This window comes from Pseudomonas turukhanskensis (genome assembly GCF_027922365.1).
Taxonomy (GTDB): Bacteria; Pseudomonadota; Gammaproteobacteria; order Pseudomonadales; family Pseudomonadaceae; genus Aquipseudomonas; species Aquipseudomonas turukhanskensis.
The window spans coordinates 1-42039 of sequence record NZ_BSFN01000028.1 but is presented as its reverse complement, the minus strand read 5'-3'; the positions used below and the strand labels follow the sequence as shown (position 1 = coordinate 42039).

At 60.6% G+C, this 42039-nt stretch carries 39 protein-coding genes; 21 read left to right on the top strand and 18 right to left on the bottom strand.

The genetic code is table 11. The annotated features are described in order from the left end of the window. Positions 1 to 45: 45 nt before the first annotated feature. From PKE98_RS24985 to PKE98_RS24955, 7 genes are all read right to left on the bottom strand, one after another. On the bottom strand, positions 46 to 264 hold the full coding sequence (locus tag PKE98_RS24985; RefSeq protein WP_271198165.1) for a hypothetical protein: 219 nt from the start codon (positions 262 to 264) through the stop codon (positions 46 to 48). Positions 265 to 294: 30 nt separating this feature from the next. Continuing rightward, positions 295 to 921 (bottom strand): protein-methionine-sulfoxide reductase heme-binding subunit MsrQ, encoded by a 627-nt coding sequence (gene msrQ / locus PKE98_RS24980; RefSeq protein WP_271198164.1) that lies wholly within the window; start codon positions 919 to 921, stop codon positions 295 to 297. Then, positions 921 to 1928 carry a protein-methionine-sulfoxide reductase catalytic subunit MsrP gene (msrP, locus tag PKE98_RS24975; RefSeq protein WP_271198163.1) on the bottom strand — a complete coding sequence of 336 codons (1008 nt, stop codon included), beginning with the start codon at positions 1926 to 1928 and terminating at the stop codon, positions 921 to 923. The genes msrQ and msrP overlap by 1 nt, the downstream gene beginning before the upstream one ends. Before the next feature lie 63 nt (positions 1929 to 1991). Continuing rightward, entirely contained in the window at positions 1992 to 2807 is an 816-nt protein-coding gene (gene pssA / locus PKE98_RS24970; protein WP_271198162.1) for a CDP-diacylglycerol--serine O-phosphatidyltransferase, read from the bottom strand. A gap of 150 nt (positions 2808 to 2957) precedes the next feature. Continuing rightward, entirely contained in the window at positions 2958 to 3974 is a 1017-nt protein-coding gene (gene ilvC, locus PKE98_RS24965) for a ketol-acid reductoisomerase (protein ID WP_271198161.1), read from the bottom strand. Between the two features lie 48 nt (positions 3975 to 4022). Beyond that, complete coding sequence (gene ilvN, locus PKE98_RS24960) at positions 4023 to 4514, bottom strand: acetolactate synthase small subunit (protein ID WP_108099957.1); 492 nt, start codon at positions 4512 to 4514, stop codon at positions 4023 to 4025. 2 nt (positions 4515 to 4516) lie between these two features. Next, positions 4517 to 6241 carry an acetolactate synthase 3 large subunit gene (locus PKE98_RS24955; RefSeq protein ID WP_271198159.1) on the bottom strand — a complete coding sequence of 575 codons (1725 nt, stop codon included), beginning with the start codon at positions 6239 to 6241 and terminating at the stop codon, positions 4517 to 4519. A 408-nt stretch (positions 6242 to 6649) separates the two neighbouring features. On the opposite strand from PKE98_RS24955, the gene PKE98_RS24950 reads away from it, so the two are divergent. Continuing rightward, entirely contained in the window at positions 6650 to 7096 is a 447-nt protein-coding gene (locus PKE98_RS24950) for a DUF4124 domain-containing protein (protein ID WP_271198158.1), read from the top strand. Positions 7097 to 7121: 25 nt separating this feature from the next. Here PKE98_RS24950 and PKE98_RS24945 read toward each other — a convergent pair whose 3' ends face one another. The 3 genes from PKE98_RS24945 to mrcB are packed head-to-tail and all read right to left on the bottom strand — an operon-like array spanning position 7122 to position 10546. Next, a complete protein-coding gene (locus PKE98_RS24945; protein WP_271198157.1) occupies positions 7122 to 7454 on the bottom strand; it encodes a YqcC family protein in 333 nt (110 codons plus the stop codon). Next, a complete protein-coding gene (locus tag PKE98_RS24940) occupies positions 7454 to 8203 on the bottom strand; it encodes a tetratricopeptide repeat protein (protein ID WP_271198155.1) in 750 nt (249 codons plus the stop codon). Before PKE98_RS24940 ends, PKE98_RS24945 begins: the two co-directional genes overlap by 1 nt. A gap of 15 nt (positions 8204 to 8218) precedes the next feature. After that, positions 8219 to 10546: a penicillin-binding protein 1B gene (mrcB, locus tag PKE98_RS24935; protein ID WP_271198154.1), complete on the bottom strand. Its 2328-nt coding sequence runs from the start codon at positions 10544 to 10546 to the stop codon at positions 8219 to 8221. Positions 10547 to 10663: 117 nt separating this feature from the next. Between mrcB and PKE98_RS24930 the strand changes: the two genes are divergently transcribed. From PKE98_RS24930 to PKE98_RS24915, 4 genes are all read left to right on the top strand, one after another. Then, on the top strand, positions 10664 to 12226 hold the full coding sequence (locus PKE98_RS24930; protein ID WP_271198153.1) for a bifunctional aminoglycoside phosphotransferase/ATP-binding protein: 1563 nt from the start codon (positions 10664 to 10666) through the stop codon (positions 12224 to 12226). 86 nt (positions 12227 to 12312) lie between these two features. Further along, on the top strand, positions 12313 to 12663 hold the full coding sequence (locus PKE98_RS24925) for a pentapeptide repeat-containing protein (protein ID WP_271198152.1): 351 nt from the start codon (positions 12313 to 12315) through the stop codon (positions 12661 to 12663). Positions 12664 to 12771: 108 nt separating this feature from the next. Beyond that, positions 12772 to 13044, top strand: a complete 273-nt coding sequence (locus PKE98_RS24920) for a TfoX/Sxy family protein (protein WP_271198151.1) — start codon at positions 12772 to 12774, stop codon at positions 13042 to 13044. Positions 13045 to 13149: 105 nt separating this feature from the next. Further along, positions 13150 to 13947, top strand: a complete 798-nt coding sequence (locus PKE98_RS24915) for a Crp/Fnr family transcriptional regulator (protein ID WP_271198150.1) — start codon at positions 13150 to 13152, stop codon at positions 13945 to 13947. Between the two features lie 312 nt (positions 13948 to 14259). On the opposite strand, the gene PKE98_RS24910 is transcribed toward PKE98_RS24915, so the two are convergent. The 6 genes from PKE98_RS24910 to PKE98_RS24885 form a co-directional block, all read right to left on the bottom strand. Next, the gene (locus PKE98_RS24910) at positions 14260 to 15120 is read right to left on the bottom strand and encodes a ChaN family lipoprotein (RefSeq protein WP_271198149.1); all 861 of its coding nucleotides are present in this window, start codon (positions 15118 to 15120) and stop codon (positions 14260 to 14262) included. Positions 15121 to 15141: 21 nt separating this feature from the next. After that, positions 15142 to 15909: a heme ABC transporter ATP-binding protein gene (locus PKE98_RS24905; RefSeq protein WP_271198148.1), complete on the bottom strand. Its 768-nt coding sequence runs from the start codon at positions 15907 to 15909 to the stop codon at positions 15142 to 15144. Next, entirely contained in the window at positions 15909 to 16946 is a 1038-nt protein-coding gene (locus tag PKE98_RS24900; protein WP_271198147.1) for a FecCD family ABC transporter permease, read from the bottom strand. The genes PKE98_RS24905 and PKE98_RS24900 overlap by 1 nt, the downstream gene beginning before the upstream one ends. Next, positions 16943 to 17842: a heme/hemin ABC transporter substrate-binding protein gene (locus PKE98_RS24895; protein WP_271198146.1), complete on the bottom strand. Its 900-nt coding sequence runs from the start codon at positions 17840 to 17842 to the stop codon at positions 16943 to 16945. Before PKE98_RS24895 ends, PKE98_RS24900 begins: the two co-directional genes overlap by 4 nt. 101 nt (positions 17843 to 17943) lie before the next feature. Then, positions 17944 to 19026: a hemin-degrading factor gene (locus tag PKE98_RS24890; protein ID WP_271198145.1), complete on the bottom strand. Its 1083-nt coding sequence runs from the start codon at positions 19024 to 19026 to the stop codon at positions 17944 to 17946. A 20-nt stretch (positions 19027 to 19046) separates the two neighbouring features. Continuing rightward, complete coding sequence (locus tag PKE98_RS24885) at positions 19047 to 19772, bottom strand: energy transducer TonB (RefSeq protein WP_271198143.1); 726 nt, start codon at positions 19770 to 19772, stop codon at positions 19047 to 19049. 152 nt (positions 19773 to 19924) lie between these two features. Between PKE98_RS24885 and PKE98_RS24880 the strand changes: the two genes are divergently transcribed. Both PKE98_RS24880 and PKE98_RS24875 read left to right on the top strand, forming a co-directional pair. After that, positions 19925 to 22150: a TonB-dependent hemoglobin/transferrin/lactoferrin family receptor gene (locus PKE98_RS24880; protein WP_271198142.1), complete on the top strand. Its 2226-nt coding sequence runs from the start codon at positions 19925 to 19927 to the stop codon at positions 22148 to 22150. 73 nt (positions 22151 to 22223) lie between these two features. After that, positions 22224 to 22547 carry a Rieske (2Fe-2S) protein gene (locus tag PKE98_RS24875; RefSeq protein ID WP_271198141.1) on the top strand — a complete coding sequence of 108 codons (324 nt, stop codon included), beginning with the start codon at positions 22224 to 22226 and terminating at the stop codon, positions 22545 to 22547. Positions 22548 to 22551: 4 nt separating this feature from the next. On the opposite strand, the gene sfsA is transcribed toward PKE98_RS24875, so the two are convergent. Next, on the bottom strand, positions 22552 to 23259 hold the full coding sequence (gene sfsA, locus PKE98_RS24870) for a DNA/RNA nuclease SfsA (RefSeq protein ID WP_271198140.1): 708 nt from the start codon (positions 23257 to 23259) through the stop codon (positions 22552 to 22554). Then, complete coding sequence (locus PKE98_RS24865; protein WP_271198139.1) at positions 23259 to 24431, bottom strand: pyridoxal phosphate-dependent aminotransferase; 1173 nt, start codon at positions 24429 to 24431, stop codon at positions 23259 to 23261. The genes sfsA and PKE98_RS24865 overlap by 1 nt, the downstream gene beginning before the upstream one ends. Before the next feature lie 199 nt (positions 24432 to 24630). On the opposite strand from PKE98_RS24865, the gene dksA reads away from it, so the two are divergent. From dksA to PKE98_RS24795, 14 genes are all read left to right on the top strand, one after another. Continuing rightward, complete coding sequence (gene dksA, locus PKE98_RS24860; RefSeq protein WP_271198138.1) at positions 24631 to 25074, top strand: RNA polymerase-binding protein DksA; 444 nt, start codon at positions 24631 to 24633, stop codon at positions 25072 to 25074. Positions 25075 to 25132: 58 nt separating this feature from the next. Then, on the top strand, positions 25133 to 26020 hold the full coding sequence (gluQRS, locus tag PKE98_RS24855; protein WP_271198137.1) for a tRNA glutamyl-Q(34) synthetase GluQRS: 888 nt from the start codon (positions 25133 to 25135) through the stop codon (positions 26018 to 26020). 99 nt (positions 26021 to 26119) lie between these two features. After that, complete coding sequence (locus PKE98_RS24850) at positions 26120 to 26296, top strand: hypothetical protein (RefSeq protein ID WP_108100001.1); 177 nt, start codon at positions 26120 to 26122, stop codon at positions 26294 to 26296. After that, entirely contained in the window at positions 26280 to 29252 is a 2973-nt protein-coding gene (locus tag PKE98_RS24845; protein ID WP_271198135.1) for a sensor histidine kinase, read from the top strand. Before PKE98_RS24850 ends, PKE98_RS24845 begins: the two co-directional genes overlap by 17 nt. A 4-nt stretch (positions 29253 to 29256) precedes the next feature. Further along, the gene (locus PKE98_RS24840) at positions 29257 to 30684 is read left to right on the top strand and encodes a sigma-54-dependent transcriptional regulator (RefSeq protein WP_271198134.1); all 1428 of its coding nucleotides are present in this window, start codon (positions 29257 to 29259) and stop codon (positions 30682 to 30684) included. Between the two features lie 718 nt (positions 30685 to 31402). Continuing rightward, on the top strand, positions 31403 to 32800 hold the full coding sequence (locus PKE98_RS24835; protein WP_271198132.1) for a polynucleotide adenylyltransferase PcnB: 1398 nt from the start codon (positions 31403 to 31405) through the stop codon (positions 32798 to 32800). Then, positions 32800 to 33291, top strand: a complete 492-nt coding sequence (gene folK / locus PKE98_RS24830) for a 2-amino-4-hydroxy-6-hydroxymethyldihydropteridine diphosphokinase (protein WP_271198131.1) — start codon at positions 32800 to 32802, stop codon at positions 33289 to 33291. Before PKE98_RS24835 ends, folK begins: the two co-directional genes overlap by 1 nt. 167 nt (positions 33292 to 33458) lie before the next feature. Beyond that, on the top strand, positions 33459 to 34259 hold the full coding sequence (gene panB / locus PKE98_RS24825) for a 3-methyl-2-oxobutanoate hydroxymethyltransferase (RefSeq protein WP_271198130.1): 801 nt from the start codon (positions 33459 to 33461) through the stop codon (positions 34257 to 34259). After that, positions 34256 to 35116 (top strand): pantoate--beta-alanine ligase, encoded by an 861-nt coding sequence (gene panC, locus PKE98_RS24820; RefSeq protein ID WP_271198129.1) that lies wholly within the window; start codon positions 34256 to 34258, stop codon positions 35114 to 35116. Before panB ends, panC begins: the two co-directional genes overlap by 4 nt. Positions 35117 to 35185: 69 nt before the next feature. Next, positions 35186 to 35566, top strand: coding sequence for an aspartate 1-decarboxylase (panD, locus tag PKE98_RS24815; protein WP_271198128.1), 381 nt, complete (start codon positions 35186 to 35188; stop codon positions 35564 to 35566). A gap of 170 nt (positions 35567 to 35736) precedes the next feature. Continuing rightward, positions 35737 to 37401: a glucose-6-phosphate isomerase gene (gene pgi, locus PKE98_RS24810; protein ID WP_271198127.1), complete on the top strand. Its 1665-nt coding sequence runs from the start codon at positions 35737 to 35739 to the stop codon at positions 37399 to 37401. 268 nt (positions 37402 to 37669) lie between these two features. Then, the gene (gene acs / locus PKE98_RS24805) at positions 37670 to 39607 is read left to right on the top strand and encodes an acetate--CoA ligase (RefSeq protein WP_271198126.1); all 1938 of its coding nucleotides are present in this window, start codon (positions 37670 to 37672) and stop codon (positions 39605 to 39607) included. 52 nt (positions 39608 to 39659) lie between these two features. Further along, a complete protein-coding gene (locus tag PKE98_RS24800) occupies positions 39660 to 40538 on the top strand; it encodes an oxygenase MpaB family protein (RefSeq protein WP_271198125.1) in 879 nt (292 codons plus the stop codon). Positions 40539 to 40638: 100 nt separating this feature from the next. After that, entirely contained in the window at positions 40639 to 41820 is a 1182-nt protein-coding gene (locus tag PKE98_RS24795) for an acetyl-CoA C-acetyltransferase (RefSeq protein WP_271198124.1), read from the top strand. Positions 41821 to 42039: the final 219 nt, after the last annotated feature.

The window sequence follows — 42039 nt, the reverse complement described above, 5'->3', positions numbered from 1 at the left end:
TTTCAAACTCAACCGCTTGCGCTTCAGATCAACTTCAGTCTCTCATCAGCGGGAGGCGAATTCTACAGCGTTTAAAACCGCTGTCAACACCCTCTTTACACCGCTTTCGATCAACTTAACCGACTGACCAACAAGACCAAAACTCAACCTTGTCAGCCCGGCGCATTCTACGCAGATCGCTCTGCTTTGCAACCCCTTATTTTCAGCTAACTCATTGATTAACTTGAAGTTTTCGGAGCCTTCCGCGCCGGAAGTGGTGCGCATTATAAGCACCCATGAAATGCCGTCAAGGCTTTATTGCGACAAGTTTTGCGATTTATCCCGAAGACCACGAATCATGCAGCTTAGATGCACCATTACTACGGGAATACGCAGCATCATAAGAAACGAGGCCACAGCCGCATAAATTAGCCATTCCTCTATGTCCGCCCGGACAACCCACAGCATGTGCATCAGCACCAACGCCAATACGCCATAGACCAGACGATGCAGCAGTTTCCAGCGCCGACCCAGTCGGCGAATGCTCCAGCGATTAGAGGTAACAGCCAGAGCAAGCAAACCGACAAACGCCAAGGCACCGACAAATACATAGGGCCGCTTACGCAGATCGATCAGAAACTGGGCTGCATCCATACCCAGCACGAACACGGCATATGCCGATATGTGCAGCACCGCATAAGTAAAACACCAGAGCCCCAACTGTCGGCGAATAGCCAGCCAACCGCCCCAGCCGCTCAACCGATGAAACGGCGTCATCGCCAGCGTAAGCAGGAGCACTGCCAAAGCTGCCAGCCCCATTCGGTCGACCAGAACCTTGCCCGGATCAGGCCCCAGCGCGAACGACCAAGCCTGGTAGAGCCAGAACACGGGAAGCACGGGCCCCGCACAGAAAACAGAAAACCGCCAAAGCCGATAGCGCATCAATAGTTCGTCCGCAGATCCAGGTCGCTATAAAGCGTGGCAACCTCGTCGTAGCCATTGAACAAACGCGTAGGCATTACGTTGGGACTGAACAAGCTACTCGGTAACCGACGCTCGTGAGCCTGTGTCCAGCGCGGGTGATCCACTGCAGGATTGACGTTCGCGTAAAACCCATACTCATCTGGCGCCAGCTCCTGCCACGTGTTTTTTGGCTGCTCGGCCGTCAGCGTGATGCGTACGATCGACTTGATGCTCTTGAACCCATACTTCCACGGCACCACCAAACGCAACGGCGCGCCGTTTTGCCCTGGTAGCACACGCCCGTACATACCCACAGCGAGAATCGTCAGCGGGTGCATAGCCTCATCCATCCGCAGCCCCTCTATATATGGCCAATCAATCAAGGAGAAACTCGAGCTCTGCCCTTTCATCTGCTCATGGTCTACCAACGTTTCAAAGCGTACATATCTGGCGTTCGCCGTTGGCTCAAAACGCTTGAGCACATCACCAAGCGAAAAACCCAACCAGGGAATGACCATTGACCAGGCCTCTACACAGCGCAAACGATAAATCCGCTCCTCAAGCTGCTGCTCCTTGAAAAGGTCTTCAATGGCATAACGCCCCGGCTTACCCACCTCGCCATCCACCATGACCGTCCACGGCTCTGCTTTGAACGAGCCAGCCAGACGGGCCGGATCTCCCTTGTCAGGGCCGAATTCATAGAAGTTGTTGTAATGGGTCGCGTCTTTGTAAGGCGTGATGCTTTCGTTGCCCGCCGTAACCGCCTGCCAACGGGCGGATTTAAGCTTGTCTGCAAACCAGGCCGGAGCCTGGGCTGGCTCAACATCGGCATAAGGCGAAACATCAGCCGACGAAACACGCGGCAAGGCTAGAGCAGCAGCCACACCACCTGCGGCAGCGAAGAACGATCGGCGAGAGAGATAAATCGATTCGGGGGTGACGTCGGATTCACGCGACGCGGAAGCAGGAGGGATTTTGATCAGCATAAGAACTCCGCGGCTATCAGTGACTGATGCGCCAATAGACCGCAGAGCCTGGGGTAAATTACATCACTCAGCAGTTTTACGACGACGCAGGCGCAGCAGATATTGCACTGGCCCGGACGCAGCATAGGCGAGGAAGATCAACAGCAAAATACGTGGCGGATCGCTGAACACCACAGCGAACACCAACACCACAGCAAGAATCGCCACGAATGGCACACGCCCCTTCAGGTCCAGATCCTTGAAGCTGTAGTACTTGATGTTGCTGACCATCAACATCCCCGCAGCCGCCACCATCAAGGCAACGACGAACGACATCTTCGAACCTTGAATACCGAAGTCGCTGAAGGCCCATACAGTGCCGGCAACCACGCCTGCCGCCGCCGGGCTGGCCAGGCCGATAAAGTAGCGCTTATCGACAGTGCCAATCTGAGTGTTGAAGCGCGCCAACCGCAGCGCAGCGCCCGCCACATAGATGAAGGCAACCATCCAGCCGACCTTACCCATACTCCCCAGCGCCCACTCGAACGCAAGGATCGCCGGCGCCACGCCGAAAGCCACCATGTCAGACAGCGAGTCGTACTCGGCGCCGAAGGCACTCTGCGTGTTGGTCAAGCGAGCAACACGACCATCCAGGCTATCGAGCACCATGGCGACGAACACCGTAGCGGCCGCGACATAGAAGTTGCCGTTGATGGCATTGATGATGGCGTAGAAACCGGCAAACAGGTTGGCGGTAGTGAACAGGTTGGGGAGAAGGTATATGCCACGATGCCGGACTTTACGTCCCTCGGCGTCGTGACCTTCTTCAACATGCTCATCAATTGGCAGCAGGCTTTCTGCATCGGGGCCGCTAGCCGGCTCCTCGGGACGTTCGCTCATGAACAACACCTTGCAACGGTTTGGAAAGTTTTCGACCAATCGGCTGACTCAGGGTTCAGCCAGCCGTGGTCCTGACGCTTTATACCAGAAGCCTTAGCCTAGAACGAAAAAACGCGGCCGTAGCCGCGTTCTTTCCAGATATCGACAGCCTTAGTTCTTGGCTTTGTCGACGATCTTGTTGGCCGCGATCCAAGGCATCATGGAGCGCAGTTGCTCACCAATGATCTCGATGCCGTGGGCAGCGTTATTACGACGCTTGGCGGTCATGGATGGGTAGTTGGTGGCGCCTTCGCTGATGAACATCTTGGCGTACTCACCGTCCTGGATGCGCTTCAGAGCGTTGCGCATGGCCTGACGGGATTCAGCGTTGATAACCTCAGGGCCAGTTACGTACTCGCCGTATTCGGCGTTGTTGGAGATCGAGTAGTTCATGTTGGCGATACCGCCTTCGTACATGAGGTCAACGATCAGCTTCAGTTCGTGCAGGCACTCAAAGTAAGCCATTTCCGGCGCGTAGCCCGCTTCAACCAACGTTTCGAAGCCAGCTTTAACCAGCTCAACGGTACCGCCACACAGAACGGCTTGTTCGCCGAACAGGTCGGTTTCGGTTTCATCTTTGAAGGTGGTTTCGATGATACCGGTACGGCCACCGCCAACGCCCGAAGCGTAGGAAAGCGCAACATTTTTAGCGTTACCCGAAGCGTCCTGATAAACAGCGATCAGGTCCGGAATACCGCCGCCTTTTACGAATTCGGTACGCACGGTGTGGCCCGGCGCTTTCGGCGCGATCATGATCACGTCGAGGTCAGCGCGCGGCACAACCTGGTTGTAGTGAATCGCGAACCCGTGGGAGAAGGCCAGGGTGGCGCCCTTCTTGATGTTCGGCTCGATTTCGTTCTTGTAGAGCTGGCCTTGGAACTCGTCCGGGGTGAGGATCATCACCAGGTCAGCAGCGGCAACAGCAGATGCCACGTCAGCCACTTTCAGGCCGTGGGCTTCAGCTTTGGCAACAGTGGCGGAGCCTTTGCGCAGGCCAACGGTCACGTCAACGCCGGAGTCTTTCAGGTTGCACGCTTGAGCGTGGCCTTGGGAGCCGTAACCGATGATGGCTACTTTTTTGCCCTGGATGATCGAAAGGTCGCAATCTTTATCGTAAAAAACTTTCATGAATTTCCCCTGATTTCTGAGACCCGCTGGGGTCTCGCGCTAAATGAGTTAGATGCTAAGCACTTTGTCGCCACGGGCGATGCCAGTGACGCCACTGCGGACAGTTTCCAGAATCGAACTAGTGCCTACGGCCTGGATAAAACTGTCCAGCTTGTCGCTGGTTCCCGCGAGCTGGATGGTGTAGACGCTGCTGGTCACATCCACGATCTGGCCACGAAAGATATCGGTGGTGCGCTTGATCTCGGCACGCTGGGCGCCGGTCGCTTTGACTTTTACCAACATGAGCTCTCGCTCGATATGGGCGCTTTCCGAAAGATTTACCAGCTTGACCACTTCGATCAGCTTGTTGAGGTTTTTGGTGATCTGTTCGATCACCTCATCGTGACCAACGGTGGTCAAGGTCAGACGCGACAGAGTCGGGTCTTCGGTTGGCGCCACGGTCAGGCTTTCGATGTTGTAGTTACGCTGGGAGAACAGCCCCACTACGCGGGACAGCGCACCCGGTTCGTTTTCCAGAAGCAGAGAGATGATATGTCGCATGATTATGTCCGCTCCGTCTTGCTCAGCCACATGTCACGCATGGAGCCATCTCTGATCTGCATCGGGTAAACGTGCTCGCTGGTATCAACCTGGATATCGAGGAACACCAGGCGATCTTTCATGGCAAACGCTTCAGCCATCTTCGGCTTCAGGTCTTTCAGATCGGTGATTTTCATACCCACGTGACCATAGGCTTCGACCAACTTCACGAAGTCTGGCAACGACTCCATGTAGGAGTGCGAATGGCGGCCGCTGTAGCTCATGTCCTGCCACTGGCGAACCATGCCCAACACGCCATTGTTCAGGTTGACGATCTTCACCGGCAAACCGTACTGCAGGCAGGTCGACAGTTCCTGAATGTTCATCTGGATACTGCCTTCACCGGTCACGCACGCAACATCGTCATCCGGGAAGCTCAGTTTGACGCCCATAGCCGCAGGAAAACCGAAGCCCATGGTGCCCAGACCGCCGGAGTTGATCCAACGGTTCGGCTTGTTGAAGCGGTAGTACTGCGCAGCGAACATTTGATGCTGGCCCACATCCGAAGTCACAAAGGCATCGCCATTGGTGACTTCGCTTAGGGTTTCGATCACGGTTTGCGGCTTGATGATGCTGCCGTCGCCCTTTTCGTAGGGGAACAACGCACCATTGGCACGCCATTCATCCACCTGTTTCCACCAGCTGGCGACCGCCTCTTTATTCGGGGTCTCGCCAATTTCTTTCAGGATGGCGACCATCTCGGTCAGCACGCTATCCACAGGCCCCACGATAGGCACGTCGGCCTTGATGGTTTTGGAGATCGAAGCCGGGTCGATGTCGATATGGATGATCTTGGCGTTCGGGCAGAACTTCGGAGCACCGTTGATAACACGGTCATCGAAACGCGCACCGACAGCAAGAATAACGTCGGCATGGTGCATCGCCAGGTTGGCGGTGTAGCTGCCGTGCATACCCAGCATACCGACGAACTGGCGATCGGTACCGGGGAAACCACCCAGGCCCATCAGCGTGTTGGTCACTGGCAGATTGAGCATTTTCGCCAGCTCAGTGAGCGGCTCGGAGGCATTGCCCATGATCACGCCACCACCGGAGTACAGAACCGGGCGTTTGGCGGCCAGCAGCATTTCGGCGGCTTTGCGGATCTGCCCGGAGTGCCCACGAACGGCTGGGCTGTAAGAGCGCAGCTTGGCTTTTTTCGGGTAGACGTATTCGAATTTCTCGGCCGGGTTGGTCATGTCTTTCGGGATATCGACCACAACCGGGCCTGGACGGCCGGATTGAGCGATGTAGAAAGCCTTCTTCATGACCTCCGGTATTTCCGAGGCGTGCTTGATCATGAAGCTGTGCTTCACGATTGGGCGGGAGATACCGATCATGTCGGTTTCCTGGAACGCATCGGTGCCAACCATGTTGCTCGGTACCTGGCCGGACAGGATCACCATCGGAATGGAGTCCATGTAGGCAGTAGCGATACCGGTGATGGCGTTGGTCGCGCCCGGGCCGGAAGTTACCAGTACCACACCGGCTTTACCGGTGGCACGGGCATAGCCGTCAGCCATATGGGTCGCAGCCTGCTCGTGGCGAACAAGGATGTGGCTCACCTCCGGTTCTTTGAACAGGGCATCGTAAATATGCAGGAGGGCACCGCCTGGGTACCCGTAGATATGCTTAACGCCTTCGTCACGCAAAAAGCGGACGACCATTTCAGCGCCAGATAAAAGCTCCACGTTATTCACCTCTAAAACGCTTAGAGAACCGCTCACAAACGAACGGGTCCGAATAGGTTTACCGCCAAGCAGAGCATGAGCGACGGTGGTCGCCGACTACGCCAGCTACTACTTGAGCAAGTATTGGGAAGGCCCCTGAGTGTTTCGGGGTTTTCCCACCCAGCGCGAGGTAACGCGTTGCGGGTGTAACAGGTCGGCACGGGTATGCGCCTCATGTCTGCTGAGCTAAAGCCTGCTTGCGGCCGACTCCACTACAGCGAACGTCGAATTGTTCGGATTCAGCGCAGCCAAGTCAAGTCATCCGTTGTGCTTTCTTCGAATTAGAGCTGTGACACGGTACAGGGTGACGAGTGGCCGGTTTTGGTTATAGTTAGCACCATGTTCCGCCGTTAATCAGAAGGACACCTCATGCGACGCATGATCATCACCGGCAGCCTGCTGCTTGCCTTGAGCGCCACGGCATCGGCTAGCCAGGTTTACAAATGGGTCGATGCGCAGGGCAACACCCACTTTGGCAATCAGCCGCCGCAGGGCCAGGACGCCACTCAGGTCAACACCGGCGTCGCTCAGCCCAAGCCTGCGACACCTGCACCGGCGCCGCTGCCACTACCCGGCACAGCAGCCGACGATCCGGCACAAAAAGCCATTGATGAGAAGGTGAAGCAGGAAGTCGCGCAAAAAGAGGTGGAGCGAGCAAAGTACTGTGAGGCCGTGCGCACTCACCTTGCGCAGCTGCAGAACAATCCACGATTGATGATTGAAGTGGACGGCGAAAAGCGTCGTTTCACCGAAGACGAACGTCAGGCCAAAATCGCTGAAGACCAGAAATCAATCGCCGACACCTGCGCCGACTGATCCCTGCCGGGTAAGGCAACTTCAGCTATGACGTTGCCTTACCGATCAAAGCATCAAACTCCCCCAGCAACACCAGCAGCCCGAACGCCTTGCCGAGGTTGGCGCTGTAGACCATTTCTGCCATCGGCCGGATACCCGACACCGACGGCAATGGTTGCCCGCTCTCGATGATGACTTTCATGCGCGGCACAAAAATCCACTGCAACCACTCTTCAAACGACAGGCTGTCCACACAGAACGGCTCGACGCTGGCCAGCGCCTCGGCCGATGGTGGCGTGGCCGACCACCAACCTTGCGCACGCAATTCGCGCTCGATCAGCAGCAAGTGATCTGCCAGCTCGGGCAAACGACGATCCATCAGAGGTTTACCTGAGCCTTCTGACGGGCCTGAGCGGCGCCGGATGCATTGCCCTGTTTCTCACGAGCCTGGGCAATCAGGCCCCACAAGCTCGCTTGCAGCGTCGGACGACCGCTGGCGTAGGTCAGCCCACGCTGAGCCACCTGCTCAGCCTGCGCGGCGTCACCCTGGGCCAGACGTACCTGAGCCAGGCGATACAGCACTTGCGGCTCACTTGGGGCGATACGTTGCGCACGCTCAAGGCTGGACGATGCACCATTGAGGTCTCCGTTGCTTTGCTGCTGTTGTGCCGTGGTCAACAGGGCCAGAACCGGTCCATCCAACTGCTCATCAGCAGCCAGACCGCCAGTTGAAGGAATACCGCTAGGCGCTACCGGCGCTGGCACGCTGTAGCTTGCACCGGCCCCCGGCGTAATCGGTCCGGTAGTGATCGGCCCCGGCGTGATACCGCCTGTGGAAATGGGCGCACTGCTTATCGAACCGCCTGCAGGATAGGTCTGAATAGGCGCTGCCACCTTGCCCTGCCCTGGCACCATTACCACTACACCGGAGTCCTGCGGTACGGCCTGGGTTTGCGCCTGTGCCGGCGCCTGGGCATAACCGCCAGTCGTGGCCCGGCCATTGGCCGGCGGGCGGTCATTGGACAGCGGCGCGCCGGAGTCGACCACTGGAATGGAACCGCGTTGAACACTGGCGCAACCGGACAGCACGCTGGTGGCCACAACTGCACAAATCAACCACTTGTTCACTGAGCACCTCATCACTTAATTCATCCAACCGCGCACCCAGTCCATCACTTCGGTCGCAGGCGTTTGCCCACCACAGGCGGTACCGGCTGGCGGCTCGCTGCCGCGAATATACGGCATCTGTACCGCGTTCGGGCAGTTGGCATCGGAGCCCTGGCCGTTGTTGGCGTCTACCCATACTTGCACCACGTTATCGGGCAGCGGCATGTTCAACGGCAACGGATCGGCCTGCTTCATAAAGCCGGTCCACACCTGCAATGCACCGGTAGCACCGGTAAACGGCGTGCCGCCGTTGTCATCGCGACCCATCCACACCACAGCCAGCAAGTCCTGGCTGAAGCCTGCAAACCAACTGTCGCGCGAGTCGTTACTGGTCCCGGTCTTGCCGGCCAGGTTTAGCGAAGACGGCAACTGGCTGTAAACCGAGCGCCCGGTGCCTTCGCGCATCACGCGTTGCATGGCGTTCTGCACCAGGTAGATGGCGCCTGGGTCGAAACGCTGCTGAATCTGGAACGGATAACGCTTGAGAGGTTCCCCTTCGGCTGTCAAGACACTACGAATACCGCGCAGCGGGGTATTGAAGCCGCCGTTGGCGATGGTTTGGTACATGCCTGCCACTTCAATCGGCGCCAGGGCGCCGGCACCCAGCAGCATGGATGGGAACGCCGGCCACTCGCGCGACACCCCCAGACGCTCAAGGGTTTTCAACACGTTGGGCACGCCCAATTCCAACCCCAGTTTGGCGGTCGACAGGTTGTAGGAGTGCGCCAGCCCCTGATACAGGTAGATGGTGCCATGGGCTTTGCGGTCGTAGTTCTGCGGCGTCCACACCTGGCCGTCCTTGCCCTTGACCGAGAACGGCTCATCTTCCAGCCAACTGGTCAGGGTGTACTGACTCGGGCGCTCCAGTGCCGTGAGGTAAACCGCAGGTTTTACCAACGAGCCGATCGGGCGCACCGCATCCAGCGCCCGGTTAAAGCCAGCAAAGCGCGGTTGCCGGCTGCCGAGCATGGCCTGGATCTCACCGCTTTCCGGATTGGTCACTACCATCGCCGCTTCTACTTCATCGGCGCCTTTGCGGCCTTTGAAGCCCTTCAACGTGCTGTGCAGGGCGTTTTCCGCTTTCTGCTGCAGAATCGGATCGAAGCTGGTGAAAATGCGCAGACCTTCTTCGGTCAAGTCTTCGTCGCGGTAGTCCTGACGCAGCTGACGCTTAACCAGATCGAGGAAAGCCGGGTAGGAACTGTCAGCCATGCTGCCGCGTTTGGTCACGCCCAGCGGCATTTTCTTCGCAGCTTCCGCTTGTTCCGCCGTCACCACGTTCTGTGCGGCCAGCAGGTCGATGACCAGATTACGGCGTTCAAGCGCGCGGTCCGGATTGCGACGCGGATTGTAGAAGGTCGGGCCTTTGACCATACCGACCAGCAGCGCCACCTGGTGCAGCTTCAGTTCCGCCAGTGGCTGGCTGAAAAAGTACTGACTGGCCAGACCGAAACCGTGCACCGCCCGTTGACCGTCCTGCCCCAGGAACACCTCATTGAGGTATGCCTCGAGAATTTCCTGTTTGCTGTAATGCAGCTCCAGCAGCACCGCCATCATGGCTTCAGTGGCTTTGCGGGTAAGGCTGCGCTCGCTGGTCAGAAAGAAGTTCTTCACCAACTGCTGAGTCAGCGTACTGCCACCCTGACGCATCTGGCCGGCGCTGGCGTTAACCCAGAACGCGCGGGCGATGGACTTGGGCGACACACCGAAGTGATGGAAAAACTCACGGTCTTCGACCGCCACCAAGGTTTCCACCAGATACGGCGGCACCTGGTCGAGTTTGATCAGGATGCGGTCTTCGTTATGTGCTGGGTACAGCCCACCAATCAACAGCGGCTCAAGTCGCGCCACCGCCAGGTCCTGGCCGCTGGCCTGAGTAAGCCCTGCCACATAGTCACCGGAGAATTTCACCCGAATACGCTGGGCAGGTTCAGCGCCTTCATAAAACTGAAAGCCGCGGGTATTGAGGTCGATATTGTTGCCCGCCACCACGGCCGCGCCGGGACCGGTCACGGTAGTCTCACGCCGATAGCCCAGGGCATCGAGTTCGGTCAGGAAGTCGGCCTTGGCCAGTTTCTGGCCCACGAACAACTCCAACGGCCGGGCATACACCTTGGCGGGTATGGTCCAGCGCTTGCCGGAGAATTTCTCCTGCACCACGGCGTCGAGGTACACGGCAAAACCGGCCACAACCACAACGCCGACAATGCTGAGTTTGAGTAGCCAACCCAACCAGGGGCGCATGCCACCGGAACGGGATTTAGGGCGCGAACGAGAGGGGCGAGAAGATCGGGTACGTGTCATGGCGGCGCATTATACGCACTTTGCCAGGGCCAGACAGACGCCTCCCAGCGGTTTGCACACTCGCTCACAGCGGCCATAATGGCCGCCTGAATTCAGCCCGTTATTCAAGGAAAGACCGTGAGCCAAACCCTGATCGCTGCTTTGCAGAACCCGGCCCTTTACCCCCATCCGGTAGAAGGTTTCCAGGTCATTGAAACGCACATCTCCTGGGTGGTGTTGACCGGTCCCTTCGCCTACAAAATCAAGAAACCGGTGAACTTCGGTTTTCTGGACTTCACCAACCTCAGCGACCGTCAGCACTTCTGCAAAGAAGAACTGCGCCTGAACCAGCGCCTTACCGAAGGCCTGTACCTGGACGTACTGCCCATTACCGGCAGCGCCGAGTCACCGCAGCTCAATGGCGACGGCCCGGCGATTGAATACGTGCTGAAAATGCGCCAGTTCCCACAAAGCCAGTTGCTGGGCGAAGTGCAAAGCCGTGGCGAGTTGACCACCGACCACATCGACGCCCTTGCCAGCCAGATCGCGCAATTCCACCTCAACGCACCACGCGTGCCGCAAGAGCACCCACTGGGCAGCGCGGCGGCAATCATGGCGCCGGTCACCCAGAACTTCGAACAGATCCGCCCGATGCTTTCCGACAAGGCGGACCTGGCGCAGCTCGATGCCCTGCAGGACTGGGCCGAAGCCAGCTTCGAGCGGCTGCAACCGCTGTTCGAGCGACGCAAAGCCGAAGGCTTTATTCGCGAGTGCCACGGGGATATCCACCTGGGCAACGCCACCTTGCTGGACAACAAAGTGGTGCTGTTTGACTGCATCGAGTTCAACGAACCCTTCCGTTTCACCGACGTGACCGCCGATGCCGCGTTCCTGGCCATGGACCTTGAGGACCGTGGACTGAAACCGCTGTCACGCCGTTTTGTCAGCGCATGGCTTGAGCAAACCGGCGATTACGACGCGCTGCAGATCCTCAATTTCTACAAAGCCTATCGGGCAATGGTGCGCGGCAAGGTCGGCCTGTTCCGCCTCGGTCAGGAAGAAAGCGCCGTGCAACGCGCGGTGATTCTGCGCCAATACCGCAGCTATGCCGCACTGGCTGAAAGCTACAGCGCCATTCCGTCGCGCTTGCTGGCCATTACCCACGGCGTGTCTGCAGTGGGCAAAAGCCACGTAGCCATGCGTTTGGTCGAAGCCCTCGGCGCCATACGCCTGCGCTCGGACGTCGAGCGCAAACGCCTGTTCGGCGAACAGAATGCTGCCGATAAGGGCCAATTGACGGCCGGCATTTACAGCGCAGACGCCAGCGTCGCCACCTACCAGCGCCTGCACCAGTTGGCCGACGCGGCACTGCGCGCAGGCTTCCCAGTGGTAATCGACGCGACCTACCTCAAACGTACCCAGCGTGAAGCTGCATGGGACGTTGCCCTGGAAACCGGCGCACCCTTTCTGATTCTGGACTGTCAGGCCCCGGAAACCGTTATCGCCAGTTGGCTGGCGCAACGCCAGGCCGCCGCTCAGGACCCTTCCGATGCCACCCTGGACGTGGTCCGCGCGCAGCAAGCCAGCCGTGAGCCACTGGATGCCGAGGAACTGGCACACACCAAGCGCGTGGACACCCACGAGAGCGCCAGCCTCGACTCGCTGATCGAGCGCATTCGCCAGCGTCTGCCGGGCCTCTAAGCCCACCGGTGTTTCCCAGCTCCGCCGACAGGCAGAGCTGGGCACGGCTTCTATACTGCCGATGAACCCCTCATCGGATAAGCACCATGAACAAGCCGCGTCAACTGGATTCCCCCCTATACGCCCTGCTGCATAACGAAGACATCGAGGGCTTCAATGCACAAAAGGCCCAGGGCGGCGATATCGACTTCACCGACGGCGACTTCCGCGGCCTGGACCTGCGGCTGCTGGAAGCCGAAGGGATCAACTTCACCAATGGCTATTTTCGCGGCGCCGATCTGCGCGGCGTCGACTTGCGCACCACCCGCATGGACGGCGCCAGCATTGCCCACGCGCAGATATCCGGCGCCTATTTTCCGATCGAGTTGAGTGCTGATGAAATCGTGATGTCACTCACCTACGGCACGCGCATGCGCTATCGGCCACAAGGCAAGTGACACCAGAGATGTCAAACCGCCACGTTTTATTCCCCGACCGCTACACTTTCTGGCAAGGCCCCGCCGCACCGACCGCAGCGGGTTACGCACGGCAGCCAAGGAGGCGCGATGAACGACGAACTGCAACACCTGAAAAACCTCGGTAAAACCTCATCGCAATGGCTGCATGCCGTCGGCATCCATAGCGCAACTGACTTGCGACGCCTGGGCGCAGTGGGCGCATATCGCGCCGTGCAGGCCCGTGGTTTCAGAGCCTCCAAGGTTTTACTCTACGCAATCGAAGGGGCATTGCTGGATGTGCATTGGAATGAGTTGCCTCCTGCCCATAAAGCAGAGTTGAATGGCCAACTCGACGCTATGCAGCCCAACAACAAGAGCTAGCTCACATCCTCTACGCTCGATGATTTACGCCGGGGCGGGCGCGCACTATTGTTTCAGGGACGTTCGTGCGTTCTCGTAAGCCCAGCCAGTTCAAGGAATTACTGTATGTACCTACTCGGGGAGCAACCGGCTTACGCCGACCAGCTGATCAACCGACTGCAAGGCATCCCCACGCAACTGCTGGAAGGGCTTGCGCCTTCGGGTGCCACCGTGCGCCTGGAGCGTACCGACGACCTCGCGCAGGAACTGCCGGGCAATCAGCTGTTCATCATCGAAAACGGCTTGCTGCATTCGCTGGTCGATGAGCGTCCGCTGTTCTACCTGCAGGAAGGCGACCTGTTCGGCCTGCGCCAGGGCATTGAATTCCCCACCTGCCGCTACACCAGCGAAGAGCCGCTGAGCCTGGTGCCGTACACGCGCACTGAAGTGTTCAAACACATCTACGCCAGCGAAGTGCGCCTGGAGCTGTTCGTTCAGTACCTCATTGGCCATACCGCGCTGCTGTCCGATGCGCTTGCGCGTCTGAAACAGCCGGAGATTCGCCCCGCCACCGGTTTCCAGCACTTCGCTGCCGGCGAGGAGCTGATTCACCAGGGCGACGAAGCCGACCACGTCTTCATCATCATCGAAGGGCATGCCGAGGCTTATGTCGACGGGCACAAAGTAGGCGATGTGCAGAAAGATGAAATCTTCGGCGCCATGGCTGTTTTCACCCGCGAGAAACGCAGTGCCACCGTTCTGGCCAGTGAGCCGTGCACGGTAATGGTGATTCCCAAAGAGCAGTTCCTGAGCCTGACACAAAGCAATCCGCGCATCGCCCACAGCCTTATCGAGAGCATGGCGCGCCGCATCGACCTGCTGAACAAGGAAGTCACTCAGCTGCGTCTGCCGCCAGCTGAATAAGATGCAGGCCTTGTAAAACCCGGCCTCGCGCCGGGTTTTGCGTTTCTGGAGCAGGCTCTTTCGCCCCCGGGAAAAAAGATGAAGATGGGGTGTTGACTTAGAAATGAGAATTGTTATTATTATCGCAACTGGTCGCGAGATCAGTCGATATTCTGAGAGACCTTCAGTCGGACTTTTCAGATTATCTCCTCATCAGGCTAATCACGGTTTTTGACCCGGCTCTTTGCCGGGTCTTTTTTTGCCTGCGAAAAAGTGGCTGCCGCAGGCAACAAAAAACCCGCCGAAGCGGGTTTCGTGAAACAGCGAGCGCAACTACTTACGCAGCTGCGCGCAATGATCCTTCTCCGGTAATGCAGGTGTGAACCACACGTAGTCGGCCGTCTCAGCCGGCACTGCTTTACCCACTTCCGCCAACACGACACTGATACTCCCCTGCCCCGCCCCCAGATCGGCCAGGTGCAGCGGCACGCCCAAATCGCGGCGCACATGGAATGCACCGGCAAACAACAGCGCCGGTTGCGGGGCGGCCAACAGACGCTGCGCCATGCGCCGATCACGCTGCTGCTGTACCGCCAGCATCGACGGCAACTGCTCCTCTGGCAGCAGGCCGCAATGGGAATCGCGAATATCGTCCAGCAGCGGCGCCTGCACGCGCTTCGCCGTGGAAGCCGAGCCCTCCAGTACCGGGCGCGTCTTGTAGATGTTCATGATTTCGCTGCGATCCAGGTTGGCAGCCAGCAGCGGATAGGGCTGAGCCAAGGCGTGGCGAACGATGGGGCCATACATCGACCATTCCCAATTCTTCTGCCATGCCAGCGCTGCCGGCAAATCGACAAGGCTCTGGCCACGCGCCTGATCCACCTTGGCTTGCTGGTCCGGGTTCAGCATTTCCATCAACACACTGCCCTGCGCGCGCTTGTGCTCCAGGGCCTGCAACAGCCACAACTCCAGGGAATGGTGATCCGGGTTGTCATGCTGCTCGCCCACCAGCACGCGCGGCGCCGGCGCCAAGCGGTCGACCAGTTGCTCGGGAGTCAGTTGCTCGCCCGTGCGCAAGTCGCGAATCACACCAAGGTCGGCGTGCTCCCGGCCATTCGGGGCTTGCCAGGTTGGCAAGGGCGGCGGGGCTTGGCAGCCGGCTAAAAAGACACAACACAGCAAAACAAAACGCATGACCGAATCCTTGAAAAGTCGTTAACGGGCAATGATCAACGGATGGCCGCGCTCGGGGTGGTGCTGCACCAGCACCTCCAGATCGAACACCGCCTGCAGCGGCTCGGCCTGCAGAACCTCATAGGGCGTGCCGAGCGCATGGGGGCGACCGCCTTGCAGCAGCAACAGGCGGTCGCAGTAACGCGCCGCCAGGTTCAGGTCATGAAGTATCACCAGTACCGCCACGCCACTGGCGGCGATAGTGCGCGTCGCCTGCAAGGTGGTGTGTTGGTGCAGCGGGTCGAGCATGGACGTGGGCTCGTCAAGCAGCAGCGTCTGCCCCCGCGCGCCGGGCCACAACTGCGCCAGCACCCGCGCCAGATGTACGCGCTGGCGTTCGCCGCCGGACAGCTCCAGGTAGTTGCGCCCCGCCAGGTGCGCGGCGTCTGCCGCCGCCAGCGCTTCGGCGATGATTGCCTGATCGCGCACGCGGCCGGTGGCATGGGGCAAACGGCCCATGCCAACCACGTCTTCCACGCGGAAGGCAAAGTTCAGCGTCGAGGTTTGCGGCAGGATGGCCAGGCGCTGGGCACGCTCGGGCCCCACCCACGCGGATAAAGGTTTGCCCTCGAGCGTCACCTGGCCCTCGCTGGGCTTCAGTTCGCCGCTCAACGCATCAAGCAACGTACTTTTACCGGCGCCATTGGGGCCCAACACACCCAGCACTTCACCGGGCTGCAGAGTCAGGTTGATGCCGCTCAGCACCAATTTGCTGCCACGCTGAACGGCCAGATTTTCTGCACAAAGCATCAGGCGCGCCCTCGCAGCAACAGATAAAGAAAGAACGGCGCACCGATCAGCGCCGTGACAATGCCAATCGGCAACTCGGCCGGCGCCAGCACCATGCGTGCCAGCACATCGGCAAACAACAGCAGGGCCGCCCCGGCGAGCGCCGAGGCCGGAAGCAGTACGCGATGGTCCGGCCCGACCAGCAAGCGCACCAGATGGGGCACCACCAGGCCGATAAACCCGATCATGCCCGCAGCCGCTACGGCAGCGCCCACACCCAGCGCGGTGCAAAACACCAGCTCGCGTTTCACGCGTTCCACCTCAAAGCCCAGGTGCCGCGCTTCGGACTCACCCAACAGCAAGGCATTCAACGCTTTTGCGCGCTTGGGCAACCACAGACCAACGGCCAGGGTGACCACCAGCAACGGCCACAGCCGCGAATAGCTGGCGCCGTTCAGGCTGCCCAGGTTCCAGAAGGTGAGTGTGCGCAGCGTGGCGTCGTCGGCAAGGTAGGTGAACAAGCCAATCACCGCACCGGCCAAAGCCGTCAGGGCGATACCGGCCAGCAGCATGGTCGACACGCTGGTCTGACCATTGCGGCTGCCCAGGCGGTAGACCAACGCCGTCACCACCAGCCCGCCGGCGAAGGCGCAGGCCGACAACAGATACGGCGCAATGGCATCGGGCAGCCCGCCAAGCCAGGCGCCACCGACAATGGCCATGGCCGCACCCAGCGCTGCACCGCTGGAAACCCCGACCAGGCCAGGGTCGGCCAAGGGATTGCGAAACAGGCCCTGCATGGCCACACCCGACAGCGCCAGCACAGCACCGACCGCCAGCCCGAGCAAGGTACGTGGCATGCGGATCTGACCGATGATCAACTCAGCCTGGTCCAGCTCGGCACCGCCCAGCGGCGCGCCGAACACGCGCAGGGTGGCTTTCAGGGTATCGAGCCACGGCAAACTGACCGGCCCGAGCGCCAGCGAAAACAGCAGCGCGAGCGCCAGCAACAGGCCCAGTGCAATAAATAGTGAGCGCGGAAGAACAACTGGATTCATGGTTGCGGCTTAGCGACGGCAGTCAAAGGAGTCGCGGCAGGATAGAAGGCTGCACCCAGCACCGCCAGCGCATCCGGAATGCGCGGGCCGAGGCCGCCCACCAGCAGGGTTGGGTCCAGCGCCAGCAGGCGATCATTTTTTGCGGCACGGGTGGCGGCCAACGCCGGGTTTTGTTTGAGCAGCGCCGCTTTGGCTTCGGGACCGGCAATACTGCGGTCGGCGAAAATGATCACTTGCGGGTCCAGCGCCAGCAGCGCCTCGGTAGACAATGCCTTGTAGCTGGTATGGGTGGTGATGCTACGGCCACCGGCCTGCGCGATCAGCCAGGCACCGATGGTGTCCTGGCCTGCCGCCATCGGGCTGCTGCCGGAATGGGAAAGCAGCAGCAAGACGGTCGGTGCCGGTTTGTCCGCCTGCGCAGTGCTCACCCACTTGGCCTGGGTTTGCAGGCGCGCCTTGTAGTCGGCCAGCGCTTTGGCAGCGCGCGGTTCGTCGCCCAGCAACGCACCAATACGACCGAGATTGTGTTCCAGGGTCGCCAGGTCCGACTTGGTCGGCAACGCCTCGACGCTCACACCAGCGCCCTTGACCTGCGCCAGCACCGGCGGCGGGCCCATCTCTTCACTGCCCAGCAGCAAATCCGGCTTCAGGCTCAAGATGCCTTCAGCGGCCAATTGACGTTGGTAGCCAATGCTCGGCAATTTTTTCAATTCAATCGGGTGCAAGCTGGTGGTATCCACGCCCACCAGTTTGCTTTCACCTCCCAGCGCGACCACCCACTCAGTGATCGAACCGCCGGCACTTACCCAGCGCTGTGGCAAGGCGTCGGCGGCAGTCGCCGCTTGGCTCAGAAGAACAGCGCAGCACAAGCTGGCAATACGGGCAGTCACACGCATGAAAGGCTCCATAAATTCTTGGAAAAACGTAAACAGTAAAAAACCAGCCAGTACCTACATATAAGGCTCTGGCTGGTTGCGATGTAGCTAACTACCGGGGATCACGCTTCCAGAACGGGAGCAGCCTCGGCCAGTGCACGCCACTCGGTCAACTCCGGGACGCCCGGTTTGCGCGCGCCAAACAGTTGCACGATCAGTTCACCGTTGGCATCAAAGGCTTCGAAGCTGGTAATCACACCGTCGCTGCTTGGCTTGCGTACGCGCCACAGCTCAGTGACCGAATGGCTCTTGAGGTGCAGGTTGAACTCGGGGTCCAGCACGTTGAACCAGGTGTCCATCCAGCGCAGGTTTTTCACGGTGCCGCTGTGGATCTGGATGCAGTGGCGGTTGCCCACAAAAACCATCAACGGCACTGCGGTAGCGCCGGCGGCTTCCATCAGTTTCGGCAGTTCGCTGGGTGCCAGCGGCTCGGCCCACTCGCTACCGGCCAGGCGCAGGGCCTGGGTGCGGGTGGTCTCGTGCTTCTTCAGCAAGGCGAAGAAGTGGTGGGTGTCTTTGAGGGTCGACCAGGCAGAGCGCAGCGACTCGACATCGATTTCACTGTCCGGCTTGGCCACGACAGGCGCTGGCAGGGGCTTCAATTCCAGCCGGGATGTCTGCTCTTGCGCGCGAAAACGTTCAACTAGCGGGGCCCAGGCGGCTTCGTTGCTGTCTTCGGTGAGGAAGACTTTGTGCACGGCCACGCCCTGGTAGTCGAACACCTGGATGCTGCGCTGGGTGCCCTTGGCAGTTTCTTCGGCGATGGCGAACACACTGGCCCAGCCACCGAGGAACAGACGCAGGTCGATGTCGGGGGAAACCACCAGCCCCATCTGCCCGTTGGCCATGACGGTGACGTCGCGGTAGTAGCCCTTGCGCTCGTGAACGCAGTCCTCGTTGCGGGTCAGGGCCATGATGTAGCCCAACTCGCCAAGGGCTGGCAGCAAGGTGGCCCACTCGGGGTTCAGGCGCACGGTGTCGACGCCCAGGCGGCTGGCAACCAGCTCGCCTTCGCTCACAGCCAGGTGGGCTGCCGCGTCGCGCGCACGCATTTTCGGCTGTTCGCCGCGCAGGGCCTGCCAGGCCAGGTACAGATCGCTGGCAACGCCGGCGTTAGGGTTTTCAGCCTGAAGATGGCTAGTCATGGACAACTCCTCGATCACAATCAACGGCTCGCCGTCAGGGCGAACTCAATAGGTATTTGCACGCGGCTCGGTACGGCTCGTCCATCTAGGGTCTCGGGGCGGAAATGCCAGTCGGCCACCGCCTCCAGTGCGGCTTCATCCAGGCTTTCAACCCCGGACGAACGCACGATTTGCAATGCGCGCTGCTGGCCGCGCTCATCCAAACGCACCTCCACCAACACCACGCCCTGCTGATTACGGCGCTTGGCCAGATTCGGGTAATGCGGCTGCCGGGGTGGCTGCAGGTAACTCGGTTTGCTGCTGAACACTTCCCTGACCGGCTGCGGTGTTACCGGACCGGCAGAGGTTGCCGCGCTGGGTAACTCCACCTTTGCCAGTTCAGGGCCGGGAGCCGCTTGCGGCTCAACCGCTTTGGGCAGTGCCGCTTTCGGCGGCTGCGGTTTGCGGGGTGCCTCTTTAGGCGGCGTGGCCTTTGCCACCGGCCGCGGATGGACCTTGCGCTCAACGATCAGCGGCTTGACCACCGGCGGCTCGGGAATTACGACGGGCGCCTCCTGCTGTTTTGCCGGCTCAACGGCAACCGGCTGCACCATCGCCACGGTCGCCGGCTCGGCGGCCGGCGGCAGTTGAATCAGCATCGCAGCGGGTTCCTTGGCCAAATTCTGCGCGCGCCCGGCCTCTACGACGGACTCGCGCAGGAAGAAGCTCGCCATCGCATGCAGCGCGAGCGAAACCAGGAAATACATCGAAAAACGCCGCATCGAATGCCAACATCCACCAAATACGAAACCATTTGATAATTTTTTGCATTTGCATGTCAAGATCGCTAACGTTCCGCCCCGATATCAAACCGGTGGCCAAAGTAGCCGCCCGCCGTCAACGATCTAGGAGTAGATCCATGTCCCTTCGTCCGCCCTTCGCCCACAAGCCTTGGCTGGTCCTCCTGTTGCTCTCGCCGTCGCTGGCATTCGCCGCCGATGACGTCCAGAAGAAAGCCACACAATTCGACACAGTTACCGTCACCGCGACCCGTACCGAGCAGAAGCTCGACGAAGTTCCGGCCACTGTTTCGGTTCAGACCGAACGCGATTTCGATCAGAACAACGTCAAAGACATCAAGGATGTGGTGCGTTACGAGCCGGGCGTTTCGGTGAGCGGGACGGGCAGCCGCTTCGGCCTGTCGGGCTTTACCATCCGCGGTCTGGGTGGCAACCGCGTACTCACCCAGGTAGATGGCGTGGCTGTTCCCGATGCCTTCGCTTTCGGCCCCTTTATGGAGGCCCGTCGCGACTACATCGACCCGGACACCATGAAGCAGGTAGAAATCATTCGCGGCCCAGCCTCGTCGCTGTACGGCAGCGATGCTATCGGTGGTGCGGTCAGCTTCCTGACCAAAGATGCCGCCGACTACCTGGAAGAAGGTGACGACGCCTATGCCCGTTTGAAAACCGGCTACGACGGTTCCGACGACAGTTGGATGCGCAGCGCCACCCTGGCCGGCCGCGCTGGCAGTGTCGATGGCGTGGTGCATATCGGTCGTCGCGACGGCCAGGCTGTAGATACCTTTAGCGGCCGGGGCGGCATTGGCGCTCAGCGCGGGGCAGCCAACCCGCAGGACTACAACGCTGAAAACCTGTTGGTCAAAGGCGGTTGGAACTACTACGGTAACGACCGCCTGCAACTGACCTACGAGCGCTACGCCGTCGACGCCGACACCACACTGCTCAGTGACTACGCCAACACCGGCAGCGTGCGCAAATCGAGCGCCATCGACAGCACCGATCGCGAGCGCTACAGCCTGCAACACACCTTCGAGCTCAACAGCCTGCTGGTGGACAAGGTCGACTGGCACCTGGACTACCAGGACAGCGAGACCCGTCAACGCACCGAGCAAGAACGCTTTGTGGCTAACGCCTTCCGTGATCGCTACCGCGATTCCAGCTACGAAGAAAAACTCTGGGTGCTCAACGCCAAGTTCGACAAAGCCTTCGCCACCGGCCCGGTCAACCATCAGTTGATCTACGGCTTCGACGTCAAGCGCCTGGAAAACAGCGACCTGCGTCGCGGCGGCGAAATCGTTCGCGCCACCGGTGCCGTGGTGCCTGTGGCACCGGGCGGTGACGCGTTCCCGATCAGCGACTTCCCGGACCCGACCACCAAGGAATATGCGCTGTTTGCCCAGAACGAAATGACCATCGGCCGCTGGACCATTCTGCCGGGCCTGCGCTACGACCGCTTCGAGATGAAGCCGCACGTAACCGAGGAGTACATGAACGGCGGCGCGTCCGACGCCAACCCGGACGACACCAAAGACGAGCATGTCTCGCCAAAACTGGGCGTGACTTACCAACTGAACGAACAGCACAGCGTCTACGGCCAATACGCCGCCGGCTTCCGCGCGCCACAAGCGGTAGAAATGTTCGGGGAGTTCGAGAACCCGATTTTCGGCTACCGCACCCTGGCCAACACCAGCCTGAAAGCGGAAACCAGCGACAGCTACGAAGTGGGCCTGCGCGGCAAGTACAGTGTCGGCAGCTTTGGCGCGGCCGTGTTCTACAACCGCTACAAGGACTTCATTGAGCAGGACGCCTTCGCCTCGCCAACAGGCAGTGGATTCGCCTCGGACTTCCAATACGTCAACAAAGACCGCGTCACCATCCGCGGCGCCGAAGCCAAGGGTGAGCTGTTTCTCGACCAGTTGGGCTTGCTGCCAAGCGGTTGGAAAGCAATCGGTTCCGTGGCCTATGCCCGTGGCAATGATGAGGGCACTGGCGAGCCAATCAACAGCGTTGACCCACTCAAAGGTGTGTTTGGTCTGGGTTATGCCGAGCCAAGCGGCAAGTTTGGCGGCGCGCTGAACTGGACCCTGGTGGCGGCCAAGGACCGTGTTGATAAAAGCACCACGACCGACCAGTACGAGACCGCCGGTTACGGCCTGCTGGACCTGAACGGCTGGTGGCAAGTTACCGACGAGTTCTCGGTTAACGCAGGCCTGTACAACCTGGGCGACAAACAATACTGGCAGTGGGGCGACGTGCAAGGCCTGTCCTCGCAGAGCGTCAGCCTGGACCGCTACTCCCAGCCTGGCCGCCACGCAGCCGTCAACTTCATCTGGGAAATCTAAAGCCTGACCTGGGAAATCTGACTATCGCCCACCCCGGGTGCGCGGGATAATCCCCGCTCACCTGGAGGCGACTATGCAGTTTCTCTGCGCCCCGGACTCTTTGGCCGAAGGTCAAAGCCGGGGCTTTTTATTGGGCGGGATAAATCTATTGGCCGTGCGTAAAAACGGCCAGGTGCACGCGTACCTCAACCGCTGCCCGCACAAGGGCGTGCCGCTGGAATGGCAGGCGGACGAATTTCTCGATAGCAGCAAAACCCTGATTCAGTGCGCCCGGCATGGGGCGTTGTTTCTGATCGAGTCCGGCGAATGCGTGACCGGGCCGTGTGAGGGCGATTCCCTCAGCGCCCTGTCCTGCCACGAAGATGCCACCGGCATCTGGATCACCTTGCCCCGCTAAGCCCTTACAGCTGCACAGCCAGACGCTGGGTCAGACGGATCTCAGTGGGCGTCAGCACCGCGCCGTAAGCCAGCACTTCCACACCCGCCAATGTGGCCTCACGTAGCGCCGCCGCATAGGCCGCGTCGATTTCCTCCGCCGGGCGAACCGCCTCGATACCGGACAGGTTTACGCAGTAAAGCTGTACCGCGCGAATGCCCTGACGTGCCAGGCTGGCCAGCTCGCGCAGGTGCTTGGCGCCGCGCTGGGTCTTGGCGTCGGGAAAGGCCGCCACTTTCGTGCCGTCAAAGCCCAGGGTGACGCTCTTCACTTCGACATAGGCCGGACCGCCGGGATATTCCAGGCGAAAATCGATGCGGCTGTTTTCTTCGCCGTAGGGCACTTCGCGCTTGAGCGTGGTGAAGCCGGCCAGCTCGCTGATCACCCCTTCGCGCAAGGCTTCTTCCACCAACGGATTGGCCCGCGCGGTATTTACGCAGGCCCAGCGCCCTTGCGGCGTTTCGGCCAGTTCCCAGGTGCCGGGCAGCTTGCGCTTGGGGTCGTTGGAGCGGCTGAACCACACCGCCCCGCCCTCCACCATGCAATTGAACATGGAGCCGGTGTTGGGGCAGTGGATGGTCAGCAGTTCGCCGCTACAGGACTCGATATCGGCGAGAAAGCGTTTGTAGCGGCGGATCAGGCGGCCTTGCTCAAGCGGTGGGTCGAACTGCATCAGGGCCGCCAGGTCTTCAGGCCACGGGCAATGCGTTCCACCGCTTCCTGCAGGCGCGGCAGACTTTGCGTGTAGGCAAAGCGCACATGATGGCCGGCCTGGTAACGACCGAAATCCAGGCCCGGCGTAAAGGCCACATGCTCGGTTTCCAGGAAGTGCTGGCAGAAAGCAAAGGCGTCGCCACCAAAGGCGCTGATGTCTGCATATAAATAGAAGGCGCCTTCGGGCTCCACGGCGATACCGAACCCCAGCTCGCGCAAGGCCGGAAGCAGGAAATCGCGACGCAGGCCAAATTCGCCACGGCGCTCTTCCAGAATGGCCAGCGTAGCCGGCTCGAAGCAGGCCAGCGCGGCGTGCTGGGCCATGCTCGGTGCGCTGATATACAGGTTCTGCGCCAGCTTCTCCAACTCGCCCACCGCCGGTTGCGGCGCCACCAGCCAGCCCAGGCGCCAGCCGGTCATGCCGAAGTATTTGGAAAAACTGTTGAGCACAAAGGCGTCATCGTCCACTTCCAGCACGCTGGCGGCGTCGGAGCCATAAGTAAGACCGTGGTAGATCTCGTCCACCACCAAATGACCGCCATGGGCTTTCAGCGCCCGGGACAGACCGCCAAGTTCGTCACGCGACAACAGCGTGCCGGTCGGGTTGGCCGGCGAAGCCACCAGCGCGCCGACGCTATCGCGGTCCCAATGGCGGTCCACCAATTCCGGGGTGAGCTGGTAACGCACGTCCGGGCCGACCGGCACCAGCTGCGCGGCGCCTTCTACTAAACGTAGGAAGTGCCGGTTGCAGGGGTAGCCGGGGTCTGCCAGCAGCCAATGTTTGCCGGGGTCTACCAACAGCGCGGTGGCCAGCAGCAAGGCGCCCGAACCGCCAGGGGTAATCAGGATACGTTCGGGGTCTATGCTCAAGCGGTAACGTTGGGCGTAAAAACTGGAAATCGCCTCACGCAGGGCCGGCAAGCCACGGGCAGCGGTATAGCGCGTGTGGCCTTCGGCTAGGGCGGCCTGGCCGGCTTTGATGACGGGCTCGGCGGTGGAAAAGTCCGGCTCGCCGATTTCCAGGTGAATCACATCATGGCCGTCGGCCTGCAACTGATTGGCCCGGGCCAGCAGCGCCATCACGTGAAAAGGCTCGATAGCGCGGCTGCGAGCACTGTAGGGCGAAGTCATCGGCCTTCCTTTATATAAGTTCAGGCGGCGATTCTACCCAACCAGTTGGCGAAACAGCAGCACGATGACAACCGGGAGTGGCATACCCGAAGGCGATCTGGTAAGTTCGCCCGCTTGCAGCCGCAGGGCCGGCATAAATGACGGCAATGGACAGTAATCCTGCGCAGTGGATTAGAGAGTTTTCAAGAGGCGGTCATCCATGCCCACCAAAGCAAAAGCAAAGAACGACCCACTCAACCGTAGCTTCGAACCCTATAAAGAAACAAAGGGCGAGGAATACATGAGTGAGCCAATGCGTGCACACTTCACCAATATCCTTGGCAAGTGGAAGCTTGAGCTGATGCAGGAAGTCGATCGGACTGTGCATCACATGCAGGACGAAGCGGCCAACTTCCCAGACCCAGCCGACCGTGCCAGCCAGGAAGAAGAATTCAGCCTGGAACTGCGCGCCCGTGATCGTGAACGCAAGCTGATCAAGAAAATTGACCAGACCCTGCAACTGATCGAAGACAACGACTACGGCTGGTGCGATTCCTGCGGCGTAGAAATCGGCATCCGCCGTCTCGAAGCCCGCCCTACCGCCACCCTTTGCATCGATTGCAAAACCCTGGCGGAAATCAAAGAAAAGCAGATCGGTTCCTGATCTGAGAACGGGGCGCTTAGGCGCCCCGCTTCATTTCTGCCATGCCTATTCTTCGCGTATGACCTCTCCAGCCTACATCGGGCGCTTTGCCCCGACCCCCAGCGGCTACCTGCACTTCGGTTCTCTGGTGGCGGCACTTGCCTCCTACCTCGACGCCAAAGCCTGCGGCGGTACCTGGCTGCTGCGCATGGAAGATATCGACCCACCGCGTGAAGTCCCCGGCGCGCAAACCGCCATTTTGCAGACCCTGGAAAGCTACGGCTTTGAATGGGACGGCGAACTGGTGCGCCAAAGCGACCGCCACAACGCCTACGAAAGCCTGGTGCAGCGCCTGTTTCAGCAAGGCCTGGCGTACGCCTGCACGTGTTCGCGCAAACAGCTCGAAGCCTACCAGGGCGTGTACCCCGGTTTATGCCGCAATGCCGGCCATGACCCGCAAGGCGCCGCCATTCGCCTGCGGGTGCCGGAGCTGGAATACCACTTTACCGACCGTGTGCAAGGCGACTACCGCCAGCACCTGGGCCGTGATGTGGGCGACTTTGTGATTCGCCGCCGCGACGGGTTGTATGCCTATCAATTGGCGGTAGTGCTGGATGACGCCTGGCAAGGTATTACCGATATCGTGCGCGGTGCTGACTTGCTCGACTCCACGCCGCGCCAGCTCTACCTGCAAGAGCTGCTCGGCCTGCCGCAACCGCGTTACCTGCATGTGCCGCTGATTATCCAGCCCGATGGGCACAAGCTAGGCAAGTCGTACCGCTCGCCGCCACTGGAGTCACATGAAGCGGCGCAGTTGTTGTTACGCGCCTTGCGGGCGCTGGGGCAAACAGTGGTGCCCGAGTTGGAAGCAGGGACGCCGAGCGAGATTCTGGCGTGGGGGGCTCGGCATTGGGATGCAACGCGGATTCCGCAGACGCTGACGTTGGCTGAATCGCAGCTGCGTTAATCAACACTTCAGCCGCGATAGCCGTTGCACGGTCTCGACCGCTTCCAGCCCTCACCATCATTCCGTTACCATCGCCGCTCGCCAACCACGAGAAACGGCATGTACATCTACCGATTGGTCTTACTTCTGGTGGTGGGGATTTATCTCTTCTCCCCGGCCATCATGGACTGGTGGATCGACCCGACCGGCGCCTGGTACCGGCCGTACCTGCTGTGGCTGATCCTTATCGTGGTGACCTTTATCTTGCAGAGCGGACGTGATGCTGACGAGCTTTAGCCTGAGTCAGCTGATCCTGATCAGCGCTGCCTACCTACTTGTACTGTTCGGCGTGGCCTGGATCAGTGAGCGCGGCATCATTCCGCGCTGGATCGTGTCGCACCCGCTGACCTACACCTTGTCGCTCGGCGTCTACGCCAGCGCCTGGGCCTTCTACGGCACGGTGGGGCTGGCCTACCAATATGGCTTCGGCTTTTTGGCCAGCTACCTTGGGGTGTCCGGGGCATTTCTGCTGGCGCCGGTGTTGCTTTATCCCATCCTGCGCATTACCCGCACCTATCAGCTGTCGTCGCTGGCCGACCTGTTCGCTTTCCGCTTTCGCAGCACCTGGGCCGGGGCGCTAACCACACTGTTTATGCTGATTGGCGTGTTACCGCTGCTGGCCCTGCAGTTCCAGGCGGTGGCCGACTCCATTGGCATTCTGACCCGCGAGCCGGTGCATGAGCGGGTGGCGCTGAGCTACTGCGCGCTGATCACCCTCTTCACCATTTTGTTCGGCGCTCGCCATATCGCCACCCGGGGCAAGAACGAAGGCCTGGTATTTGCCATCGCGTTTGAATCCATCGTGAAAATGGTTGCCCTTGGCGGTATCGCCCTGTACGCGCTGTACGGCGTATTCGGCGGCCCGCATGAACTCGAACTGTGGCTGCTGCAAAACCAGGCCACCCTGGCCGCGCTGCATACGCCGCTGCAAGAAGGGCCGTGGCGCACGCTGCTGCTGATTTTCTTCGCCTCGGCGATCGTAATGCCGCACATGTATCACATGACTTTCACGGAAAACCTCAACCCGCGCGCCATGGTCAGCGCCAGCTGGGGCCTGCCGTTGTTCCTGTTGTTGCTGAGCCTGACGGTACCGCTGATTCTCTGGGCCGGTCTGAAGCTGGGCGCCACGACCAACCCGGAATACTTCACCCTCGGCATCGGCATTGCGGTGAACAACGACACCTTGGCGCTTCTTGCCTATGTGGGCGGATTGTCAGCCTCCAGCGGCCTGATCATCGTCACCACCCTGGCGCTGTCGGGCATGGCCCTCAACCACCTGGTGTTACCGCTGTATCAGCCGCCGGCCCAAGGCAATATCTACCGCTGGCTGAAATGGACGCGCCGCGCCCTGATCATCGCAATCATCGCCGCCGGTTATGGTTTCTATCTGTTGCTGGGTGCCGAGCAGGATCTGGCCAACCTCGGCATCGTAGCCTTCGTCGCCACCCTGCAATTTCTGCCGGGCGTGCTGTCGGTGCTGTACTGGCCGACCGCCAACCGCAAAGGCTTTATCGCCGGGCTGCTAGTGGGCATTTCGGTGTGGACCGCGAGCATGCTGTTACCGCTGATTGGTAATGTGCAGGGCATTTATATTCCGCTGTTCAACTTTGCCTACGTGCTGGACGACACCAGTTGGCACCTGGCGGCCATCGCCTCGTTGGCGGCCAACGTGCTGGTGTTTACCCTGGTGTCGCTGTTTACCGAGTCCAGCCCCGAGGAAGAAAGCGCCGCCGAAGCCTGCGCGGTGGATAACGTGCGCCGCCCGCAACGCCGCGAACTGCTGGCCACCTCGCCACAGGAATTCGCCACCCAACTGGCCAAACCACTGGGCGCCAAAACCGCGCAACGGGAAGTGGAGCAGGCACTGCGTGACCTGCACCTGCCGTTCGACGAGAACCGACCGTATGCCCTGCGCCGCTTGCGCGACCGGATCGAGGCCAACCTCTCCGGCCTCATGGGCCCGAGCGTGGCACAGGATATTGTCGAGACCTTCCTGCCGTACAAGTCCGGCAGCGAAAGCTATGTGACCGAAGATATCCACTTCATCGAAAACCGCCTCGAGGACTACCACTCGCGCCTGACGGGCCTGGCCGCCGAGCTCGACGCCCTGCGCCGTTACCACCGGCAAACCCTGCAAGAGTTGCCGATGGGCGTGTGCTCACTGGCCAAGGACCAGGAAATTCTGATGTGGAACCGGGCAATGGAAGACCTCACCGGCATCGTCGCCCACCGCGTGGTCGGCTCGCGGTTGTCGACCATTGGCGAACCGTGGAAGGCATTGCTCGAAGGCTTTATCAATCTGCCCGACGAGCATCTGCACAAACAACGCCTGGCCCTAGACGGCCAGATTCGCTGGCTGAACCTGCACAAAGCCGCCATCGACGAGCCCCTGGCACCCGGTAACACCGGCCTTGTGTTACTGGTTGAAGACCTCACCGAAACACAGATGCTCGAAGACAAGCTGGTGCACTCCGAGCGCCTGGCCAGCATCGGCCGCCTGGCCGCCGGCGTGGCGCATGAGATCGGCAACCCGATCACCGGCATTGCCTGCCTGGCGCAGAACCTGCGCGAAGAACGGGAAACCGATCCCGAGCTGGCGGAAATCAGCAGTCAGATCATCGAGCAGACCAAACGGGTGTCGCGCATCGTGCAGTCGCTGATGAGCTTTGCCCATGCCGGCGCGCACCAGCAGTCCGAAGAGCCGGTGTGCCTGGCCGAGGTGGCGCAAGACGCCATTGGTCTCCTGGCCCTGAACCGGCGCAGCATCGAAGTGCAGTTCTTCAATCTGTGCGACCCGGACCATTGGGCCGTGGGCGATCCGCAGCGCCTGGCGCAAGTGCTGATCAACCTGCTGTCCAACGCCCGTGACGCCTCGCCTGCGCGCGGCGCCATCCGGGTGAAAAGCGAAGCGAGCGAACAGACCGTGGATTTGATCGTCGAAGATGAAGGTACCGGCATTCCCAAAGCGATCATGGACCGCCTGTTCGAACCCTTCTTTACTACCAAAGACCCCGGTGAAGGAACCGGCCTGGGCCTCGCTCTGGTCTATTCCATCGTGGAAGAGCATTATGGGCAAATAACCATCGACAGCCCGGCAGACCCGGAGCTACAACGCGGAACCCGGATTCGGGTAACGTTACCGCGACATGTCGAAGCGACGTCCGTAGTGACCAGAGATCGTCGAGAGAGCTGAATTCATGCCACATATTCTGATCGTCGAAGACGAGACCATTATCCGTTCCGCCCTGCGCCGCCTGTTGGAGCGCAACCAGTACGAAGTCAGCGAAGCCGGCTCCGTGCAGGAGGCCCAGGAACGCTTCAGCATTCCCAGCTTTGACCTGATCGTCAGCGATCTGCGTCTGCCGGGCGCGCCGGGCACCGAGCTGATCAAACTCGGCCAGGGCATTCCGGTGCTGATCATGACCAGCTACGCCAGCCTGCGCTCGGCGGTCGACTCCATGAAAATGGGCGCGGTGGATTACATCGCCAAACCGTTCGACCACGACGAAATGCTTCAGGCCGTAGCGCGCATTCTGCGTGACCGCCAGGACAACAAGCCGGCACCGGCCGCCAGCACCAGCAATGGCAGCCGCGGCGGTGACAAGGCCGTCGCCGGTAACAGTAACGGCGAGATCGGTATCATCGGCTCCAGCCCCTCGATGCAGGAGCTGTACAGCAAAATCCGCAAGGTCGCCCCTACCGATTCCACCGTGCTGATTCAAGGCGAATCGGGTACCGGTAAAGAGCTGGTGGCCCGCGCCCTGCACAACCTGTCCAAGCGCGCCAAGGCGCCGATGATTTCGGTGAACTGCGCAGCCATTCCGGAAACGCTGATCGAGTCCGAGCTGTTCGGCCACGAAAAAGGCGCGTTCACTGGTGCCAGCGCTGGCCGCGCCGGTCTTGTGGAAGCGGCTGACGGCGGCACCCTGTTCCTCGACGAAATCGGTGAGCTGCCCCTGGAAGCGCAGGCGCGCCTGCTACGCGTGTTACAGGAAGGCGAGATTCGCCGCGTCGGCTCGGTGCAATCTCAGAAGGTGGATGTGCGCCTGATTGCGGCGACCCACCGCGACCTGAAAACCCTGGCCAAAACCGGCCAGTTCCGTGAAGACCTTTTCTACCGCCTGCACGTTATTGCCCTGAAGTTGCCGGCGCTGCGTGAGCGAGGCGCGGACGTCAGCGAAATTGCGGCGCTGTTCCTCATCCGCCAATCGACCAAGATGGGCCGCACCGACTTGCGCTTTGCCCCCGATGCCGAACAGGCCATCCGTCACTACACCTGGCCGGGTAACGTGCGCGAGCTGGAAAACGCCATCGAGCGTGCCGTCATCCTCTGTGAAGGTTCGGATATCTCGGCAGAGCTGCTGGGTATAGATGTGGAACTGGACGATCTCGAAGACGGCGATTTCCTCGGCGCTCCCCTCGCCCACACCAGTAACAACGCCCACGAGCCCACCGAAGACCTGAGCCTGGAAGACTACTTCCAGCACTTCGTTCTTGAGCACCAGGACCACATGACTGAAACCGAGCTGGCGCGCAAATTGGGCATCAGCCGCAAATGCCTGTGGGAGCGTCGTCAGCGCCTGGGCATTCCACGGCGCAAAACCGGCGCGGCGCTCGAGGGTTGACAGCGTGGCGGTAACACAGGTCGTGCGCGCCAAGTCGCCACACTTTGTTACCGCTTCAATATCGCGTAACAAAGCCGGGTCTAACGGTAACGGAAACCCGGCTTTTTTGTGCCTGTTCTGACACAGTGAATTTAGCTAAACCCTTGATTTACAACGATTCACTAAAACTGGCACGGCTTCTGCTATATGTTTGGTACAACAACAATAACAAGCAACGCCAAAGACAATAAAAATAAGACGTACCGACTCCAGCACAACAAAAACAAAATCGCGGGAGGCGCAGCTAACTGATTCTTTTGGAGAGGAATGGCTTTTGGGGTTCGCCCCGCGACCAGGCTGAGAACAACAAAACTGCTACTAGGCAGAGCCCGAACTGGTTGGATCGAATGATCATGGCTACATCAGCATCCAAAGCAATCCGTTTGCTATTAACCTCCAAATTGGAGGTTTTTCCTGAGGCCACTAGGCCGATGGAACGGGTCAACAAACAAAAACAACAAGCCCGACATAATAATAAAAATAAAGCACGCACCTACTTGGGGGGGAGCTTCGGCTCCCCCAGTAGCTTTCGCTACCCTCCTCCGGTAACACCCCGCTTGGCTCGCAATACCCCTCTTTCGCAGCGTCCTACACCATCCCCCGACACAATGCTAGAATCCGCAGCCATCATGCGGTCATTTCCTTTTCTGGCCGGTCATCCCGTCAAACAGTGCATCCCATGCTGAAAAAGCTGTTCCAGTCCCTACGTTCTCCATTGCGCCGCGCCAAGCAGCATCCGCGCAGCACCCCCGAAGTGGTGACCAGTCACCAGCACCCGCTGCGCCGCGCGCATATCAGTCGCTATGCGGTGAGCATCGTCGAACGCCTGCAAAACGCCGGTTACCAGGCTTACCTGGTCGGTGGCTGCGTACGCGACCTGCTGCTGGACATTGAACCCAAAGACTTCGACGTCGCCACCAGCGCTACGCCCGAGCAAGTACGCGCCGAGTTTCGCAATGCGCGGGTGATCGGTCGCCGGTTCAAGCTGGTGCACGTGCACTTCGGCCGCGAAATCATTGAAGTGGCCACCTTCCGTGCCAACCACCCGGTAAGCGAGGAAGACGAAGACAGCAATCAGTCCTCGCGCAACGAAAGCGGCCGCATTCTGCGTGACAACGTGTATGGCAGCCTCGAAGACGACGCCCAGCGCCGCGACTTCACCATCAATGCCTTGTACTTCGATGTCACCGGCGAGCGCATCCTCGATTACGCCCGCGGCATGCACGACATTCGTAACCGCCAGGTCCGCCTGATTGGCGACCCGGAAAAACGCTACCTCGAAGACCCGGTGCGCATGCTGCGTGCCGTGCGCTTTGCCGCCAAGCTCGACTTCGAAATCGAAAGCCACAGCGCCGAGCCGATTCCGCGCCTGGCCAAGATGCTGCGCGATATCCCTTCGGCCCGCCTGTTCGATGAAGTGCTCAAGCTGTTCCTGTCCGGTTACGCCGAGCATGTGTTTGAACTGCTGCTGGAGTACGACCTGTTCGAGCCGCTGTTCCCGGCCAGTGCCGCTGCACTCAAGCAAAGCCCCGAGTACACCTACAACCTGATCAGCCAGGCCTTGATCAACACCGACCAACGCATTGAAGACGGCAAGCCGGTTACCCCCGCTTTCCTCTTCGCCGCGCTGCTCTGGCCTGCCCTGCCGGCCCGCGTGATCAAGCTGCAAGACCGTGGCATGCCGCCGATCCCGGCGATGCAGGAAGCCGCCCACGAACTGATCGCCGAACAATGCCAGCGCATCGCGGTGCCGAAGCGTTTCACCATTCCGATTCGCGAAATCTGGGACATGCAGGAGCGCCTGCCACGTCGTAGCGGCAAACGCGCCGACCTACTGCTGGAAAACCCACGCTTTCGCGCTGGTTATGACTTCCTGCTACTGCGCGAAAGCGCCGGCGAGAAAACCAACGGCTTGGGCGACTGGTGGACCGATTATCAGGACTGCACCGACAGCGAGCGCCGCGCCATGATTCGCGAGCTGGCCGCCAACCCGGACGAAACCGGCAGCGCCCCACGCAAACGCCGTCGTGGCGGCAACCGCAAACGCGGTGCTACCCCGAGCCCGGCGCAAGACTGATGGAACGTGTGTATATCGGCCTGGGCAGCAACCTGGCCGAACCCCTGCAACAATTGCGCGGCGCCCTGGCGGCGCTGGCGCAGTTGCCGAACAGCACCCTCGCGCAACACTCCTCCTTCTATAGCAGCGACCCGCTCGGCCCCGCCGACCAGCCGCGTTATGTGAATGCGGTAGCGGCACTGGACACCACGCTCGAACCGCTGCAGTTGCTCGACGCCCTGCAAACCATCGAACGCGAACAAGGCCGTGAACGCAAAGCCGAACGCTGGGGCCCGCGCACGCTGGACCTGGATATCCTCGCCTTCGGCCAGCGCCTGCTTAACGAACCCCGCCTGCAAGTGCCGCACTACCATATGCATGCACGGCCGTTCGTCCTCTATCCACTCGCCGAACTCGCGCCACAATTAACCCTGGCCGATGGCCGTCGGCTTCCCGACTTGCTCCAGGCATGCCCCTTCGAGGGCTTGGAACGCCTGCCTGCTTCGCTGTAACCGGCATGGTTGCTGGGCTGAGGTAGTAAAACTACAAGCGTGGCATTGGCGGTAACGCCAGTAACAAGTCGGTAACACCTGCAATTGACTTCGCCCTTTCGCATCACGACTATAGGCGTCCCGTTGCCCCGCGCCGGTGCGCGCGAGGCTCTAAGAGGACCAATATGATGCCTGACGTTACCCTGAGCACCCTGCAAGAGCTGAATCAAAAAGGCGAGAAAATCGTCATGCTCACTGCCTACGATGCCACTTTCGCTTCCGTTGCCGCCAAGGCTGGCGTGGAAGTTCTGCTGGTGGGGGATTCCCTGGGCATGGTCGTACAAGGCCATGACAGCACCCTGCCGGTCAGTGTTGCGGACATGGCTTACCACACCGCCTGCGTCAAGCGCGGCAACCGTGGTGCCTTTATCGTTACCGACCTGCCCTTCATGGCCTATGCCACCCTCGAACAAGCCCTGGTCAACAGCGCCGCGGTCATGCAGGCCGGTGCACATATGGTCAAGCTCGAAGGCGGCGCCTTCCTGGCCGAGATCGTTCGCCGCCTGGCGGACAACGGCGTACCCACCTGCATCCACATGGGCCTCACGCCGCAATCGGTGAACGTGCTCGGTGGTTATAAAGTGCAGGGCCGTAACGAAGCCCAGGCGCGCCAGCTGCGCAGCGATGCCATTGCCCTGGAACAGGCCGGCGCCGCCATGCTGCTGCTTGAGTGCGTGCCCAGCGAACTGGCGGCCGAAATCACCGACGCGGTGAAAATTCCGGTTATCGGCATTGGTGCCGGCAACGCCACAGACGGCCAGGTGCTGGTATTGCACGACATGCTCGGCCTGTCCCTCACCGGCCGCATGCCCAAGTTCGTGAAGAACTTCATGGTCGGCCAGACCAGCATCGACGGCGCCATTAGCGCCTATGTCGCGGCGGTCAAAGATTCCTCATTCCCTGCCGCTGAACACGGATTCTCTGCATGAACACGGTTACCACCGTCCGCGAGCTACGCGCCGCTGTCGCCCAGGCGCGTGCCGAGGGCAAAGATATCGGCCTGGTGCCGACCATGGGCAATCTGCACGCCGGCCACGCCGCGCTGGTAGAAAAAGCCGCCCAACGGGTCGACTTCGTTGTCGCCAGTATCTTCGTCAACCCCCTGCAATTCGGGCCGAAAGAAGACCTGGAAGGCTACCCGCGCACCCTGGCCGCCGACAAAGAACGCCTAATTGAAGCCGGCTGCCAACTGTTGTTCGCCCCCAGCGTAGAAGAGATGTACCCCGACGGCATGGCCGCGCAAACCATCGTGCATGTTTCCGGGGTTTCCGAAGGCCTGTGCGGCGGCAGTCGCCCAGGGCACTTCGACGGTGTCTCCACCGTGGTCACCAAGCTGTTCCAGATGGTGCAGCCAGACATCGCCATTTTCGGCCAGAAGGATTACCAGCAACTGGCCGTGATCCGCACTCTGGTGCGCGACCTGAATATGCCGATCCAGATCATTGGCGAACCGACTGTGCGCGCCGACGACGGCCTGGCGCTGTCCTCGCGCAACGGTTACCTCGACGCCACCCAGCGCGCTGCGGTACCCGCCATCTATCAGTGCCTGCACCAGATGGCCACGGCCATCAAGGCCGGTGCCCGTGATTACCCGGCACTGATCGTCGAAGGCAAGCAGCAGCTGGAAGGCGCCGGCTTTCGCATGGACTACCTGGAAGTGCGCCGCGCCGACAACCTGCGGCCGGTTACCGCCGAGGACCGCAACCTGGTGATTCTGGTCGCTCTGTTCGTCGGCACCACGCGCCTGATCGACAACATTGCCTTCGAGTTGCCTGAAGGCGCCTGAACGTCCCCCCACACATAAAACCTGCGGCGCCCGTCCAATAACAAAAGGCGCCGCCGCCAAGGAGTCGCCATGCACGCCATTATGCTCAAGGCCAAACTGCACCGCGCCGAAGTGACCCACGCGGTACTCGACTACGAAGGTTCCTGCGCCATCGACGGCGAGTGGCTGGACCTGGCCGGCATTCGTGAGTACGAGCAGATTCAGATCTACAACGTCGACAACGGTGAACGCTTCACCACCTACGCCATCCGTGGCGAAGAAGGCTCGCGCATCATCTCGGTCAACGGCGCAGCGGCGCACAAGGCGCACGTCGGTCACCGCGTGATTATCTGCGCCTATGCCCACTACAGCGAAGCCGAGCTGCTGAATTTCAAACCCAAGATGCTATATATGGCGCCGGGCAATGAACTCAGCCACACCAGCGATGCCATACCTGTTCAAGTCGCGTAACAAGGTCGCTATGATGCACCGCCGTCCCGACCGCGCAGTTGGCACGAAAGCCGCTGTGACCGTATGTGACAGCACCAGCGGCGTTACTCGCTAAGATAAAAGCCCGGAGCCGTCCGGGCTTTTTAATGGTCATAGGTTTCTCACGTTAGTCAGAAAGGAATTTGCAGGCTATGGCGTACTACCAACATCCACTCGACGTTACCTCCTTGCCGGCCTGGCAGGCACTGCGCCAGCACCGCGAAGCCATGCAAGACTTCAGCATGCGGGAAGCCTTCAACTCCGACGACAAGCGTTTCAACGAATTCTCCCTGAGCAGCTGCGGCCTGTTTCTGGACTACTCGAAAAACCTGATCACCACCGAAACCCGCGACCTGCTGGTGAAACTGGCAGAAGAAGTCGGCCTCAAAGACGCCATCAGTGAAATGGTCAACGGCACGCTGGTAAACGCCTCCGAGGGCCGGCCGGCGCTGCACACCGCGCTGCGTCGCCCGGTGGGTGAGCGCCTGACGGTGAACGGCGTCAACGTGATGCCCGATGTGCACCGCGTACTCAACCAGATGACCGAATTGGTCACCCGCATTCACAACGGTCTGTGGCGTGGTTATACCGAGAAGCCAATCACCGACGTGGTGAACATCGGTATCGGTGGCTCGTTCCTCGGCCCGCAGCTCGTTTCCGAAGCGCTGCTGCCCTATGCCCAGCGCGGCGTACGCTGCCACTACCTGGCGAACATCGACGGCAGTGAATTCCACGAGCTGTCCGAAGGCCTGAAAGCCGAGACCACCCTGTTTATTGTCTCGTCCAAATCCTTCAACACCCTCGAAACCCTGAAAAACGCCCAGGCCGCCCGCAGCTGGTACCTGGCCCAAGGCGGCTCGGAAGGTGATCTGTACAAACACTTCATCGCCGTTTCCAGCAACCGCGATGCGGCGGTGGCCTTTGGTATCCGCGAAGAGAACATCTTCCCGATGTGGGACTGGGTGGGCGGGCGTTACTCGCTGTGGTCAGCCATTGGTTTGCCAATCGCCCTGGCCATCGGCATGGCCAACTTCAAGGAACTGCTCTCCGGCGCCTACAGCATGGACCAGCACTTCCAGACCGCACCGTTCGAGAAGAACATGCCGGTGCTGCTGGCCTTGCTCGGCGTGTGGTACGGCAACTTCTGGGACGCGCAAAGCCACGCGATCCTGCCGTACGACCACTACCTGCGTAACATCACCAAGCACTTGCAGCAGCTGGACATGGAGTCCAACGGCAAAAGCGTGCGCCAGGACGGCAGCGCGGTTACCTGCGAAACCGGTCCGGTGATCTGGGGTGGTGTGGGTTGTAACGGCCAGCACGCTTACCACCAGTTATTGCACCAAGGCACCCAACTGATTCCGGCCGACTTTATTGTGCCGGTAGTCAGCTACAACCCGGTGGCCGACCACCATCAATGGCTGTACGCCAACTGCCTCTCGCAGAGCCAGGCGCTGATGCTGGGTAAAACCCGCGACGAAGCTGAAACCGAGCTGCGCAGCAAAGGCCTGCCGGAAGAGGAAGTCGAGCGCCTGGCGCCGCACAAAGTCATTCCTGGCAACCGCCCGAGCAACACCCTGGCTATGGAACGTATCAGCCCCCGCCGTCTCGGCGGCCTGGTGGCGCTGTATGAGCACAAGGTGTTTGTGCAAAGCGTGGTCTGGGGCATCAACGCCTTCGACCAATGGGGTGTGGAGCTGGGCAAGGAGCTGGGCAAAGGCGTTTATCAGCGTCTGACTGGCGGTAACGAACAGCCAGCTGAAGATGCCTCCACCCAGGGTCTGATCGACTATTTCCGCGCCCGTCACCGTGGTTGATTGTGTAGCGTTCCAAAAAACCGGCCTGCTTGTCCCAGGCCGGTTTTTTTATGCCTTTAGAAATCAACAGCTCGAGGCTGAAGCCTCTCCAACAAGGGACCTCATTTCCTCCTGTAGGAGAGGCTTCAGCCTCGATAGGGCAGGCCTGGAAAAAGGAGGGGTTGTACCTCGCGCCGCCTAGAGTGCACCCTAGCGGTCTATCTTTAGCTTCACCGTTTCCTACATTCAGCGGTCATAACTAGCGGTCAACAAAAACAAGGACTCCGCCATGTTCAAGATCTCCGACCACCCGGTAGCCGATGCCGTGCGCGAGCGCGCCTGGCTCGACAATGCGGGCTACCAGCGCCTGTACCAGCAATCCATCGAGCAGCCCGAGCAATTCTGGGGCGAACAGGCCAAGGCGTTTCTCGACTGGTTTGAGCCCTGGCGCAGCGTGTACCACGGCGATATGCGCACAGGCCATGCCACCTGGTTCAAGGACGGCAAGCTCAACGTCAGTTACAACTGCATCGACCGTCATCTGGAAAAACGTGGCGACCAGGTGGCCATCATCTGGGAAGGCGACAACCCCAGCGAGTCGGCGCATATCACCTACAAAAAACTCCACCACCATGTCAGCCGCCTGGCCAATGTGCTGAAAGGCCGTGGCGTGCAGAAAGGCGACCGGGTGTGCATCTACATGCCCATGGTGCCGGAAGCCACCTACGCCATGCTGGCCTGCGCGCGCATTGGCGCGGTGCATTCGGTGGTGTTTGGCGGCTTCTCCCCGGACGCCCTGCGTGACCGCATTCTGGACGCCGACTGTCGTACCGTAATCACCGCCGACGAAGGCGTGCGCGGCGGCAAATATGTGCCTTTGAAGAAGAATGTCGACAAGGCCCTGGAAAGTTGCCCGAACGTTTCGACCGTGGTGGTGGTGCAACGCACCCAGGGTGACGTGGCCTGGAGCGAAGGCCGTGACCTCTGGTACCACGAGGCCGTAAGCGCCGCCGATAGTGACTGCCCGCCAGAGCCGATGGACGCAGAAGACCCGCTTTTCATCCTCTACACATCGGGCTCCACCGGTAAACCCAAGGGCGTGCTGCACACCACCGGCGGCTACCTGCTGGTGGCCGCCATGAGCCACAAGTACGTGTTCGACTACCACGAAGGCGATATCTACTGGTGCACCGCCGACGTCGGCTGGGTGACCGGCCACAGCTATATCGTCTACGGCCCGCTGGCCAACGGCGCCACCACCCTGGTGTTCGAAGGCGTGCCCAATTACCCGGACAGCTCGCGCTTCTGGCAAGTGATCGACAAGCATGAAGTGAACATCTTCTACACCGCCCCCACCGCCCTGCGTGCGTTGATGCGCGAAGGTTCGGCGCCGGTTGAAAAAACGTCCCGCGCCAGCCTGCGCCTGCTCGGCAGCGTCGGCGAGCCGATCAACCCGGAGGCCTGGGAGTGGTATTTCAATGTGGTCGGCGAATGCCGCTGCCCAATTGTCGACACCTGGTGGCAGACCGAAACCGGCGGCATCATGCTCACCCCGCTGCCGGGCGCCACAGTGCTGAAACCCGGCTCGGCGACCAAGCCATTCTTCGGCGTACAGCCGGCATTGCTGGATGAGCAAGGCAAGGAAATCGAAGGTGCTGGCGCTGGCGTGCTGGTGATGAAAGCCAGCTGGCCAAGCCAGATCCGCAGCGTGTATGGCGACCATCAACGGATGATCGACACCTACTTCAAGCCCTACCCCGGCTACTACTTCTCCGGCGACGGCGCGCGCCGCGATGCCGATGGGGACTATTGGATTACCGGGCGTATCGATGATGTGATCAACGTCTCCGGCCACCGTATCGGCACTGCCGAAGTGGAAAGCGCCCTGGTGCTGCACGACGCGGTAGCCGAAGCCGCGGTGGTGGGTTATCCACACGACGTCAAAGGCCAGGGCATCTATGCATTTGTTACCCTGATGCAGGGCATCGAGGTGAGCGACGAACTGCAGAAAGAACTGCTGGCCCTGGTCGGCAAGGAAATCGGCAGCTTTGCCAAACCGGAGCTGCTGCAATGGGCGCCGGGCTTGCCAAAAACCCGCTCGGGCAAAATCATGCGGCGCATTCTGCGCAAGATTGCCTGCAACGAACTGGACAGCCTGGGAGACACCTCGACCCTGGCCGACCCGTCCGTGGTAGACAGCCTGATCGACAACCGCCTGAACCGTTAGCCTGCGCGCCCGGCGCTGCTGATGCGGCGCCGGGCCTGACCTTGAGTTACCGATGGAATTTCTGCGCCAGCGCATCGAACGCCAAGTGCTAAGCCTTACCGGCCTGGCGCTCGGACAAATCGACTTTGAACAGCCCGCTGGCGACCCCGGCCTGTTTGGCCCCGACGCCGTATGCTGGCGCGTGCATGGCGACTTCACCAGCATGATGATCGGCGGCATCAGCGCCCTGCTGCTGCAAGCCCTGCATCCACTGGCGTTGGCCGGGGTGTGGGACCACTCGAATTTTCGCGAAGACCTGCTCGGCCGCCTGCGCCGCACCGGACAATTTATTTCCGGCACCACCTATGGCTCAACCAAAGACGCCAACTGGCTGATCGACAAGGTACGCACCATTCACCTGCAGGTCACCGGCACCGCCAAGGACGGCCGCCCCTATGCCGCCAGCGACCCGGCGTTACTCACCTGGGTGCATGTGGCCGAAGTCAGCAGTTTTCTGGCGGCGCACCTGCGCTACTGCAATCCGAACTTATCCACAGCAGAGCAAGACCGCTACTACGCCGAAATCGCCTTGATTGCCGAACGCCTGGGTGCCACTGACGTGCCGCGCAGTTGCCAGGAAGTCGCCGATTATCTGCAGCGCATTCGCCCGCAACTGCTCTGCGATGAACGCAGTCTCGAGATCATGGACGTGCTGTTCAATGCGCCGGCACCCAGTACCGTGGCCAAGCCATTTGGGGCGCTGATGATGCGTGCCGGCATCGACCTGTTACCGCCGTGGGCGGCCGATATGCTGGGCTTGCAACTGTCGGAACGCCAACGTCTGCTAATACGCAGCGCGGTAAAACGTAGCGCGCCGTTGTTGCGCTGGGCCGTGCGCAGCGGCGCCTATCACCGGGCGCGCAAACGCATGGGCTTACCTGCGCTGCGCTGACCCGCTAGTCAGCCATGCGTGTGGCTGCGGCCCCGCCCCTGTGCCACCATAACCGCCCGCCGCGGCCTGGCCGCGCCCTGCTTAGATGAGGATTCGCGCCATGCAAGACGTCGTAATCGTTGCCGCCACCCGTACTGCCGTCGGCAGCTTTCAGGGCTCGCTCGCCGGTGTTCCTGCCGTGGACTTGGGCGCCGCCGTTATCCGCGCGCTGCTGGAACAGACCGGCCTCGATGGCGCCGAGGTGGATGAAGTAATCCTCGGCCAGGTACTTACCGCCGGCGCCGGTCAGAACCCGGCGCGCCAGGCCGCCATCAAGGCCGGCCTGCCGGTGGCCGTACCGGCGCTGACCCTGAATAAAGTCTGCGGCTCGGGCCTCAAAGCCCTGCACCTGGGTGCACAAGCCATTCGCTGTGGCGATGCCGACGTGATCATCGCCGGTGGCCAGGAAAACATGAGCCTGTCGCCATACGTCATGCCCAGCGCTCGCACCGGCCTGCGCATGGGCCACTCGCAGGTCATCGACAGCATGATCACCGATGGCCTGTGGGATGCCTTCAACGATTACCACATGGGCATCACCGCCGAGAATCTTGTGGATAAGTACGACATCAGCCGCGAAGCACAAGACGCCTTTGCCGCCGGTTCGCAGCAAAAAGCTGTAGCCGCCATCGAAGGCGGGCGCTTCAAGGACGAGATCACCCCGATCCTGATTCCCCAGCGCAAAGGCGACCCGCTTGTCTTCGCCACTGACGAACAACCGCGCGCCGGCACCACCGCCGAAGCGCTGGCCAAGCTGAAACCAGCCTTCAAAAAAGACGGCACCGTAACCGCCGGCAACGCCTCCAGCCTGAACGACGGCGCTGCTGCCGTGATCCTGATGAGCGCGGAAAAAGCCAAAGCTCTCGGCCTGCCGGTGCTGGCGAAAATCGCCGCTTACGCCAATGCCGGTGTGGACCCGGCGATCATGGGCATCGGCCCGGTGTCGGCGACCAAACGCTGCCTGGAAAAGGCCGGCTGGACCCTCGACCAATTGGACCTGATCGAAGCCAATGAAGCCTTCGCCGCACAGGCACTGTCGGTGGGCAAGGAATTGGGTTGGGACGCCAGCAAAGTGAACGTCAACGGCGGCGCCATCGCCATCGGCCATCCCATTGGCGCATCAGGCTGCCGCGTGCTGGTGACCTTGCTGCACGAAATGATCAAGCGTGATGCCAAGAAGGGGTTGGCGACCTTGTGCATCGGCGGTGGGCAAGGCGTGGCGTTGGCGCTGGAACGCGCTTGATCTCGTAGGGTGTGCTCCGCGCACCAGCGATCTCCCCGATATCGCCACGGTGCGCAAAGTGTTCAGCCGGGGGACATAGGTAACGGGTGTCGGGAGACATAGGTAACGCATTTAGGCTTAAAGGCTTCATCGAATCGGGAGATCGAGTGATGCCTTGGCCGGAGCGCAGCACTATGTCGATAAGGCGTGAATTTGTTCTGCTGGCGGGACAGCCCCAAA

Bases quoted from the DNA above. Each gene is read 5' to 3' on its own strand.
- PKE98_RS24835 (WP_271198132.1), top strand. From the start codon at position 31,403: ATGCTGAAAAAGCTGTTCCAGTCCCTACGTTCTCCATTGCGCCGCGCC.
- PKE98_RS24885 (WP_271198143.1), bottom strand. From the start codon at position 19,772: ATGTATTTCCTGGTTTCGCTCGCGCTGCATGCGATGGCGAGCTTCTTC.
- ilvN (WP_108099957.1), bottom strand. From the start codon at position 4,514: ATGCGACATATCATCTCTCTGCTTCTGGAAAACGAACCGGGTGCGCTG.
- PKE98_RS24985 (WP_271198165.1), bottom strand. From the start codon at position 264: ATGCGCACCACTTCCGGCGCGGAAGGCTCCGAAAACTTCAAGTTAATC.
- PKE98_RS24945 (WP_271198157.1), bottom strand. From the start codon at position 7,454: ATGGATCGTCGTTTGCCCGAGCTGGCAGATCACTTGCTGCTGATCGAG.
- PKE98_RS24880 (WP_271198142.1), top strand. From the start codon at position 19,925: ATGTCCCTTCGTCCGCCCTTCGCCCACAAGCCTTGGCTGGTCCTCCTG.
- mrcB (WP_271198154.1), bottom strand. From the start codon at position 10,546: ATGACACGTACCCGATCTTCTCGCCCCTCTCGTTCGCGCCCTAAATCC.
- panD (WP_271198128.1), top strand. From the start codon at position 35,186: ATGCACGCCATTATGCTCAAGGCCAAACTGCACCGCGCCGAAGTGACC.
- PKE98_RS24915 (WP_271198150.1), top strand. From the start codon at position 13,150: ATGTACCTACTCGGGGAGCAACCGGCTTACGCCGACCAGCTGATCAAC.
- PKE98_RS24840 (WP_271198134.1), top strand. From the start codon at position 29,257: ATGCCACATATTCTGATCGTCGAAGACGAGACCATTATCCGTTCCGCC.
- msrP (WP_271198163.1), bottom strand. From the start codon at position 1,928: ATGCTGATCAAAATCCCTCCTGCTTCCGCGTCGCGTGAATCCGACGTC.
- dksA (WP_271198138.1), top strand. From the start codon at position 24,631: ATGCCCACCAAAGCAAAAGCAAAGAACGACCCACTCAACCGTAGCTTC.
- PKE98_RS24795 (WP_271198124.1), top strand. From the start codon at position 40,639: ATGCAAGACGTCGTAATCGTTGCCGCCACCCGTACTGCCGTCGGCAGC.
- PKE98_RS24910 (WP_271198149.1), bottom strand. From the start codon at position 15,120: ATGCGTTTTGTTTTGCTGTGTTGTGTCTTTTTAGCCGGCTGCCAAGCC.
- PKE98_RS24895 (WP_271198146.1), bottom strand. From the start codon at position 17,842: ATGCGTGTGACTGCCCGTATTGCCAGCTTGTGCTGCGCTGTTCTTCTG.
- panB (WP_271198130.1), top strand. From the start codon at position 33,459: ATGCCTGACGTTACCCTGAGCACCCTGCAAGAGCTGAATCAAAAAGGC.
- PKE98_RS24905 (WP_271198148.1), bottom strand. From the start codon at position 15,909: ATGCTTTGTGCAGAAAATCTGGCCGTTCAGCGTGGCAGCAAATTGGTG.
- sfsA (WP_271198140.1), bottom strand. From the start codon at position 23,259: ATGCAGTTCGACCCACCGCTTGAGCAAGGCCGCCTGATCCGCCGCTAC.
- PKE98_RS24950 (WP_271198158.1), top strand. From the start codon at position 6,650: ATGCGACGCATGATCATCACCGGCAGCCTGCTGCTTGCCTTGAGCGCC.
- ilvC (WP_271198161.1), bottom strand. From the start codon at position 3,974: ATGAAAGTTTTTTACGATAAAGATTGCGACCTTTCGATCATCCAGGGC.
- PKE98_RS24865 (WP_271198139.1), bottom strand. From the start codon at position 24,431: ATGACTTCGCCCTACAGTGCTCGCAGCCGCGCTATCGAGCCTTTTCAC.
- PKE98_RS24920 (WP_271198151.1), top strand. From the start codon at position 12,772: ATGAACGACGAACTGCAACACCTGAAAAACCTCGGTAAAACCTCATCG.
- PKE98_RS24845 (WP_271198135.1), top strand. From the start codon at position 26,280: ATGCTGACGAGCTTTAGCCTGAGTCAGCTGATCCTGATCAGCGCTGCC.
- PKE98_RS24800 (WP_271198125.1), top strand. From the start codon at position 39,660: ATGGAATTTCTGCGCCAGCGCATCGAACGCCAAGTGCTAAGCCTTACC.
- PKE98_RS24890 (WP_271198145.1), bottom strand. From the start codon at position 19,026: ATGACTAGCCATCTTCAGGCTGAAAACCCTAACGCCGGCGTTGCCAGC.
- msrQ (WP_271198164.1), bottom strand. From the start codon at position 921: ATGCGCTATCGGCTTTGGCGGTTTTCTGTTTTCTGTGCGGGGCCCGTG.
- pssA (WP_271198162.1), bottom strand. From the start codon at position 2,807: ATGAGCGAACGTCCCGAGGAGCCGGCTAGCGGCCCCGATGCAGAAAGC.
- PKE98_RS24875 (WP_271198141.1), top strand. From the start codon at position 22,224: ATGCAGTTTCTCTGCGCCCCGGACTCTTTGGCCGAAGGTCAAAGCCGG.
- folK (WP_271198131.1), top strand. From the start codon at position 32,800: ATGGAACGTGTGTATATCGGCCTGGGCAGCAACCTGGCCGAACCCCTG.
- PKE98_RS24900 (WP_271198147.1), bottom strand. From the start codon at position 16,946: ATGAATCCAGTTGTTCTTCCGCGCTCACTATTTATTGCACTGGGCCTG.
- pgi (WP_271198127.1), top strand. From the start codon at position 35,737: ATGGCGTACTACCAACATCCACTCGACGTTACCTCCTTGCCGGCCTGG.
- PKE98_RS24925 (WP_271198152.1), top strand. From the start codon at position 12,313: ATGAACAAGCCGCGTCAACTGGATTCCCCCCTATACGCCCTGCTGCAT.
- panC (WP_271198129.1), top strand. From the start codon at position 34,256: ATGAACACGGTTACCACCGTCCGCGAGCTACGCGCCGCTGTCGCCCAG.
- gluQRS (WP_271198137.1), top strand. From the start codon at position 25,133: ATGACCTCTCCAGCCTACATCGGGCGCTTTGCCCCGACCCCCAGCGGC.
- PKE98_RS24850 (WP_108100001.1), top strand. From the start codon at position 26,120: ATGTACATCTACCGATTGGTCTTACTTCTGGTGGTGGGGATTTATCTC.
- acs (WP_271198126.1), top strand. From the start codon at position 37,670: ATGTTCAAGATCTCCGACCACCCGGTAGCCGATGCCGTGCGCGAGCGC.